Origin of the sequence: Dielma fastidiosa, from assembly GCF_003475485.1 — a bacterium.
Lineage (GTDB): Bacteria > Bacillota_I > Bacilli_A > Erysipelotrichales > Erysipelotrichaceae > Dielma > Dielma fastidiosa.
Genome location: NZ_QRQL01000004.1, coordinates 230,686 through 288,356, shown reverse-complemented (window position 1 = coordinate 288,356; position 57,671 = coordinate 230,686). Strand labels below are relative to the sequence as shown.

At 40.3% G+C, this 57,671-nt stretch carries 55 protein-coding genes (2 of these 55 only partly in view); 12 read left to right on the top strand and 43 right to left on the bottom strand.

The features are described from left to right. Positions 1-698: the 5' portion of an SIS domain-containing protein gene (locus DWZ33_RS10900; RefSeq protein ID WP_022938622.1), read on the bottom strand. The gene continues 478 nt to the left of window position 1, outside the view; the window shows 698 of its 1,176 coding nt (coding positions 1-698); its start codon is at positions 696-698; the stop codon falls past the left edge of the window. Positions 699-878: 180 nt separating this feature from the next. Between DWZ33_RS10900 and DWZ33_RS10895 the strand changes: the two genes are divergently transcribed. Then, positions 879-1,442 carry a hypothetical protein gene (locus tag DWZ33_RS10895; RefSeq protein ID WP_118454833.1) on the top strand — a complete coding sequence of 188 codons (564 nt, stop codon included), beginning with the start codon at positions 879-881 and terminating at the stop codon, positions 1,440-1,442. Positions 1,443-1,496: 54 nt separating this feature from the next. On the opposite strand, the gene DWZ33_RS10890 is transcribed toward DWZ33_RS10895, so the two are convergent. The 31 genes from DWZ33_RS10890 to DWZ33_RS10740 all read right to left on the bottom strand — a co-directional run bounded on the left by DWZ33_RS10890 (position 1,497) and on the right by DWZ33_RS10740 (position 38,773). Then, complete coding sequence (locus DWZ33_RS10890) at positions 1,497-2,411, bottom strand: GNAT family N-acetyltransferase (RefSeq protein ID WP_022938624.1); 915 nt, start codon at positions 2,409-2,411, stop codon at positions 1,497-1,499. Between the two features lie 11 nt (positions 2,412-2,422). After that, a complete protein-coding gene (locus DWZ33_RS10885) occupies positions 2,423-2,707 on the bottom strand; it encodes a hypothetical protein (protein ID WP_022938625.1) in 285 nt (94 codons plus the stop codon). A gap of 91 nt (positions 2,708-2,798) precedes the next feature. Further along, the gene (locus tag DWZ33_RS10880) at positions 2,799-3,278 is read right to left on the bottom strand and encodes a hypothetical protein (RefSeq protein ID WP_147352886.1); all 480 of its coding nucleotides are present in this window, start codon (positions 3,276-3,278) and stop codon (positions 2,799-2,801) included. Positions 3,279-3,311: 33 nt separating this feature from the next. Then, positions 3,312-4,253 carry a DNA-binding protein WhiA gene (whiA, locus tag DWZ33_RS10875; protein WP_022938627.1) on the bottom strand — a complete coding sequence of 314 codons (942 nt, stop codon included), beginning with the start codon at positions 4,251-4,253 and terminating at the stop codon, positions 3,312-3,314. Between the two features lie 6 nt (positions 4,254-4,259). Continuing rightward, complete coding sequence (locus tag DWZ33_RS10870; protein ID WP_022938628.1) at positions 4,260-5,201, bottom strand: gluconeogenesis factor YvcK family protein; 942 nt, start codon at positions 5,199-5,201, stop codon at positions 4,260-4,262. After that, entirely contained in the window at positions 5,198-6,061 is an 864-nt protein-coding gene (gene rapZ / locus DWZ33_RS10865) for an RNase adapter RapZ (protein ID WP_118454831.1), read from the bottom strand. Before rapZ ends, DWZ33_RS10870 begins: the two co-directional genes overlap by 4 nt. Before the next feature lie 137 nt (positions 6,062-6,198). Further along, the gene (locus DWZ33_RS10860; protein ID WP_118454830.1) at positions 6,199-7,113 is read right to left on the bottom strand and encodes an NAD(P)/FAD-dependent oxidoreductase; all 915 of its coding nucleotides are present in this window, start codon (positions 7,111-7,113) and stop codon (positions 6,199-6,201) included. Next, positions 7,089-8,561: a prolipoprotein diacylglyceryl transferase gene (gene lgt / locus DWZ33_RS10855; RefSeq protein ID WP_118454829.1), complete on the bottom strand. Its 1,473-nt coding sequence runs from the start codon at positions 8,559-8,561 to the stop codon at positions 7,089-7,091. Before lgt ends, DWZ33_RS10860 begins: the two co-directional genes overlap by 25 nt. Before the next feature lie 15 nt (positions 8,562-8,576). Continuing rightward, positions 8,577-9,515 carry an HPr(Ser) kinase/phosphatase gene (hprK, locus tag DWZ33_RS10850; RefSeq protein ID WP_022938632.1) on the bottom strand — a complete coding sequence of 313 codons (939 nt, stop codon included), beginning with the start codon at positions 9,513-9,515 and terminating at the stop codon, positions 8,577-8,579. Next, a complete protein-coding gene (gene uvrA, locus DWZ33_RS10845; RefSeq protein WP_022938633.1) occupies positions 9,516-12,341 on the bottom strand; it encodes an excinuclease ABC subunit UvrA in 2,826 nt (941 codons plus the stop codon). Positions 12,342-12,594: 253 nt separating this feature from the next. Continuing rightward, positions 12,595-13,749: an AI-2E family transporter gene (locus DWZ33_RS10840; protein ID WP_118454828.1), complete on the bottom strand. Its 1,155-nt coding sequence runs from the start codon at positions 13,747-13,749 to the stop codon at positions 12,595-12,597. Between the two features lies 1 nt (position 13,750). Beyond that, positions 13,751-15,730: an excinuclease ABC subunit UvrB gene (gene uvrB / locus DWZ33_RS10835; protein WP_118454827.1), complete on the bottom strand. Its 1,980-nt coding sequence runs from the start codon at positions 15,728-15,730 to the stop codon at positions 13,751-13,753. Then, entirely contained in the window at positions 15,720-17,222 is a 1,503-nt protein-coding gene (locus tag DWZ33_RS10830) for a S41 family peptidase (protein WP_182425660.1), read from the bottom strand. The genes uvrB and DWZ33_RS10830 overlap by 11 nt, the downstream gene beginning before the upstream one ends. A gap of 73 nt (positions 17,223-17,295) precedes the next feature. Continuing rightward, entirely contained in the window at positions 17,296-18,552 is a 1,257-nt protein-coding gene (locus DWZ33_RS10825) for an aminoacyltransferase (protein WP_118454825.1), read from the bottom strand. Between the two features lie 178 nt (positions 18,553-18,730). Next, entirely contained in the window at positions 18,731-20,116 is a 1,386-nt protein-coding gene (locus DWZ33_RS10820; RefSeq protein WP_118454824.1) for a murein hydrolase activator EnvC family protein, read from the bottom strand. Continuing rightward, positions 20,113-21,033 carry a permease-like cell division protein FtsX gene (ftsX, locus tag DWZ33_RS10815; protein ID WP_022938639.1) on the bottom strand — a complete coding sequence of 307 codons (921 nt, stop codon included), beginning with the start codon at positions 21,031-21,033 and terminating at the stop codon, positions 20,113-20,115. Before ftsX ends, DWZ33_RS10820 begins: the two co-directional genes overlap by 4 nt. Continuing rightward, on the bottom strand, positions 21,030-21,713 hold the full coding sequence (ftsE, locus tag DWZ33_RS10810) for a cell division ATP-binding protein FtsE (protein ID WP_022938640.1): 684 nt from the start codon (positions 21,711-21,713) through the stop codon (positions 21,030-21,032). The genes ftsX and ftsE overlap by 4 nt, the downstream gene beginning before the upstream one ends. Before the next feature lie 84 nt (positions 21,714-21,797). Further along, a complete protein-coding gene (locus DWZ33_RS10805) occupies positions 21,798-22,682 on the bottom strand; it encodes a YitT family protein (protein WP_022938641.1) in 885 nt (294 codons plus the stop codon). Positions 22,683-22,715: 33 nt separating this feature from the next. Then, positions 22,716-23,817, bottom strand: a protein-coding gene (gene prfB, locus DWZ33_RS10800) for a peptide chain release factor 2 (protein ID WP_118454823.1) whose coding sequence is annotated in 2 segments (ribosomal slippage) — positions 22,716-23,756 and positions 23,758-23,817 — 1,101 coding nt in all. Because the reading frame shifts where the segments join, the coding sequence is not laid out codon by codon here. After that, positions 23,817-26,162: a preprotein translocase subunit SecA gene (secA, locus tag DWZ33_RS10795; RefSeq protein WP_118454822.1), complete on the bottom strand. Its 2,346-nt coding sequence runs from the start codon at positions 26,160-26,162 to the stop codon at positions 23,817-23,819. The genes prfB and secA overlap by 1 nt, the downstream gene beginning before the upstream one ends. 188 nt (positions 26,163-26,350) lie before the next feature. Continuing rightward, positions 26,351-27,835 carry a hypothetical protein gene (locus tag DWZ33_RS10790; RefSeq protein WP_118454821.1) on the bottom strand — a complete coding sequence of 495 codons (1,485 nt, stop codon included), beginning with the start codon at positions 27,833-27,835 and terminating at the stop codon, positions 26,351-26,353. Positions 27,836-28,032: 197 nt separating this feature from the next. Beyond that, the gene (locus tag DWZ33_RS10785) at positions 28,033-29,787 is read right to left on the bottom strand and encodes a hypothetical protein (protein WP_118454820.1); all 1,755 of its coding nucleotides are present in this window, start codon (positions 29,785-29,787) and stop codon (positions 28,033-28,035) included. 37 nt (positions 29,788-29,824) lie between these two features. Next, a complete protein-coding gene (locus DWZ33_RS10780; protein WP_118454819.1) occupies positions 29,825-31,453 on the bottom strand; it encodes a hypothetical protein in 1,629 nt (542 codons plus the stop codon). Continuing rightward, the gene (locus DWZ33_RS10775) at positions 31,450-33,201 is read right to left on the bottom strand and encodes a hypothetical protein (protein ID WP_118454818.1); all 1,752 of its coding nucleotides are present in this window, start codon (positions 33,199-33,201) and stop codon (positions 31,450-31,452) included. The genes DWZ33_RS10780 and DWZ33_RS10775 overlap by 4 nt, the downstream gene beginning before the upstream one ends. Before the next feature lie 120 nt (positions 33,202-33,321). Continuing rightward, positions 33,322-34,545 (bottom strand): MFS transporter, encoded by a 1,224-nt coding sequence (locus DWZ33_RS10770; protein WP_182425658.1) that lies wholly within the window; start codon positions 34,543-34,545, stop codon positions 33,322-33,324. 76 nt (positions 34,546-34,621) lie between these two features. Next, positions 34,622-34,819, bottom strand: coding sequence for a cold-shock protein (locus DWZ33_RS10765; protein WP_022938651.1), 198 nt, complete (start codon positions 34,817-34,819; stop codon positions 34,622-34,624). Positions 34,820-34,902: 83 nt separating this feature from the next. Beyond that, entirely contained in the window at positions 34,903-35,100 is a 198-nt protein-coding gene (locus tag DWZ33_RS10760; RefSeq protein WP_022938652.1) for a cold-shock protein, read from the bottom strand. Between the two features lie 55 nt (positions 35,101-35,155). Beyond that, positions 35,156-35,788 (bottom strand): ComF family protein, encoded by a 633-nt coding sequence (locus DWZ33_RS10755; RefSeq protein WP_118454816.1) that lies wholly within the window; start codon positions 35,786-35,788, stop codon positions 35,156-35,158. Further along, positions 35,760-36,914, bottom strand: coding sequence for a helicase-related protein (locus DWZ33_RS10750; protein ID WP_118454815.1), 1,155 nt, complete (start codon positions 36,912-36,914; stop codon positions 35,760-35,762). The genes DWZ33_RS10755 and DWZ33_RS10750 overlap by 29 nt, the downstream gene beginning before the upstream one ends. A 151-nt stretch (positions 36,915-37,065) precedes the next feature. Next, complete coding sequence (galE, locus tag DWZ33_RS10745) at positions 37,066-38,064, bottom strand: UDP-glucose 4-epimerase GalE (protein WP_118454814.1); 999 nt, start codon at positions 38,062-38,064, stop codon at positions 37,066-37,068. Between the two features lie 178 nt (positions 38,065-38,242). Next, entirely contained in the window at positions 38,243-38,773 is a 531-nt protein-coding gene (locus DWZ33_RS10740) for a TetR/AcrR family transcriptional regulator (RefSeq protein ID WP_118454813.1), read from the bottom strand. Between the two features lie 127 nt (positions 38,774-38,900). Between DWZ33_RS10740 and DWZ33_RS10735 the strand changes: the two genes are divergently transcribed. The 3 genes from DWZ33_RS10735 to DWZ33_RS10725 all read left to right on the top strand — a co-directional run bounded on the left by DWZ33_RS10735 (position 38,901) and on the right by DWZ33_RS10725 (position 40,205). Further along, positions 38,901-39,272 carry a hypothetical protein gene (locus DWZ33_RS10735; RefSeq protein ID WP_118454812.1) on the top strand — a complete coding sequence of 124 codons (372 nt, stop codon included), beginning with the start codon at positions 38,901-38,903 and terminating at the stop codon, positions 39,270-39,272. 169 nt (positions 39,273-39,441) lie between these two features. After that, positions 39,442-40,035: a hypothetical protein gene (locus tag DWZ33_RS10730; protein WP_244925874.1), complete on the top strand. Its 594-nt coding sequence runs from the start codon at positions 39,442-39,444 to the stop codon at positions 40,033-40,035. After that, complete coding sequence (locus tag DWZ33_RS10725; protein WP_118454811.1) at positions 40,014-40,205, top strand: hypothetical protein; 192 nt, start codon at positions 40,014-40,016, stop codon at positions 40,203-40,205. Before DWZ33_RS10730 ends, DWZ33_RS10725 begins: the two co-directional genes overlap by 22 nt. A 56-nt stretch (positions 40,206-40,261) precedes the next feature. Here DWZ33_RS10725 and DWZ33_RS10720 read toward each other — a convergent pair whose 3' ends face one another. The 10 genes from DWZ33_RS10720 to DWZ33_RS10675 form a co-directional block, all read right to left on the bottom strand. After that, positions 40,262-40,963 carry an NTP transferase domain-containing protein gene (locus DWZ33_RS10720; protein ID WP_118454810.1) on the bottom strand — a complete coding sequence of 234 codons (702 nt, stop codon included), beginning with the start codon at positions 40,961-40,963 and terminating at the stop codon, positions 40,262-40,264. Continuing rightward, a complete protein-coding gene (locus DWZ33_RS10715; protein WP_118454809.1) occupies positions 40,960-42,498 on the bottom strand; it encodes a BCCT family transporter in 1,539 nt (512 codons plus the stop codon). Before DWZ33_RS10715 ends, DWZ33_RS10720 begins: the two co-directional genes overlap by 4 nt. Beyond that, complete coding sequence (locus DWZ33_RS10710) at positions 42,495-44,366, bottom strand: phosphocholine cytidylyltransferase/choline kinase family protein (RefSeq protein ID WP_182425656.1); 1,872 nt, start codon at positions 44,364-44,366, stop codon at positions 42,495-42,497. Before DWZ33_RS10710 ends, DWZ33_RS10715 begins: the two co-directional genes overlap by 4 nt. A gap of 132 nt (positions 44,367-44,498) precedes the next feature. Then, on the bottom strand, positions 44,499-45,863 hold the full coding sequence (locus DWZ33_RS10705; RefSeq protein ID WP_118454807.1) for a sulfatase family protein: 1,365 nt from the start codon (positions 45,861-45,863) through the stop codon (positions 44,499-44,501). 2 nt (positions 45,864-45,865) lie between these two features. Beyond that, positions 45,866-47,401 (bottom strand): DUF3604 domain-containing protein, encoded by a 1,536-nt coding sequence (locus DWZ33_RS10700; protein WP_220452427.1) that lies wholly within the window; start codon positions 47,399-47,401, stop codon positions 45,866-45,868. Between the two features lie 8 nt (positions 47,402-47,409). Beyond that, positions 47,410-48,129 (bottom strand): N-acetylmannosamine-6-phosphate 2-epimerase, encoded by a 720-nt coding sequence (locus DWZ33_RS10695; protein ID WP_118454806.1) that lies wholly within the window; start codon positions 48,127-48,129, stop codon positions 47,410-47,412. Between the two features lie 56 nt (positions 48,130-48,185). Next, positions 48,186-49,016 (bottom strand): PTS system mannose/fructose/sorbose family transporter subunit IID, encoded by an 831-nt coding sequence (locus DWZ33_RS10690; RefSeq protein ID WP_022938667.1) that lies wholly within the window; start codon positions 49,014-49,016, stop codon positions 48,186-48,188. Then, complete coding sequence (locus DWZ33_RS10685; protein ID WP_022938668.1) at positions 49,016-49,774, bottom strand: PTS sugar transporter subunit IIC; 759 nt, start codon at positions 49,772-49,774, stop codon at positions 49,016-49,018. Before DWZ33_RS10685 ends, DWZ33_RS10690 begins: the two co-directional genes overlap by 1 nt. 30 nt (positions 49,775-49,804) lie before the next feature. Next, a complete protein-coding gene (locus DWZ33_RS10680) occupies positions 49,805-50,287 on the bottom strand; it encodes a PTS sugar transporter subunit IIB (protein ID WP_022938669.1) in 483 nt (160 codons plus the stop codon). Between the two features lie 20 nt (positions 50,288-50,307). After that, on the bottom strand, positions 50,308-50,712 hold the full coding sequence (locus DWZ33_RS10675) for a PTS sugar transporter subunit IIA (RefSeq protein ID WP_022938670.1): 405 nt from the start codon (positions 50,710-50,712) through the stop codon (positions 50,308-50,310). A 177-nt stretch (positions 50,713-50,889) separates the two neighbouring features. Here DWZ33_RS10675 and DWZ33_RS10670 point away from each other — a divergent pair, with 177 nt between their 5' ends. The 6 genes from DWZ33_RS10670 (at position 50,890) to DWZ33_RS10645 (ending at position 55,448) form a co-directional block, all read left to right on the top strand. Next, positions 50,890-51,603 (top strand): GntR family transcriptional regulator, encoded by a 714-nt coding sequence (locus DWZ33_RS10670; RefSeq protein WP_118454805.1) that lies wholly within the window; start codon positions 50,890-50,892, stop codon positions 51,601-51,603. A 198-nt stretch (positions 51,604-51,801) separates the two neighbouring features. After that, positions 51,802-52,590 (top strand): hypothetical protein, encoded by a 789-nt coding sequence (locus tag DWZ33_RS10665; protein ID WP_118454804.1) that lies wholly within the window; start codon positions 51,802-51,804, stop codon positions 52,588-52,590. A gap of 45 nt (positions 52,591-52,635) precedes the next feature. Then, positions 52,636-52,863, top strand: a complete 228-nt coding sequence (locus DWZ33_RS10660) for a membrane lipoprotein lipid attachment site-containing protein (protein WP_118454803.1) — start codon at positions 52,636-52,638, stop codon at positions 52,861-52,863. After that, positions 52,853-53,476 (top strand): hypothetical protein, encoded by a 624-nt coding sequence (locus tag DWZ33_RS10655; RefSeq protein ID WP_118454802.1) that lies wholly within the window; start codon positions 52,853-52,855, stop codon positions 53,474-53,476. The genes DWZ33_RS10660 and DWZ33_RS10655 overlap by 11 nt, the downstream gene beginning before the upstream one ends. Positions 53,477-53,632: 156 nt before the next feature. Further along, positions 53,633-54,454, top strand: coding sequence for a hypothetical protein (locus tag DWZ33_RS10650; RefSeq protein WP_118454801.1), 822 nt, complete (start codon positions 53,633-53,635; stop codon positions 54,452-54,454). A 247-nt stretch (positions 54,455-54,701) separates the two neighbouring features. Further along, complete coding sequence (locus DWZ33_RS10645) at positions 54,702-55,448, top strand: hypothetical protein (protein ID WP_118454800.1); 747 nt, start codon at positions 54,702-54,704, stop codon at positions 55,446-55,448. A 100-nt stretch (positions 55,449-55,548) separates the two neighbouring features. Here the strand turns inward: DWZ33_RS10645 and DWZ33_RS10640 are convergent, their stop codons facing one another. Beyond that, positions 55,549-56,850 (bottom strand): peptidoglycan recognition protein family protein, encoded by a 1,302-nt coding sequence (locus DWZ33_RS10640; RefSeq protein ID WP_118454799.1) that lies wholly within the window; start codon positions 56,848-56,850, stop codon positions 55,549-55,551. Between the two features lie 241 nt (positions 56,851-57,091). Here DWZ33_RS10640 and DWZ33_RS10635 point away from each other — a divergent pair, with 241 nt between their 5' ends. Together DWZ33_RS10635 and DWZ33_RS10630 are read left to right on the top strand one after the other, a co-directional pair. Further along, positions 57,092-57,289, top strand: a complete 198-nt coding sequence (locus DWZ33_RS10635; RefSeq protein WP_022938678.1) for a hypothetical protein — start codon at positions 57,092-57,094, stop codon at positions 57,287-57,289. 276 nt (positions 57,290-57,565) lie between these two features. Then, a protein-coding gene (locus DWZ33_RS10630; RefSeq protein ID WP_118454798.1) for a hypothetical protein crosses the window boundary here: on the top strand, positions 57,566-57,671 show its 5' end (the start). Its footprint extends 566 nt past the window's final position; only the first 106 of its 672 coding nucleotides appear in the window; the start codon lies at positions 57,566-57,568; its stop codon lies beyond the right edge, outside the window.

Below are 57,671 nucleotides of genomic sequence, written 5' to 3'. Positions count from 1 at the left end.
TAAACGATACGTTTGAAATCAAATGCATCAACAACCTTCAACATTTCATCATATCTAGTATCTAATAAAACTCTTGAAGCTGCAAGAATCATTTTAACATTTTTAACAGTTTCTTCTAAATCATCCAGTGAGAAGGCTAATAAAGTAGCCAGCATCATGTTTGAATATGAACTTGTCATCGCAAATGACTGGTCATGTGTCTCATCAGTAAGATTGATAGCATAGCAGTTCTTGTTTTCATTTGCCTTTAATGACAAAGCGCCATTCTTATTGCAAGTAACAAAAATATGCTGTAAATTATTGCATACGGCTTCCGCGCAGTCTACGGCACCTACAGATTCTGGAGAATTACCGCTGCGGCCAAAGCTTACTAACAAAGTTGGCTTATCCTGTGACAAATAATTTTCAGGAGTCGCTGTAATATCTGTTGTACCATATGATTTAACCTTGTAGTTTAATTTCTTCTGTAAGTAAGAATACAGGGCGTTGCCGACGAATTCACTAGTACCGGCACCAGTCAGGATAATGTCATAATCAGGCTGAGAAGTTGTCTTAGCGATAAATTCCTTCAGGCTTTCTTTGTTTGCTTCAATCTGAGCAATCGTCTTTTCCCATGTATCAGGCTGCTGATGAATTTCTGTCGCTGTGAAAATTCCAGAGAGCTCTTTCCATGCTTGTTCAGTTTTTCCAAAAATCATTGTAATGTCACCCTTTCTAACCAAATTTTCTTGGTTCGTTGTTTGCGTTTACATTATAACGAGGTTTTGCATAAATTACAACATAGCGGCTGACGCATTGTTAAAAAGTGCAAAACATTTATTAATTTATAGACTTCATCTTTAAATCACGATATAATTGTTGCTAGAGGTGGATAAAATATGGCTAATAAAAAACAAGTGAACAACAGTAATAAGAAGAACACACCTGCGCTGAGTGGACATAATATCTATAAGGATAAACATGGTCAGACGATCTATTTTAACAAAAGAACCCGCGTTGGTTATGTCGTTCCTGAGAAGGATTTTAGTAAATTTCAGATTCTGCAGATGCGTTACATTTTAGCATTGGTAATCGCTGTTCTGCTTTACAGCATGACAAATATCAGCTACTGGCTGACTGGTATCGTTTTAGTTGCTGTAGCGATCGGTATGGAAGTTACCCTGCGGGTAAAGGTACTGCCCAGCTATACTCAGTATCAGAATTTTGAACCTGAAAAAGGTGAATCACAATTAGATTTGATGGTTAAAGAAGGCCGCAATAAATTATTGCTGCGTACATGCCTGCTGCTATTACTTTCAATTCTATTAATTGTCAATCTGTTTACGATGGATGAAGAACTGACAATTATATTGATCATTCTCAGTGTTATTCTTTCAATCGCATCATTGGTTTACGCCGGTGTGCAGATCAGAGGTATCATTTACATTCAAAAGCATAAGTAATTCCCAACAGCCTAAGGGCTGTTTTTTTAAAAGAAAAAGACCGGCGAGGGTCTTTTAATATTTCTCATTCAGATACAAGGGTTTAAAACCGATGGCATAAGCATCCTTGCTTGTTCTAACATTAGCGTTATAAAGCTTATTAAACAACGGCAGATTACCGCAGCGCACCATTGTAAAGATGCGTTTTCTTGACATTGCCAGCGGAAATACCTTCTCCAAATGCTCAGCTTCACTGACCTCAAGGCGCAGCTCCGTATGATTGCCGACTGCCGCCTTCAGCAGCTTTGTCAGAACCGTACTGCCGGAATAGATGCATTCACTGACTTTGACATGATCCTTTCGTGATCTAAAGCGCACATAGCCTCTGATTCGGCCCTGTGAGTCACGATATGCCAGCAGCTGTTCACCGCAGTGCAGGCATTCATTGATCATCCGCTCAAACATCATTACATTACGGATTTTATAACCGTCAAAATGGGTCATAAATTCTTCATAAACAGCCAATAACTCCGCCGCCGTATATGTATCGGTAATACCGATGGTTGTTGCCTTGTCAAAATACTTGGCAGGCAGATCATAGGTGCGGTGAATTGATGCCTGTTGGAAACCGAAACGCTCCAACAGCTTGGGATTACTCGCTTCCGCAAATGTAAGCAGCACCTTTTTATCACATTCATCAAGCACACTCGCCATGCATTCCTGCATATAACCGCTGCGCCGATAATCAAGATGCGTACTCAGCTGAGATAAAAAAATTGACTTCACTGCCATGCCGTTGAGCTGAACATTCATCTCCTGCATATGCACACATGATACGATTCGATCATCAACCTCACAGACAACGCTGCGGCCATAATCATAAACAGACGAAAAGAAGCAGTCCATAAAATCGCTGCTTTTGATTGGAAAGCACATTTTCAATAAATTCTGAATGGCCTGTTTATCTTTTTCCACTGCGTCCCTAATCATAATTTACCCCGCTATTCCTCTTCTTTTTCTGTATATTCTACATCAATTACATCAGGATTTACTCTGCCGTATGTATCAAAATGAATATTTTCATTTTCAATATTAGGTTCTTCATAATAATGCTGATTCGATGAATAATGCGTATTACGGCGCTTTCTGCCAGTAATTGAACCAATCAGATTAGCAGCAAGTGAAATTACCAAGAATATAATGGCGATTCCGCCCAGGTAAGGAAGCAGACTGATAAAGAGAAAAACCAGCGCAACTCCAATGATGATTCTAACTAAATCCGTCATTCAAATACCTCTCTTTCATTGTCTATTATAAACTATTTACTATGTTTTCTCAAAGTTTTTAATCGATTTGATAACTTCACATAATTTTACGTTAAATCTTCTTAAAACCTTTCCGTAAAACACAAATTAACAGCAGCAGACACGGCAGATAGAATAAATCAACCTCACGATGGTCAACAAAAACCTGCACATCAGCGACTACGGCTGTTGTTTCAGCTACGCCTTCTTCCATTTCAGCTTCATGAATATATTCAGGGTTGCGGATATTAATCAAGGCCAGCCCCTTTTCCAACAGCGTTTTCTGAAGCAAGGTGCCATCGGTAAACACGTAAACATCAACGGGCTGATCATGGCTGCTTTGAGGATCAATTTCAACCTCTACACGGCGGGCTTTCGTCAGTATTTCACATGCCTGCCGGCGGGCTTCTTCATTCACGAAGCGAATATTAAAAAAGGATGCCTGAAAACTATGTTCATCCTTTGAGAACACCAGTCCATCTTCATCACATTTTTCTACATCCACAGTCTCTTTTTGATCATAAAGCTCAGAATCAGCAGGCATCATTGTCATCACCACTCTTATTCTGAGCTATTTGTTATATCCCTATGCGTGTTTATAATTGGCAGCTATTTCTTTAATTTTACTCAGACGGTGCTTCATTCCCGATTTAGAAATCACTTCATTAAAGCCCTCTTCATAATAGTCGCATAATTCAACTAACGATGCCTCCGGATGCTCCTTGCGCAGCAGCGCCACATTGCGCAGCTTCTCCGGCAAGGATTCCAGGCCGGCATAATTTTCAATCCATTCAATATCATCGCATTGACTTTTCCCCGCCGCCAGACTTTTCATTTCATTAGCCAGCTCACAGTTATCCAAACGTGTCAGATTATTCATGAAATCACGCTGAATCCGACTGTCTTCAAATTCAAATACTGATTGATGAGCGCCGACACAGGCAAGAAAATCAGAGATTTTATCACTGGCTTTCAGATAGACAACAGACTGATTGCGGCGCTGAATCACCTTCGCCGGCAGATAGAACTTTTCCATCTGCTTCTGGATAAATTTTGCCAAGCCTTCATCATTAGTAGCAATCTCTAAATGATAATTTGCTTTATTCGGTGAATTCACACTGCCGCCGGCTAAAAAAGCGCCGGCAAGAAAGGCTTTGGCACAGCATTCCTTACTGACCATCTTGGCGCTTGGATGCGCTCTTAAGCCGCCGGCATCCATGATTTCAAGATCTTTTAAAATTTCTGAAGTACGGCTGCGGATACGCAGAACATAGATATTATTCTTTTTCAGATTCATTTTCTTTAATACTGATAACTCACTGGTAACATTATAAAGCTCCTTCATCAGCTTTAAAATCCGCTTTGCTGTCGGGGCGCTTTCGGTAGAAATCGTCAGATGCATCCCCGAGCTTGTGAAATTCAGCGTTGAGCACATTTTAATCAATGCCGCGCATTCAGCCCTCATACAGCATGGCTTTAGTTCACCATTCTGTGCTATTTCAGTTTTTACTTCACTTGTAAATGACATGCTTCATCAATCCTTTTTTAAATATTTACTTAACAGATCCCTGATCTTATCCGGATCATGACGAATCAGTTTACCATTAAAATTCAATAATTCTTCTTCAATCACATCATAATCATGTTCATTTTCACGGATAATTACCGGGGTTGAACCTTCAAGATTATAACGTGACAGCACTTCCTCACTGATATCATCCTCATAGGCGAATACAGTTTGAATGATTCCCTTGTAGGAATGCGCTTCAATCGCCTCTACATGATCCTCCAGTGAATAATTATCGGTTTCGCCGGGCTGGGTCATCGCGTTACAGAAATAAACGCAGTTCGCTTTTGACTGCCTGATTGCATCTGTAATGCCTTCGATAATCAAATTAGGAATGACACTGGTATATAGAGAGCCAATTCCGATAACAATCAGATCCGCATTAGCCAATGCCTCAATCGCCTGCGGTGTCGCCGTAACTTCTTCTTCATAGTAAACCTTTTGAATGCGGTTGTCGAAATTAGGGATGTTGCTTTCACCGCGGACAATCGTTCCGTCGATCATCTTAGCAAACAGCGTGATGACCTGAGTAGTTGCCGGTATGATATCACCCTTAACATTTAAAACTTTAGAAATAGTCGCAATCGCATCCATGAAATTGCCGCTTTCCTCACTCAGCGCGGTTAAAATCAGATTTCCCAGATTGTGGCCGCCGATATCATGATCCTCACCATCAAAGCGGTAGTTCATCAAGTGTGAAAATAAGGTTTCTTCTTCTGCCAGCGCGACCATGACGTTGCGGATATCACCCATTGCCGGAATATGAAACTGGCGCCGCAGCCGGCCAGTGCTGCCGCCGTCATCAGCAACCGTTACAATTGCCGAAATATGCACATCCTCAATTTGCTTTAAGCCTCTTAAAATCACTGATAAGCCAGTACCGCCGCCAATTACGGTTATATTTTTCATCGGCGTTTCCCCGCTTTATCACGATGCGACTTATAGCATGTATATTCCTTTGAGTAATGTTCATAAAGCCAATTGGTGATGGATACTGAACGATGCTGACCGCCGGTGCAGCCAATGCTGACCGTTAAGTGATTCTTGCCTTCTTTTTGATACTGAACAAACGCATAATCAAGAAATGACTGTAAATGCTTCAGACAATCCTGTGTCTCATCAAAGCTCATTACATAATCATAAACCGGGGCATCATCCCCCGTTAACGTTTTTAATTCGTCGATATAATAGGGATTTGGTAAAAAACGCACATCAAACAGCAGATCGCTGTCCATCGGAATCCCATGCTTATAACCAAAGGATACAAAGGAGATGGAAAAGACCGGCTTCTCGCCAAGCTTGAGCTGTTCCTCAATCTTATCCTTTAATTCATGCTGAGACAGCTTCGTTGTGTCAATATGAAGTATCGCACCGCGTTCCTGAAGGCCGTTAAAAAGCTCACGTTCCGCTTCGATCGCATCCTCAAGGGTATTCGCCATTTTAAAAATTAAAAATGGGTGGTGGCGTCTTGTGAATTTATAGCGCTGAAGCAGCTTTTCATTGCTGGCATCTAAGAAAACAACGCGTACATTGACATTGATATTTTCAAAATAAGTCAGAAAGGTTGGATAATCCAGAGCTGATGTTGCCAAAGCGATATTCTGATACCGCGGATCTGGATCATTTTTGATAATTTTACCAAGGGAACTGACAAGCTGTACCGGAAATTGATCAATGCAGTGATAGCCCATATCTTCAAGAATCGACATGGCAGTTGACTTACCGGCACCGGACATACCAGTGACTAGGACAATATTCTGTTCACTCATACTGTTCACCTCTTCTTTTATTTAGTTTACCATATTCTTTATTTTATGCACAGAAAAAGTTAGACAGAAGCTTTCGGCACAGATAATGGTAATTATTTATATGACTGAAAACCAGATGCGTGAGCATCTGGCAGTATTTAATCTCTTAATAAATGAAAAATATTCTGAGCCGCGATAGCACCATCGCTGGCCGCTGTGATTACCTGACGGATTTGTTTGCGTCTCACATCACCTGCCGCAAAGATGCCGGGCAGTGAAGTTTCCATTCGCTCATCGGTCAATACATAACCCGCCTCATCAAGAATCGGCAGTTCACGGCAGTAATCCGTCATTGGGTCCAAACCGATGTATGGGAAAATGCCGCTGGTTTCCAATACCTCTTCACTATCGTCTGCCAGCTTTTTAACTCTAATACCGCAGACCTTGGTGCCATCATCAAGTATTTCCACAGGTATATAACCCATCTTGATATGTATTTTTTCATTCTTTTCTGCTTTTTCAATCAGCATCGCGTCAGCTCTGAGCTTTGAGCGCACAAGAACATTGATGCATGATGCAAACTGGCTCAGATAAAGACTTTCTTCAATGGCTGAATTACCGCCGCCGACAATCGTAACAATCTTGTCTTTATAAAAGGCACCGTCACAGATCGCGCAGAAAGATACGCCATGACCAATATTCTTTTCTTCACCGGGGATATTCAGCTTGCGCTCAACCGTACCGCTGGCCAGCAGCAGTGTTCGGCCATGCAGTGTCGTGCCGTCAGAACAAGTAACCGTTTTTGTTTCACCGTCACTGACTTTAACTACATTGCTGCTGATCAATTCAGCTCCGAGATTCATTGCATGATTCATCATATCCATGGCCAAGGTCGTACCTTCTGCCGATTCAAGACCCGGATAATTCTCAATAATTGATGTTCTTACCAGCTTGCCGCCAGGTGCATAATTTTCAATTAATACAACCTCTAAGCCGGCTCTTGCCGCATAGATAGCCGCGCTTAAGCCAGCCGGGCCGCTGCCGATAATTATAGTGTCGTAAAGTCGCTCCATTCGTGATCCTCCTTTAGGATATCTAATAACTGAGGCATTGATGTAATTAGAGCGCATGGCTTAGCCGCCTGTAATTCTTCACGGCGTGTCTTGTCAAAAGAGGCTGCCACGGAGAAGGCTGACATATTCTTACAGGTTTTGATATCACCCACTGAATCACCGACATAAACAACATTGTCAATGGAGCGGTATAATTCAGCGCATGCTTTGATTAAACCTTCCGGATCAGGTTTTACCTTATTCAGCTGTTCACAGCCGACAATTACCGGAAAATAATCCTTTAAGCCGCAGTATTCCAGACCGTGAGTCACTGTCTGTACTGTTTTATTGGAAACTACACCAATATCATAATCCTCTTCTTTTAACGTTCTCAATACTTCTTCCACACCATAAAAAGGCTTTACATACTCATCATGATGGGCGAGATTGAATTTGCGGTATTCCGCGATCAATTCGTCACTGTTTACTTCAGGTATATATTTCTCAAAGCTTTCCTTCAGCGTCGGCCCTAAAAAGCCTTTGAGATCTGCAGTTGTTAATACATAATCAGGACGGTAAATCGCAAATACATGACGGAAGCTGTCAGCAATCAAAGCCTCTGTATCTAATAGTGTACCATCAAGATCAAATAACACAACTGGTTTGACCTTCTTAAACGGCCAGATATTCGCGAATAGCTTATCATATACACCAAGCAGACCTAATACGCCTAAAATAATACCGCAGATTGAAATCAGCTGGGCAACCCGGATTGGTCCCATCATCAATGAATCAGTACGCAGACCTTCCACGAAGAAACGTACTACACCATACCAGACAATGTAAGCATAAGCCATGTCACCGCGTTTTTTACGGCCATATTTCTTAAAGCCAAAATAGATCAGAATAAAACCAATCAGATTGCCGACACCCTCAAATAGATAGGTTGGCATCCGATAAGCACCATCAATAAACATGCCCTCTTTGATAAAGGCCGGAAAATGATTAAAGAAAGATTCTGAAACCACACCGCCAAAGGCCTCCTGATTCACAAAATTACCCCAGCGTCCGATGGCTTGCCCAATCAGCAGATTCGGCGCGCAGGCATCCGCAAACCGCCTCGCGTCAACATTTCTTTTCTTCAGGAAGAACCAGCCGAAAATAACGGCTGCGATAACACCGCCATGGAATGCCAGACCGCCCTCCCATACATAGAAGATAGAAATCGGATCGGCAATGTACTGCTTCCATTCAAACAGGCAGTACCAAATACGCGCACCGATATAAGCAATCGGCAGCATCATGATGAAATAATCTTCGCCAAGACTTTCTTTATAACCCATTTTTTTCAAGGTACGCTGACTCAGATAATAAGTAACCAGCGCACCGGTAAGACTAAAGATTGCATACCAAGTGATATGCAGTGAACCAAAAGACAGAAAAATCTTTGAAGTTGGAAAAAACTGCATCAGTAAAGCTCCTCTCTAATTATTTTTAGCGATAAAGTCCAGCACCCGCTGTTCAAACTCCTTCGCTGAATCCATTCCCATTTCTGATAAGGTGAAATTTGTAACCGCGGATTCAATAATAACCGCCATTGAACGGCCTTCCTTAACCGGCAGTATAATTTTTGGTATATCCACACCAAGAATTGTTTCAAATTTCTTATCCTCAATACCCACACGATCATAATCATTATCCGGATGCCATTGCTCTAGCTGTACCACTAAGGATACCTCTACCTTATCCAGTACCGAGCTGGCCCCGAACATTCTTGAAACATTGATAATACCGATACCGCGGATTTCCAGCATCTCACGCAAAATCGTCGGCGCACGGCCAACAATCTTATTATGAATGCGGGAACAATCCACCCGGTCATCAGCAACCAGTAAATGACCGCGCTTAATTAATTCGAGCGCGATTTCACTCTTGCCCATGCCGCTTTCGCCGCTGATCATGACGCCCTTGCCATAGATTGACAATAAACCGCCGTGACGGCTTGCGGTAGGCGCTAATTTCTCATCAAGAAAAGTTACGACATCAATAATTAACCGATAGGTTTCTGACATTGAACGCAAAAGCGGAAAATCCTTTTCTTTCGCGATTTCCTTAAGAATCGGCGGACACATATGGCTCTTCGAAATAATAATCGCCGGTGTCACCTCATTAGTGATGAAATCAAAGCTGATTCGCTGAGAACGTTCATCCATCGTTTCAATATAGGCGATTTCTTTATCACCGAGAATCACGACCCGTTTAGACTGTGAAAAATCAAAGAAGCCAGCCAGCTCAAGGCCCGGACGATTAGTGTCCGCAATTACGATTGGTCTTTCTAATGACTGTTCGCTGCCTTCAATGATTTCAAAATCAAAATAATTAACCAGATCCTTTACTTTAAGATTCGCTTCTACATTTTCCATTTATCTTTTACCCTCCAGCACACGTTTCAGATAGATACCTGTATAGCTGTGCTCACAAGCCGCAACCTGTTCAGGTGTACCGCTAACCATAATCTGACCGCCTTCATCGCCGCCTTCCGGTCCAATATCAATAATCCAGTCAGCGCATTTAATGATATCGAGATTATGCTCAATAACCAACACGGTATCACCATTATCCACAATACGCTGTAAAACCTCAAGCAGCTTCGCGACATCGCTTGTATGCAGACCGGTTGTCGGTTCATCTAAAACAAACAGCGTCTTGCCGGTTGCCTTGCGCTGCAGCTCACTGGCTAATTTAACACGCTGTGCCTCACCGCCGGAAAGCGTGGTCGCGCTTTGTCCTAATTTCACATAGCCAAGCCCCACATCCTTCAGCGTCTGCAGGCGATGACGGATCTTATGTACGTTATGGAAGAAATCAATCGCTTCCTCCACACTCATTTCCAAGACATCATAGATGCTCTTGCCCTTATAGGTGCAAGCCAGCGTCTCTTCATTGTAACGGCGTCCTTCACACTGATCACAAGGCACGTAGACATCCGGTAAGAAATGCATTGAGATACGCAGAATGCCATCACCCTGACACGCTTCACAGCGGCCGCCCTTTACGTTAAAGGAGAAACGTCCCTTGTCAAAGCCGCGGATTTTAGCTTCGGCAGTCTGTGCGAATAAATCACGGATATCATCAAAAACACCTGTATAGGTTGCTGGATTTGACCGCGGTGTACGGCCGATTGGGTCCTGTGAAATATCAATGATCTTATCAATATGCTGGAGACCTTTAATTTTCTTACATTTCCCCGGCAGCACCTTCATACGTCCTAAGGAATGCTGAATTCCTTTAGACAATACTTCATTAACCAATGAGCTCTTACCGCTGCCTGAAACACCGGTTACCACAATCAATTTACCCAACGGAAATTTAACTGTCACGTCTTTTAAATTATTTTCACAGGCGCCGACCACTTCAAGGCATAAACCATTGCCCTTTTTTCGCGTTTCAGGAATCGCGATTTGCTTTCTTCCTGATAGATAGGCACCCGTAATTGAATCTGGATTTTCCATTACCTCGGCCGGGGTACCAGCAGCGACAACCTCACCGCCGTGAATGCCGGCACCTGGCCCGATATCAATCAGATAATCACTGGCCCGCATTGTATCTTCATCATGCTCGACAACAATCAATGAATTACCTAAATCACGCATCGCTTTTAACGAAGCAATCAGCCGGTCATTATCACGCTGATGCAGACCGATACTCGGCTCATCGAGCACATACAGCACACCGGATAAATGCGAACCAATCTGGGTAGCCAGACGAATACGCTGGGCTTCACCGCCGGAAAGCGTACCAGCCAGACGATCCAAGGTCAGATAATCGAGACCTACATCACTCAAAAACTGCAGACGCTCACGGATCTCTTTCAAAATCAAGCGGGCAATCTCCTGCTGCTGTTTATTCAGCTGCATCTGCCCCAAGAAAACCAATGACTGTTTCACCGACATCTGCGTCCATTCAAAAATATTCAAGCCACAGACACGCACTGACAGCGCCTGCTCATTCAGACGCTTACCGCCGCAGACAGGACATGGTGCTTCTGATAAGAAAGTCGCATACCATTCGCGGCTCATCTGTGAAGTAGTTTCCATGAAACGGCGCTCAATCAATGTGCAGACACCTTCAATGAATTCAACCTTTCTAAAGCTCGTTCCCGACTTAGATTCCAGCTGATAATCAATCGGTTCGGTAGAACCAAAACAAATGATATCCATTTCCTTCTTTGTCAGCTTCTCAATCGGTTTATCAATATCAATCTTATAATGATCACATAACGCTTTAAATTTCAGCCATTCCAGATTTTCCTTAGCAATAATATTCTTATAATAAACAATACCGCCCTGACGAATCGACTTCTTACGATCCGGAATCAAAAAATCAAGATTTACTTTTTGGGTGATACCAAGTCCCTTACATGAAGGACATGCCCCCAAAGGCGCGTTAAATGAGAAAAGCCGCGGTTCAAGTGTCGGTACACTAAAACCACAGTATTTACAGCTATAATTCTGGGAAAACAATATTTCTTCATCATTATAGGCTACTAATGCCATACCCTTGCCAAGCTTCAGCGCCGCTTCTAATGAATCCGCGATACGGGCACGGTCACTGCCCTTCACAATACGGTCAACCACGACATCAATCGTATGCTTTTTATTCTTATCAAAGCCTTCAGTTTCCTCAAGCAGCACCATGTCGCCATTATGACGGATACGCACATAACCCTCTTTCTTTAATTTATCAAGCAGATCCTTGTGTGTTCCCTTCTTATCTTTTAAAATCGGCGCTAAAATCATTAAACGTGTCTTATCCTCAAGCTCCATGACACGATCCACCATCTGTTTGATTGTCTGGCTTTCAATCGGTTCATTATGTGTCGGACAATAAGGCACCCCGATACGAGCATATAAAAGACGCAGATAATCATAGATTTCAGTAACCGTTCCTACGGTTGAACGCGGGTTGTTGCTGGTCGTTTTCTGATCGATGGAGATTGCCGGTGACAAGCCCTCAATAGAATCAACATCCGGTTTTTCACTATTCCCTAAAAATTGACGGGCATAGGCGCTTAAGCTTTCCATATAACGGCGCTGGCCTTCCGCATAAATCGTGTCAAAAGCCAAAGATGTTTTACCGCTTCCGGATACCCCCGTCATAATTACAAATTGATTGCGGGGGATTTCAATATCTATATTCTTCAGGTTGTTCTCACGAGCACCCTTAATTACTATTTTATCATTCTCCATAATTTCACCTCGAACGTACCTATTATACCTTAGGTTGGTGTTTTTTGCACATTTTAAACAATGTTTTTTCTTATCTCACAATCATAATGGCAGATTTATACCGTCATCGATACTAAGTCTTTAAACAAAGTGTTAAAAACTTCAACAGCCGCACAATTGATCGTTCTGCTGCCTTTTTATAGTACAAAAGGAGTGCCAGTTTCATACATGTCACTCCCTTCTGTGTTATTTCATAGATTCATTCAAACGTTCTTTATTCTGTTTGCTCGATCATAGCACTCGCGTTAGCCTTTTTGGCTTGCTTCAAGGCAATCCGGCGCGCCACCTCATCCCCGCAGAGACGATACAGCACCGCAAATGTCGGCAGTCCCAAAAGCATTCCCACTAAGCCAAACAAACCGCCGCCTAAGGTGATTGCAAATAAAACCCATAAACCGCTCAAGCCAACTGAAGTTCCAACAACCTTAGGATAGATTAAGTTGGATTCAAACTGTTGGAGACAGATGCCAAACACAATGAAGATCACTGCCTTAATCGGTGAAACGAACACAATCAAGACCGCACAGACAAAGGTTCCGATGATTGGGCCGAAAATCGGTATGATATTCGTACAGCCAATCACAACCGCTAAAATCGGCGCATAAGGAATCTTCAAAACCAGACAGCCGATATAACACAGCACCCCAATGATGACCGCTTCCACCAGCTGACCGCTGATAAAGCTTGAAAATGTACTATTAGCCATCGTTGCCGCATGATTCACATAACTATTTACTGGTTCAGGCAAGAATGCATATAAAACATTTTTCAGCTGATTCAGCAATTTTTCCTTACTGACCGTCATATAAACAGCGATAATTAATGCCAGAAATAAATTCATAATGCCGTTCGTAACACCCTTGCCAATTGCCAAAAGCCGCGGCAATAAATCAGTGGCAAAGCTCATCAGCCATTTGCTTGCTTCCCCAATCAGATTATTGATCTGTGTCAGCATTTCCTCACTGAATTCAAATTCCGCAGTCAGCTTATTGATAAATTCATTACTTTTCTCAATATAACCCGGAACATTATCGATTAACATCCCGACACTTTCCTGAAGCTGCGGCGCAATGATTCTGATAATCACAAAGAAAATCAAAAGAATTGTTACCAAAGCCAGTACCGCTGCCAATGCTTTGCGGTATTTCATCTGTTCCGGCAGTTTATTCAAATAAAATTTCAAAGGTATATTAAAGACATAAGCGATTCCAACCGCGATGAAAAAGGGTGAAATCAAATCAAGAATCTTGCCGATAAATGCCAATATCGGCTGATAATTAATCAGCGCAAAAATAAGCAGGACTGAATATGTAATAATTAAGAGTACATTCTTTACCGTCAGCTGTTTAACTTTTGTACTTCCCAGCATTTTATTCACCCCTCAGTTCGATAATCATATCACGCAGTTCGGCAGCACGCTCGAAATCCAATGCCTTTGCCGCTTCCTTCATTTCTTTTTCCAGTGATTCAAGCAGTTTAACCTTGTCCTTCTTGCCCAGCTTATTTTTCTTCTTCATGTAAGCAGTCGCCATTTCCTGCGTTTCTTTGCTGTGCATAACTTCATGCACTGGCTTAATAATTGTTTTTGGAATGATATTATGCGCCTTATTGTATTCAATCTGTATACCGCGGCGTCGATTTGTCTCATTGATGGCTTTACTCATACTGTCAGTCATCTTATCCGCATACATGATGACTCTGCCATCTGCATTACGGGCAGCTCGGCCGATAATCTGAATCAAAGAACGCTCACTTCGCAAGAAGCCTTCCTTATCCGCATCTAAGATGGCAATTAAGGAAACTTCAGGAATATCCAGACCTTCACGCAGCAGGTTGATACCGATCAGAACATCAATTTTACCTAGACGCAGATCGCGGATAATTTCACTGCGTTCAATGGTTTTAACTTCATGATGCAGCCAGCCAACCTTCAGATCCAGCTGTTTCAGATAATTTGTCAGCTCCTCAGCCATGCGTACAGTGAGAGCTGTAACTAAGACACGCTCATTGCGCTCAATGCGGGTGCGGATCTCATCAACAAGATCATCAATCTGTCCGGCAGTCGGCCGTACTTCCACCTGTGGATCAAGCAGACCCGTTGGACGAATAATCTGTTCGACAATTTCACCATGCGTCTGTTCCAGCTCATAATCGCCGGGTGTTGCTGATACATAGATTGCCTGATTAATCATCGACGTAAATTCTTCAAAGCGCATCGGTCGGTTATCCAAAGCACTTGGCAGACGGAAGCCATAATTAACCAGTGTTTCCTTACGGGCGCGGTCGCCGTTGTACATACCGCGGATCTGCGGCAGTGAAACATGGCTTTCATCGACAATCAGCAGAAAATCCTTTGGGAAATAATCAAGTAAAGTATACGGTCTTTCACCAGGCTTGCGGCCGTCAATATGCCTTGAATAGTTTTCAATACCCGGACAGACGCCAAATTCACGAAGTGCTTCTATATCATAGGAAGCGCGCTGTTCAAGCCGTTGTTTCTCAAGCAGCTTGCCTTCTCTTTCAAGCTCAGCACTCCGCTCTTTCAGCTCCTCGCCAATCGTATCACATGCCCGCAGCAATATATCTTTACGGGTTGCATAACCGCTGGCAGGATACATGACATAGACACTATACGCATTTAAAAGCTTGCCGGTCAGCGGCTCAACCTCACAAATACGTTCAATTTCATCATCAAATAATTCAATTCTCAGCATATAGCTGTCCGTATGGCCCGGTGCTACTTCAATTACATCACCGCGCACACGGAAACAGCCGCGCGTCAAATCAATATCATTGCGCTTGTACTGACGGTCTACCAATTGTTTCAGCAAGACATTGCGGTCAATAATTTCACCAACCCGCAGTGTAAAAAACATCTCCCGGTATTGTTCCGGATTGCTGGCGCCATAGATACAGGCTACCGACGCAACAATAATCGTATCCCGGCGTTCAAGCACTGAATTGACCGCCGCCATCCGCAGCATATCCAGCTCCTGATTAGTTGTCGCCGTTTTATCAATATAAGTATCAGAGCTTGGCAGATAAGCCTCCGGCTGATAATAATCAAAGTTGGAAACGAAATATTCCACACGGTTCTTTGGAAAGAATTCCTTTAACTCCGCATACAGCTGTCCGGCCAGTGTTTTATTATGTGCAAACACCAGCGTCGGCCGATTCATCGCCTGAATGACATTGGAAACGGTAAATGTTTTACCAGTACCAGTCGCGCCGAGCAATACCTGGCACTTTTTCCCTTCCTTCAGACCATTCACTAACTCTTCAATCGCTTTAGGCTGATCACCCTGAGGCTGGTAGGATGAAACCAGTTCAAATAATTGTTTATCTTCCATTCACGACCTCCATAGCTTTCACAAGCTGTGTATCCAGCTCAGTCTTATTTTCAAACCACGTATAAGTAGTTGCCGAAAATAAACGAACCAGCAATTCCGTATCAATAACCCCCGTTTCTGTCAAATCATTATCCCTTTGAAAGGCCAAGATTGCCTGCCTTGTAGCTTCTGAAAAATAACCGTCTGTACGATCGACAGAATAGCCGTTAAACTGCAGATAATATTGAGCGGACTGCACGTTTTGAGCCACTGAATCAACCTCATAAACCGTATCATCTTCATAATAACTGATACTTAACGCTTTCGGCAGATCTACATCATAATCCGGCGTGATACCTACACCATTAATCTTATTATCCTTCGGTGTCAGCCATTGAGCTACCGTATATTTAATAGCACTGCCGTCGCGGAATGGAATCGACTGCTGAACCGTTCCCTTACCATAAGTCAGCTTACCAATCACATCCACATCTTTTTGTTCCTTTAAAGCAGCTGTCAGCACTTCAGCCGCCGATGCGGTATTTTCATTCACCAGCAACGCGATTGAATCAAAATCATAATTATGAATATTACTCTTTGTTTTATATTCCGTAATCTCTCCCGCGCGGTCTTCCTGTTTTAATATAACCGTATCATCAGGCAGGAAATAAGACGCTGTATCCACAACACTTACCAGATAGCCGCCGGTATTATCACGCAGATCGATAATCAGCTTGTTAATGCCCTGCGCCGCAAATTCCTCAAGATACAGACCTACTTCATGAGCGGTAGTTTCCGCAAAGGAGCTGATTTCTAAGATACCAACATGATCCAGCACATAACCATAGGCAGAATTTTCAATCTCCGCCCGCGTCAAAGTAACATCCATTTCTTCACCGCTGCGATCAAGCACTAAGACAACATCCTTGCTTTCACTCTCGGTAATCATACTTTTTATTTCTGTACTTGTTTTCCCTTCAACACTCTGATTATTGATTTTTAAAATTGCGTCACCAGCCAGCAAACCGGCTGCCTCAGCGGGTGAATTTTTGATGATTCGGGTGATGACCGCCCGATCACTGGTCGGAAAATACTGAATGCCGACACCCTCAAAGCTGCCTTCCAGATTGCTGATAAAACGATTCATTAATTCCGCATCCATATACATCGTATGCGGATCACCGCCGCTGTCGACAAGTCCATTAATAGCACCGTCAAGCAATGTATTTTCTAAATCATCCATATCCTTGCCAAAATACCATAGTTCCTTCATTACTTCATAAACCGTATTCATTTTATTTGAACTGGCTGACATACCGGAATTTCCCGGCTGAACAAATGAAGACAATGCGAAACCAGCGGTAAAGAATAGCGCACAGGCCAAAATTGTACCCATGATCTGACGCTGTTTCTTTCTTCTTGCCGCAATTTCATCCGGCCAGCGATGCCGAACCAGTTTTACCCGAACCACTTTATTTTCATCAGAGAAATTTTCTGTATTTTTTTCTTCCATAGAGACACCTTCTTTTATCATGTTGATATTTTACCACAAACTCAATAAAACTAAAACGAGAGAGCATTTGCTCTCAGACTATTTTTTTCAAACGATTATAGATTGCAAACATCATCGCATCAATCGGCAGAATAAAGTCACCCACCAATTCCTCCACATGACCGCCAAATCCTTTTTTAAATAGATAAACACCATAATCGTCAGCCTCTTTATTAAAATTACCGCTTGTACCATAGAAATTATAACGCTTAAAGCCATGGTTCAAGGCATATTGAATCATCGTCCACTGGATCGCATACGGTCCGTTAAAACGCATATATTCATCATAAGCCCCACTGGACAGATAAATCATTTCATTACCGTTCAGCGTGATAAAAAAGGCAGTTGCCAAAGGTAATTCATTACCTTCTTTAGCCTTCAGCTCCTGGGCCTCTTTTAATCGGCGCTGCGCAATCTCAATCGCCTCATCGACAACCTTTAAACGCTTATTAAACTTTTTAGAATTTGGCTGTTTAACCAGCATCTCTTCAACTTCCGCTTTCTCTTTCAGCTGATTATCAAGATCTGCCTGCATGTTTGCTTCATATTTATCCAAATCTAAAACTGCATACGGTACTTTGACGTTTTCTTCACCGTAACAGCGCATCTGCCGCTGATAAAATTCCAATTCACGGTCTTTAAACCCCCGGCGTTCACTGGTATGATCCATCATTTTCTTAAAAATCGGCAATTCATCATAAGAAAGAAAACGCACATCAATTCCCATCTTAACTGTCTTATTAATTGACCAGCGTGTTTGCTGATCCATTTCTTTCAATATAGTATCCGCATCCTTACCTTCTAAATCAAGGACAAACATCCATCTTACCTGCTGATCATCCCTAAAGCCTTTTGTTTCACCGCAGTAATGACAGCCCATATCGATTAGATTTTGAACAATGTCATGATTATCAAAACCGCCTTCAACAAGATCCCCATTAATATCACGCTCCTGCAAGCAGACATAAGGATCAATCCTTAAATAAAGGCCCTTACGCGCATGACAGTAATCTTTTATATTTCCCAGGAAATATTTTAATAATTCTTTATTCTTATAATCAAGAAGGAAACCGCGCTGAGCATAAAAGTAACGGAATTTCTTCATCACCGGCATTGACACCAATAGAGTTGCCGCAATAATTTCATCCTTCTCTTTCACGCCTAAATAAGCACCTTCCCAGCCGCCTTCTGCTTTTATATCATAAGCTTCCTTACTTTGCATGAAGCTGCCATATTGATGGTGCTTTGCGAAAGCCGTATATTCCTGTTCATTTAATTCACAAAATTGCATGTCTATTCCTCATTTCGTCTAAGCTATTATACCACAAAGAAGCTGTTTTCACTCATGAATCAAGGCCAGAACAAGGAAATATAAGAAAAGCGTAAGAATCCTTGATAAATTAAGCCAGCCTGATTACCGCAAGCTTAACACAATAAGAAAACCTGGCATATTTACCAGGTTTGCTGCATTATAAGCCTAACATATCTTCTGGACGTTCACGGCAAGGCACTGCCCAGCCGCGGGCAGAACAAGCTGAGCTTGTATTCCAGCCGCTGCCGCCTGAGAAGTCAGCTGTTGATTGGAACCAGTTATATACATCAGCTACACTTTGTGATCCCATATTAACAATTTCAAAATGTAAATGGGGTCCCGTTGAGTTGCCGGAATGTCCAACCGCACCAATTACTTGTCCGGCATTCACCTGATCACCCGCTTTAACCGGGAACGGCTGCTGCGACATATGGAAGAATGAGAACATATAGGTTGTACCATTTACTTCTCCAATTAATGAAATCGTATTGCCGCCGCCATAAGGCCAGCCAATCCAGTTTCCTAAATAACCGCCGTTAGAAGGCGCTGGATTATTAGCATAGGCCACAATACAGTTTGCCGGTGCCACGATCGGTGTACCGATTGATGCCGCAAAATCAAGACCAAGGTGAGCTGTATTGGTACCATAATAAGCCCAAGTACCCGCGGAAATCGTATAACCTGAAACAGGTACGATAAAGCCGTTGCTGCCTTCATAATTGCCAATAACGGTTTCACTTAAATTAGGAATAATACTTAAGATATCTGAACCTGCCTGAGCATTTGTACGCTTTTCTTCTTCTAAAATAGCCTGCTGCGCATGCAGTTCATCAATAACTCGCTGCAGCTCATCTTTAGCGGCCTGTAAGCTTTCCTTCTGATCCTCCAGCAATGCCTGCTGGTCAATAGCTTCCTGCTTCAGACGATCTAATTCACTCTTATCAAAGTTAAGCTGTTCAATCTGTTTATTTAATTCTTCAATATTACCCTGTTCATAGGCGGTAATATCCTGCAATACAGAAATGCGCCGAATCATATCAATCAGATCACTGGCACCCATGATAATATCAATATACGCGTTGACCCCAACATAAGACTGCATGCTGACCATGCCTTCCTTGATTTGACGGTCACGTTCCTCAATATCCGCTTCCTTTTCGGCAATCTGTTCCTCAAGCACTACAATACTGTTTTCTATTTCAGCGATGCTGGCTTCCAATGCCGTAATCTGATTATTCAAATCTTCAATCTGTGTTTCATAAGCCTTAACCTGAAGACCAGCGGCACTGATATCACCCTCAAGAGCAGCGATTTTTTCACCGATTTCACCGGCAATTGCCTGATAATTAGCGGCCTGTTCACGATACCACGCCTTAAATGCCTTACATGTATCGGCATCCTCCTGAGTCTGTAAAGGTCTTGAACAAAAATCAATATAATAACTCTCCTGACCGCTGAAATCATCCGCCTTCAGCGTTGATGGCACTAAGGTCATCACCAACATTGAGGCGCTCAGCATGAGTATTTTCATGTTTTTTTTCATCGTTTCCACCTCAAATATTTATTCACGGAGAAGAAGCTGCCGATCAAACCCACAGCCATACCGCAGCCAACAAGCGCTAAGCACACATAACCGCCAAACGGCATCAGCGGCTGCAGCGGGAACATTTCCGTGAAGAAAACACCGCCTAATGATTTATAGAGCATGTTATAAGCGACAAAAGTAAAGATAACTGGAATAACCGCACCCATAAAGCCGATTACCATACCCTCAATCATAAATGGTGTCTTAATAAACCAGTTTGCTGCCCCGACATTACGCATAATAGCAATTTCTTCATTGCGGGCATAAATCGTCATTTTAATCGTATTAGAAATTAGGAAAATAGCCAAAAGACTCAGCGCTAAAATAAAGATTGCGCCGCCGTTACGGATAGAATCAAAGGCCGTAATCATCTGATTAGCACTTGCACCGCCATATTCAGCACTTTCAATGCCGTCCAGCTTTAATATTTCTAAACGCACATTTTCAATCTGTTCCGGATCAGTTACCTCGATAATAAACGCATTACGCAGCGGATTATTCTCACCGGTATAGCGTTCATAATAACTGGCACTGCCGCCGGTACTCTTGATATATTCCATAAATAAATCAAATTCTTCATTCTTATCTGAAAATTCAACTGACTTCACATAAGCAATCGTATTCAGCTGACTCTCAAGATTTTGAATGTCTGCTTCTTCACTGACCGTCGGTGCTACCTTCACATGTATCTTTACACTGTTTTCAAGATTATGCGTGAAACTGCCGATATTGCCGGCAACCAGCAAAAAACAAGCCATTAAAACAAGCGTCACCGTGACTGCACTGGCTGCCGAAATCGACATTGCCAAATGCCGGAAAATACTTTTAAATGCCGCTTTGATATGGTAAGGGATACTCTTAAAAAACTGAATCATCGGATATAACCTCCCTTAGCACTGTCGGCACTGACATTTCCCTGTTCCAGCGAAATCGTGCGTTTTTTATATTTATTAACCAAGGTTATATCATGAGTCACCATCAGAATCGTCGTACCTTCTTCAACGTTGATTTTTTCCAACAGCTCAAGAATTTCGTTAGACTTCTCCGGGTCTAGGTTACCGGTTGGTTCATCAGCAATCAATACTTTTGGTTTATTGGCAATCGCGCGGGCGATGGTCGCACGCTGCTGCTGACCGCCGGATAATTGATTAGGAAATGATTTAGCCTTATCACTCAAATCGACGAGTTCCAAAACCTCGCGCACCCGGCGGCGGATTGAGACCTTATCTTTACCAATAGCTTCAAGCGCAAAAGCGACGTTCTCAAAAATCGTCATATGCGGAAGCAGACGAAAATCCTGGAATACTACACCGATATTACGGCGGTAATACGGAACCCGGCGATGCTTCAGCTTGCCGACATCGATGCCTTCAACGCTGACTGTGCCGGCCGTCGGTATTTCTTCACCATCCAGCAATTTTATTAAAGTTGATTTCCCTGATCCGGTTGGACCAATTATGTAAACGAATTCACCATCGTTAATTTGTAAGTTGATATTGTCTAGAGCATTGACTCCATTTTTGTAACATTTTGATACGTTTTCTAAATAAATCAAGATCTCACATCCTTCACGTATCATTATAACACAAAGAGAGTTCCATTTTAAATTAAAATAGAACTCTCTGAATACCAATATTTGTTACTTTTTAATGAGGCCGTTGCGATTCTCCTCCAGATTCATCGTAAAGCCGTTGCCTTTGACTTCTTTCGCATCTTCAACAATCATAAACGCATTAGGATCAGCACTGATTACCAGCTTATTCAGCATCGGATACTGTTTATTCATAATCACAACCAAAATCACATCTTTTTCTTCACCTGAATATCCGCCCACACCTTTTAAAATAGTCGCGCCGCGGTCTAATTCAGTATGGATCATGTCAAGAATTTCTTTTGTATGCTCAGAGATTATGAAAATTGACTTCGTTGACTGACCGCCAAAACTCAATGCCTTATCAACCATATAGGATGATGACCAGACGGATAAGATACCAATCAGCGCCGCCTCGACAGAATGTGTCGCGATTCCCAGCAATACAGTCAAGCCATCGGTAATCATCACTAATGTGCCTAAAGGAATATTTGTATATTTATGTACGATGAGCGGCGGGATATCCATGCCCCCGGTAGACGCTCCGGTTCTGAATACTAAACCAACCCCTAAGCCCAGCACTACACCACCGTATAAACTGGCAAGAATCGGATTGGCCGTCAGCTGCCGATCTGCCAGAAATAAAGTAATGATGTTTAGAAAAAAGGGATAGGCGATTGTTGAGAGGGCTGTTTTGACAGCAAAGCTCTTACCAAGAACTACGGAACCAAATAGGAAGAAGCCAAAGGTCAGCACCGTGATCAATAATTCCGGATCGATATGAAAGACCGGGTATAGGGCCACCGATATACCGGCTAAGCCACCGGAAAGAATATTATTAGGTAAAATGAAACCGGCAACCGCGAAAGCTACCAAAAAATTCCCAGCTAATACAAGAAAATAATCAAACAGATGACTTTTATCTAATTTCATAGCAATCCTCCTTTAAAAAAAGTAGACAAGCGTCTACTTAATCTGTGATTTCAAATAAGCGAAGATGAACCCGTCCAAATCACCATCCATGACAGCTTGGACATTGCCGGTTTCATATCCGGTACGCAGATCCTTTACCATGCGGTATGGCTGAAATACATAGGAACGTATCTGAGAACCCCATTCGATTCGCTTCTGTTCACCCTTAATATCCGCAAGCTTGGCTTCCTGTTCCTCAATCATCTGCTGATAAATGCGCGATTTCAGAATATTCATCGCCTGTTCACGATTTTCATGCTGCGAACGGCCGGCCTGACAGCTTGCTGTTAAACCTGTTGGCTTATGGGTAATACGGACTGCCGAATCTGTTTTATTGATATGCTGACCGCCGGCGCCGGAAGCCCGGTGCGTATCAACGATCAAGTCATTGGGATTCAATTCAATTTCAATTTCGTTATTGAACTGCGGCATAATATCTACGGAAGCAAATGAAGTATGACGTCTTCCCGAAGAATCAAAAGGTGAAATGCGGACTAAGCGATGCACACCTTTTTCAGCTTTCAGATAGCCATAAGCCAAATCACCCTCTATCAGTAAGGATACTGATTTCAAGCCAGCCTCTTCACCATCCAGATAATCAAGCACAGTGCATTTATAACCTTTGCTTTGCGCCCATCGTGAATACATCCGATAAAGCATTTCTGCCCAGTCCTGACTTTCTGTTCCGCCGGCACCAGGATGCAGTTCAAGGATAGCACTTGAGTGATCATATTCATGAGACAGCAGAACCTTCATCTCAAACTTCTCAAAAGCGTCCTCCGCTTCATGATATTCTTCCTCAAAAAGTTCAAATAATTCAGCATCCATCTCACTTTTTAAAATAGCTGCTGTTTCTTCCATGGAAGCAAATGACGTATTCAGCTTTTCATATGCCGATACAACATCCTTCAGCGCATTCAGTTTATTGATAATACTCTGGGCATGCCTTGCATCATTCCAGAAATTCTCACTTTCACTTTCCGCGGTTAATTCATTAATTGCCTGTTTTTTAGCAGGTAAGTCAAAGTGAATCACCTAACTGCTGCAGCTTGCTGCAATAGTTATCGACTCCCTGTTTAATTTCAAATAATTCCATTATCTTGGCGCTCTTTCCCGAACCTGAATGTTCATTTTATTAGCGTAGAAGACAACCTCTCTGGCAATCTGTTCCATCATTTCTTCAAACATCGCATATCCCTCTTCAACATAAGCCTGAAGCGGCTGTGTCTGAGCATAAGAACGCAGATGAATACCATTTCTTAATTTATCCATTGTATCGATATGATCGATCCAGTTGCGGTCCATCGTTTTTAATACAATATTCTTTTCAAATGGCAGATAGCCTTCCATTACTGGTTCAATCTTGTCATTATAAGCTTTCCATGCTTTATCAGCCGCTAATGTAGCCGCCTCATCAATACTCTTGCCGTCTAATTCTGAAGCACTGATTAAGCCTTCCGGACAGCCTAATACATCAAGACCCTTAACCGCTTCTTCACCATTAACCTTATCATGCTTAGGATCGGCATTATTTCTGATTGTAGCAGTGATTACACGGTCAAACATATCACGGACAATCGCATGAACATCTTCATTTTCCAATACATAATTACGCTGTTCATACATAATTTCACGCTGCTGACGCAATACATCATCATATTCCAGCAAGCTCTTACGGATATCGAAGTTCTGTCCTTCAACACGTTTCTGAGCTGAGGTAATCGCTTTGGTTACCATAGGTGATTCAATTTGTTCATCGCCTAATTTATCAAATAATCCTTCCAGCTTTTCACCGCCGAAACGAACCATCAATTCATCTCTTAAAGAAACATAGAAACGAGAATAACCAGGATCTCCCTGACGGCCTGAACGACCGCGCAGCTGATTATCGATACGGCGTGATTCATGACGTTCTGAACCTAATACAGCTAAACCGCCTAACGCGCGCACTTCATCGTTAATTTTAATATCGGTACCACGGCCTGCCATATTGGTAGCAATCGTAACCGCACCCTTATGGCCTGCCAACGCGATAATTTCCGCTTCACGGGCATGGTTCTTCGCATTTAACACTTCATGCTTGATACCGATTTCTCTTAACATTTCAGACAGCTGTTCACTGACTTCGACAGAAATAGTACCAACCAGTACCGGCTGACCTTTTTCATGACATGCGATAACTTCTTTTACTAAAGCGTTAAACTTTAATTTCTGATTTGCAAAGATTGCATCCGGATAATCAATACGCTGAACCGGACGGTTTGTAGGAATTGAAATAACCCGCATGTTATATGTATCTAAGAATTCTTCTTCCTCAGTCTTAGCAGTACCTGTCATACCTGCCAGTTTATCATATAAACGGAAGAAGTTCTGATAAGTAATCGTAGCCAATGTAGAAGTTTCTTCCTTAATTGTTACGCCTTCCTTAGCTTCAATTGCCTGATGCAGACCATCTGAATAAGCACGGCCTTTCATGATACGGCCAGTGAATTGGTCAACGATCACGATTTCGTTGTCTTGAACTACATACTCAACATCCTTGCCCATGATATAGTTAGCTTTTAATGCCTGCTGGATGTGATGTACCAGCTGGGTGTGCTGAATATCATAAAGATTCTTGATGCTGAACATTTTTTCTGCACGGTCAACACCTGAATCAGTCAGCTGGATCGCCTTTGACTGAGCATCAATCGTATAATCATCAGGTCCTAATGCTTTCGCAAAAATATCTGCTTGTTTATATAAATTGGCTGTTTGACGTTTACCGCCGGAAATGATTAACGGTGTTCTTGATTCATCGACTAAGATTGAATCGACTTCATCGACCATCGCAAAGTGCAGACCGCGAAGTACACGATCCTGTACTCTGGTAACCATGTTGTCACGCAGATAATCAAAACCTAATTCGGCATTGGTTGTATAAGTAATGTCACAGGCATAAGCCGCACGTTTTTGATCCGGTGTTAATTCACGGGCATTGACGCCGACACTCAAACCTAAGAATTCAAAAATTTGTCCCATCCAGCGGGCATCACGGGATGCCAGGTATTCATTGACAGTTACGACATGAACACCTTCACCTGACAGAGCATTCAGATATGTACACATGATTGAAGTTAATGTTTTACCTTCACCTGTCTTCATTTCCGCAATATCACCATTATGCATAACGATTGAACCAATGATCTGAACCATGTACGGGAATTCACCAATAACACGTTTCGCAGCTTCACGGATAACCGCAAATGCTTCCGGAAGCAAATCATCCAAAGTTTCACCCTTTTTCAGACGGGCTCTGAACTCCACAGTCTTATCCTGTAATTCACCGTCATTCAAGGCTGCCATTTTATCTTTTAACGCATCAACTTCCTGCGCTTTTGCTTCATATTTTTTTAATAACCTTGCTTCTTCACTAAATAATCGTTCAAAAAAATTCGCCATTCTCTCTTACCTCCATAGAATACTCATAAGGATACCATAGTTTATTATACTTGAAATATTCAGAAAAGCCAATAAAAAGCGGAGTTTTTTTCATTCTCCGCTGCTTCAAACCCGCTTAAAGTACACAAATAATTTTAATTTCTGATAAAAATTGACAAAATTGAAAAAATGATATCGCTTACCCCTGTTTAATGCTGCGGATAAAGCTTAATAGGTTGAGCGGCTGCGCCGTATTCACGAATCATGATCGGCAGATAAAGCTTCCCTTGCTCATCAAGCGCAAAGCTGCTGAATACAAGATGATTCTGATTAGGATCATAAGTATCCGCGATAATTGGTTTGACATAACAGCGCGCTGTATTGAGATTATCCGCATAAGCCAAGGCACACGCTTCAATGTTCTGATCGGCAAGCTGCTTTTCAAGCTGGGAAGCAAGCTGACCCTTAAAATATCGTTCATTTAATAAGCCGTCATCAAGGATACTGCCATCTGACTTATCTATTAGGATATGCTTTTCAGAAACTTGATTTTCATATCCGTAACGAAGTCTGATTTCAATGAACGATTCCCCATCAACGAGCGCAGATTGTATGATTTGATAATTCAAACTGCCCATTACCGCGTTATAGACTCTCGCAGTTTCAGAGATCGAACGATAAGTATAGATGCTGTTGTCGCCATTTTCATTCAATATGAAGTCACTGGCTTGGATCGGCAGTTCATCATGAGCCGGCGATTGCCTGATGATCTCAACCGACTTCAGCCGCTGCTGATCGTCTAATTCCACATCATAAATCGCTAATTTATCAAGATGATTGACGACTGTATCAAATAATGACTCATAGTTAAATAGCAATTGAACAGGTACACCCTCAATGATTGGCTGAAAGCTCTGAATATAGTTGGCATGGCTGAACATGAAATTCTGCACCTTTACCTTTGCCAAACGAACATGATTTCCTTCGATTTGAATGGGTACAAAGAGGGTATCTAAAACTGAAGCCGGCATCGTATCCTTTGCTATTTGTTTCAGATACTGATCGCTGCCCTGATCATAGTAATAGTGTGCATAGCCGCTCACTCCCAGCATGGAAGTGGTCAGCGGCGGCAGTGTAAAACCACTGATCAATTCATTGCCTTTATTCAAAACCAAATCACTGCCGATACTTTCTGCCGAATAAAGCAGACTGTCGCCATACGGCATGATATTCGGCGTATAGTTATCTGCAAAATCCAATTGATTCAGCAAACCCGTAAGCAGCCGCCTTTGATTTTTTATCTGCGTATATTCGGCAAAGCTTTCATCAATAAAAAACAAAAGGAAATAGACAGGATCACCACGCAGAACATTTTCTTCGAAATATGGCTGACCGCCCGGAGCTGTTCGGGTAACATATTGATCACTGTAACTAACCACGAAGTAATCATCTTTCAGCTCATAGCCCAGCGTCTCATCTTTGGCAAGCAGCTCTCCCGCCAATGCCCGCAGCTGCTTCAGCAGACTTGGTTCCTTGCTTACCGGCAGCGACCTTTCCTGGCTTAAATCATTCAAATAATAGCCGATTCCGTCAGGCGCAGTCCATGAATCCTCCGTGATTGTATACTGCATCCCCTCATCATCCTGCATGACAAGCTTCGCAATAATATTCCCACTTTGCTTGGCATCACTCATCACTGGCAGCGCATCCAGATAAGCTTCTAATTTCTTGATTTCGGAATCATTGTATTTAACTCTGACTTTTTCACTGCATTCATCATCAGCACAATATTCAGCTGCCGCATAAACGATATTTGCTTTATTCTAATCAGTTTCTGATACCGGTGAACAGCCGCAAAGCAGAACTGCCAGTATCCAGCATAATTGTTTTTTCATCGCACTTCCCCCCATTCAAACAGGATAATGCCAAAATAATTAAAGTCATAGGCCAGCAGTCCCTGACTGTTGATAAAGAGCTTGGAAGTCTTAAATTCACCAATTTTATCACTCACATCATCTAAATCAACGATATAAGAACTATACTCTGGCATTGCCTTGATTGCGGAAACAATACGATCAGGATCAACCTTTAGTTTTTGAATCAGCTGAGTAGTTGTTAATGTTTTCCCATCGGCAACATCAAATACTACCGCATTATTATCCGCTCCCTCAATCCAAACACTCAGCAAGCCATCATGAACATTGACTTTATAAACATTGCCCTGATCTTTTTGATTCACAACCCATTCATTGAAATAAGCTGCATCCCGGCTGGCAAGATTAATCTTCAGCAAGCCCTGTTCATCGAAATAATAATCAGGCTTTTCAGGATCAACTTGTACAGCTGCCGGTTCGCTTCGATTTAAACAGCGGCCTGAAATCAGCCGATAATGATCTCCCTCCTGCATGATTACATATTCCCATGCCTCAAAATGATCCTGATATTTATTGATTAAATCACTGGCCGAATCTTCAAATGAATATTTAATAATAAAACCATTCTTACCCTGAAGCTGCGGAAGCGGCATATCCTCACCGCGCCAGTATCCGCTTGCTGCTTTATAAAATGTAAAAATACTTAGATTATCAGATTGCTGTTCATCCATAATAAATAGATTCTGGGTTACTGGTAACCAATACTCATAAGGAAGATGATAAAAGAACAGCTTATCAGCAGCAGAATGCGCATAGCCCTGCATACTTTGATAAAGCAATGATCCATCATCAAGATCAGGCAATGTATAATCATCGCCGAATATTTCCTTCCCCGCCTGTTCAACACTGCTGTACGGCACCGCCTTATAGACATCCGGATGCACATTAAATGATCCCGGTTTACCCGCTGGGAAATAAAGCAGATCATTATTTTCACGATTGCGGCATACATTTTCAGGTTCTTCAAAACAGTCATACTTCTCTGCCTGTTGAATTAGGCCGGCGGTCAATGTTTTTGTATCCGTAATATCGGCAACTGATTCAAAATCTTCATCAATATAATTGGCGATCCTTAAAAGCTGGTACTTTGGATTCTTTATTTCAGCCCATGAATCAATAATGATGGAATCTTCACTATTAGGTGAAGCTGCATAATAATTAGGAATAACAGGCATTACATCTGTCCAGCTTAAAACTTGCGTGAAATAAGCATCAACAGGCATACCCTTCACAGCTTTCTCTTCACCCTTAAGATCCGCTGCTAAAGCTTCAAGCTGCGCAAATTGATCCGTATATACACATTGTCCTGTACATAAACCAATATGATTAAACCTAAAATACAAAGGTTCCTTACCTTTAAGTGTGATTTCAAAATCATACCAGGTACCTGGACCTAAACTCGTTGTATCTTCACCAATTTTAATTGTTTTAAAATAATCAGCAATCTTATCCAGCTCTGTTTGATCACTTACCGTAATTTCGACAGCTTCATCCTGATTGCCTTTAACTAAAACAACCTTTTCAATTTCACCCTCATTCACAGCCGTTAAACGCAGCGGATAAAAAACCTTAACAGATAAATTATGGAGTTCTCCCTGATGCAGATAAATTGAGCTTACACTCATTTCATTGGATTGGGAAATCTCATTTTCTCTGACGCTGCCGCATCCCCAAAGCAGCAAGGCTAAACCAATAATCCCTAACCTTTTCATAATCTCACCTCTCTTTTCATTAATTCATTATCAATATTTATGGAATAATCTTTAAAGTTTCTTGATAACTGCCTTTTGATTTAATCGTTACCGGCACAACTAACTGATGTTTATCATTAATCATTAATTTAGAATACGGAACTGCGAAGTTGAATGGTGCGGCTGCTTCATCAATAGCCGGTTCCACATAGCAGCGTTCAACATCTAGTCCTTCCATATAACTCAACGGACAAGCCTGCAGTCCTTGCTTCTTTAACTGATCAAGTACCTTTTCAGTTAATTGCCCCTCATAATATTGCTGATTAATCATACCGTCACTCATCAATCGGCCGCTCGCCTTATCAAAAAAGATTTTATAATGATCAGGCAGCTGATAGGCATCGTTAAAGATTTCCACTTCAATCAAATCGTCAGTTTCATAAAGGTATGAGCGCACATTTCGATAATTTGAGAAATTTTGTTGAATGAAATCATTATAAATCATCGCATCAGCCGATTGAGCATTTAATGTATAAAGATTACAATCGCCAGTTTCAGCATTCACAAATGAATCCATTGTGATAGGCGTATTATTAGTAGGCTCAGCTAATTGTATTACTTCTACACTAGTCAATCTGCCCTCACTATCCGTAACTGCATCAAATAAATCAACCTGATCTAAATGCATCACTAGCTGTTCATATAAGCTTTCAAAATTATATACTCTTTCACTATATGTGTGATTAAGAACCATTTCAAAGCAGGTTCCATATTGAGTTTCTTTACGATACACTTTAAATCTGGCAACTCTAACCTTATCGTCCTCTTCATAAATTGGCATCAGCAGCCAATCAACGCCGGCTCTTGAATAATTGCGGTTATCAATTAAAAATTGATGGTTATCCGCATCATAATAAAAATGAGTATTGTCAATGGCATTAACCTGAAATGAATTTAACTCAGGCAATTGATAATTTTTAATCAAGCTATTACCCATGGCTTCAACACTGGTTTGATCCATGACCGCATTAATTATAAGCAGCCTGTTATTTAAAACATAGGACATTTCAGATTGCGGCGGTATCTGTTTCAAAAGACCCGATAAAAGCAAACTCTGATCTTTTATCTGATTTACATCTGTGAAGCTTTCATTAATATAAAATAACAACTCAAGACCTTTTTTACCTAAAGCATATCTCCAATCCAGAGAATTGTTTTGATAACTGCTCACAAAGAATGATCCAAGCGGTAATTGCTCATAACCCATTATCACATTATCCGATATACCCTCTAATCCCTGCAGAAATGTACTTAAACGTTGATCTTCGGTTAATTGAAACGATATCCGCTGACCCTGATAGTTTAATGTGTAGCTGTCTCCGCCTGGATTATGTTCCACTGTTTCCCGATAAACATGCTGATAACCATGATCATCAATCATCACTAATTTAGCCGCTTCATCTTGGCCATAAGTGCTTGTCGTTATGTCAGGCAGTTCATCAAGAAACGTCTGAATTGCATTGATGGCATCTTCATCATACCGCATCCATGTTTTTTTAAAACATGCTTCATCATCACAATATCGAGCGGCTGCATAAACAATTTCCGCTGGTTTTTCTTCAACCGGCGCTTGTGCCGTACAGCCGGAAAGCATCAAACAAGCCAATGCTAGAACGATTTTTTTCATCTTACTTCCTCCCATTCAAAGAGGATGATATCATTACCATCATCGTATGCCATTTTACCTTTACTGTTAATGAAGAACTTTGTTGTATTGAAGCTCAAAGTTTCATAATCTTCTAACTGCAATACTCGATAGCTATAATTAGGAATTGACTGATAAGCCTTTTCTAGCTTATCGAGATTTAAGCCTAATTTATTTTCTACCTCAAGAGTCGTTAATGTATTACCTTCCGCAAGATCAAAAACCACGGCAAATTTTCTATTAAAAGTATCACTGCTTATCCAAATACTCAATAAGTTATCATGAATATTCGGTTTAAATTGATAATCAAATGCCAGCTGATTTGCACACCATTCATTAAAGATTGAAGCATCTGTACTTGCCAGATTAACCTTTAAAGCACCTGTATCATCAATATAATAAGTTTCCTTATCGGGTTGAACCTGCCATGGCTGATAGACTTTCTCGTTGATGCGATGACCTGATAATAATCGTACATCATCGCCCTCCTGCTTCAGTACATATTGCCATTGCTCAAAATCATCAGCATGGGCTTGAATCAGATCAACTGCGGATGCTTCGTTTTCGAGTTTGTAGGTAATACCATTGAATCCCTCTATGAAAGTACCTTGATTCAAATAAGCTTCTTTAGCTTTCGCCAGAATATAGACTGTTTCATCTCCAGAAGAAGCTTGATCAAGAATATAAGCTGTCTGTTCATTATGCCGATAAAATTCATAAGGCAGATGATAGGTGAAATATAATTTATCTGGGAAATTGATATAGGCTTGATAGCTTTGACTAGCAATCGTACCTGCTTCAAAAGACGGCAGCTCGTAATGGCTGCCAAATATACTGACACCCTTTTGCTTTACATTGTTATAAGGGACAATCAAATAAACATCAGGTACATAATGATGGATTCTTTCTAAACCATTTGGAAAATAAAGCAGATTATCACTATACAAATCACCGCATACGTCTGCCACATTATTATAGCAGTCATATTTATCTGATTGTTGGATCAAACCGGCTGTTAAAAGCTGGATATCAGTAATATCTTCCAGCTGATCAAAGTCTTCATGAATATAATAAGATAATCTTAAAACTTTCAGCATCGGGTCGGTTTCATCTACCCAAATATCGCGAATTAACTCTGCAGCTTCCGATTCGATATTGCTAGGTTTTATTGCTTTAATATCTGCCCATGTTTCAACACTTGTATTCGATTCATATATTTGTATCTTATTTACTTTTTTATATTCACCCTTGAGAGTTGACAGCATTTCATTAAGTGATTGACTGGAAGTAAATTCAACACAGCTGAACTGAGAACAGAAATAGTTAGCATAAATACGAAAATAAAGCGGCTCCTTATCTTTCAGCGTAATTTCAAAATCAGCATATTCATCGGTTGGAAACAAGGATGATTCATTTTCTGTAAGCTCAATGCCATCAAAATAAGCAGTGATTTTATCTAATTCTTGTGGATCTGTCACTGTAATTTCAGCACCATAATCACCGGCCGGTTCAACAAGCACGACTTTTTCCAACTCACCCTGCTTTACAGCTTCTAATCGCAGCGGATAAAATTCGCCAACAAAAAGATCTGTCAGCCGGCCTTCAATCTGATAAATCCTGCTGGTAGCAATTATATTATTGTCAGTTGCTTCATTATGCGCATTTTCACCCACATCGCTGCTACATCCCCAAAGCAGCAGGGCTAAACCAATAACCCCTATTTTTTTCATAATGTTTCCCTCTCTCTTTATTATATTAAAAATTACGAGAATTGGAAACAAGACAATCAGGAAATCAAATAAATACGACAATTTATCTTTGATAAAGGATGCTAGTACATAAAATACGGTTTATTTATGACTGCCTGCATCTTTTACTTCAAGTTGATTCAAGTCATCATTTAAGCACATCAACAAAAAGGCAAGTATAAATATAACTGCTAAATAAATGAAACCCAGCCAATGATTCACCTGCATAATAACTGTCCCCATGAACATGCCAATGCTTGGTGACAATAAAATAATGGTATCTATACCGCCTAATACCCTGCTCCTTATTTCTTTATCAATACTTGATATTGTATAACTGAATAAGGGCTGGGTGATCGCATCAAAAAATCCATAGCTTAAAAATAAGAACACAAGTAAAAAGGTGTTTACTGGCAAGATCATGAAAATCATACACATTGCACAGCCAATCATACTGATTTTAAATAAGCGGCTAACCTTATTGCCGCACTTAGCTACAAGCAGTAAGCCAAGCAAACTGCCTAAGGTTATGGCTGATTTTATAATTCCAAAAGTCATTGAATTATTATTCTCTGCGGAAAATACTAAAGGTAGAATATTAGGTATAAAGCCATAGGCAAGATTTAAGATAAACATAATCAGTGTGAAATATCTGAAATACTTCTTCTTATAGATATAATTCATTGCAGTTTTCACATCCGCAATGACAGATTGGAATATGTGTTTACGATGCATTGTGATATTATGTTTCTGATAAACATAATGTATTTGCATAACGAATAATGATGAGCAAATAAAAGTTAAAACATCAAGTAAGAAAATAGCAGAATAAGGGATTAAAGCAATCAGCAAGCCGATGATGGCTGAGCCGATAACATCGATGATTTTATTAGCAATACCAATCATTGATTGAAATCGTATAAATGTTAATTTATCAGAAAATTCGGCGCCCATAGCTAAACTGCTTCTATAAAAGATTTCATTGTTGACATTATTAGCCAAAATTAACAGCAGGCAAACATTAACATTACTTATATAGTAATTAAAGCCAAAAGCAAATGATAATATAATGATGATGGAGGATAGGTTTGCGAATAAAATCAATTTTTTCTTATCAAAACGGTCGGCAATAATACCTGAGAACATTGCTAAAACAGCTCTGAATAATATCGATCCGCTTAAAAGGTAAACGGCATCCATAATGTTATTATACCTAATCGTTATTTCCCAAATAATAAATAAATCAAAGAAAACATCTCCAAATTTATTGATGATTGATGATAATAAAAGCAGTATTAGATTTCTGTTCCTGTTTAAATAATTCATAATTAATATCCCCTTAATCATCAACTAATTGCCCGAACCGCAAGAAAAAAGCGGTTGCCCGCTTTCCTTTGTTTTTTTATAGTTTAACGATATTATGTGCTTGAAGACCACGATCAGTTTCAACGATTTCGAATTCAACTGGTGTGTCATTTTCGATAGTTTTGAAACCTTCCATCATTAATTGAGAATAGTGGAAGAATACATCCTTACCATCTTCTAATGTAATGAATCCGTAACCCTTCTCTTGGTTAAACATTTTTACTTTTCCTTGCATTTCTTTTATTCCTATACCTTTCTATGATGTTGCTATCCAACTACATATTAATATTATAGCTTAAATCCGTCAAATTGCAACCTTTATTTTCTGCGTACATCGCGTGCCTGAAGCCCTTTATCTGCGCTTGCAGCTTCGAATTCCACAGCGTTGCCTTCCTCTAAAGTTTTGAAGCCTTCCTGACGAATTTGTGAATAGTGAACAAAGTATTCTTTCTCATCCTCTCCGACAATAAATCCGAATCCTTTTTCTTGATTAAACCACTTTACTTTACCTTGCATACTGTACTCCTTTCCCATGCACCCTTAGTATAGAAGACGCTCTGACTTGATACAACTAATTTTCATCGCAGGTTTCGACAAAATGACGATGAACGCAAATCACTTCGGCCGTGATTTGATCGTTATATTCACGCAATAAATCATATGCCGCCAGCAATGTTGAACCACTTGTGCAGACATCATCAAATAGGACAAGCTTTTTGGTAGGAATTTCAGCTGCCGATTTAAGCTTCATAACATTCTTAATCTGACCTCTTGATTTTCCGCGATGTAGACTTTGTTTGTAATCTTCACTTTTCACCAGACAATCACAGCATTCAATATTCATTCCCTTCAGCATCTCATGCAGATGGCTGAACCCACGCTCACTTATTTTCTGCTGCGCACTGGGCATAGGAATCAGCACCTTATGTCGGCATCTGTCGAACAATTCTTCACGCACTGCTGCCAAAAAAACTTCTGCAAGAGCAATATCACGCCCCTCTTTATATTGAAAAAGCAGATTCTCAACGTAATCATTGTAATAATAAAATGCGTGAATATTCAGTGCATGAAGCTGATAATTTTCATTGCACTCCTCAAAATTTGCCCGGCATTTACCACAGATACCATCCCCTCCCTTCAGCCAGCGCATAAAAGGCTGATGCTCATCCACAGATTTAAAACAGATTGGACACCAATGTTTCATTCATTTTCTCCAAAGCACGCACACAGCGTTTGATTGCCGTTGTTTTCCGTATGCAGTAAAAAACACCCATTCCTGAAGGGCAGTCACGGCTCCTGCCAACCCTGCCGATAATTTGTATTAATGATGCTTCATCAAAGACAGGATGATCACTTTGTAAAACAACAACATCTACGCCGGGAATCGTGATGCCGCGTTCAAGAATGGTTGTGGTGAAGATGAAATCAAGCTCACGCTTTCTCAGCCTGCTGATAATCTGATCCTTTTCAATTGTCTTGCTGGTCAGTGACGCACAGTGAAAAAGCGGTGAAAAGAGCAGTCCATAACGTTGTGCCAAGTCAATAGTCGGCACAAATATCAACATTGGCTTTTTCTGCTGACGCATAATCATTAACAGACTGACCAGCTGCAAAGGCACAGGCAGCTGTTTAATAAGGGGCAGAACTAAGGGATGACCATGCGGACGCTGGAACAATTCGACCATCTTCAGCCTGCCCTCGCTTACCTCTTTCAGCATGGCAGAATCAGGCGTAGCTGTCAGATAAAGGATCCTCCCTTTACAGCTATTTCTGGCAACTGCCGCCAGCAATTCATTTCCCTTATAGGGAAAAGCATCGACTTCATCCATAACAAGTAAATCAAAGGCTTGATGATAGCGATAAAGCTGGTGCATCGTACAGACAATCAGATCACCCTCAGTAATCTCAGTATAACCTTGACAAACCGGAACAACCTTTAGCGTCTTAAATGCCCTCTGCATCCGCTGGGCAATTTCTAAAACAACCTGCCTGCGTGAAATCGCTATTCCTACCTTTTTCCCCGCATTCAGCGCCTGTTTCAAAGGCTCCATCGTCAATTCAGTCTTGCCCGCACCGCATGCCGCATAAACCAGAACATCATAACCCGCTGCAAGATGGGTCACTATTTCCTTACTGGCCTTTAATTGCTGATCAGTCAGCTGAAACTCAAGATCATAATTACAGCGATGACGTTTTGGCACGTATGTATAAGCCTTGGGAACGGTTCCTACATCAAGCCGTCCGAATGCAACACAGCGGCGGCAATAATAAGTTCCCTTATCATTGTAGAAATATTTGGGATCAGTATTCTGACAGCGTTCACATCTCATGCTTCACCTCACCTATATATACGAGATAAACATTGATATGATTAATAATAAAAACCGCTTTTTATTAGATAACACCTCAAATTTTCAATGAATAACATTGTCAATTTTAAAGAATTTTATCAATAATCGCGGTTTTCTTTATATATTCAACTTATTTTTGTTTTTGCACAAAATTCCAAGCATCACGGCACATTTCCTCGATGCCCTTTTGTGCGCTCCAGCCAAGTTCTTCCTTAGCCTTTGTCGGATCAGCATAACAAGCCGCTATATCACCAGGACGGCGGTCAGTAATCTTATATGGAACCTCAATATTATTCACACGGGCAAAAGTTTTCACCAAATCAAGCACTGAGAAACCATTGCCAGTACCAAGGTTATAAATCTTCACACCGCTTCCCTGAGCGATTTTCTCAACAGCTTTGATATGACCTAATGCCAAGTCAACAACATGGATATAATCACGAACCCCTGTGCCATCCGGTGTATTATAATCATCACCAAAGACATTCAGATGCGGGAGTTCTTTGTTAGCAACCTTAACAATATATGGCATTAAATTATTAGGAATATCATTAGGACTTTCACCTAACAATCCTGATTCATGCGCACCAATCGGATTGAAATATCTCAGCAAACCAACGCTCCATTCCTTATCCGCATACTGCAGATCCGTCAGAATTCTCTCAATGAACAATTTTGTCGTACCATAAGGATTCGTTGTAGAAAGCGGAAAATCCTCTTTGATCGGCAATGATGCAGGATCGCCATAAACCGTAGCACTTGATGAGAATACAATGCGTTTGCAATTAAACTCATTCATCACTTTGCATAATACGATTGTAGAATCAAGATTATTCTGATAATACATCAAAGGCTTCGCAACACTTTCACCAACTGCTTTATAACCCGCAAAATGAATTACCGCGTCAATCTTATGATCCGTAAAGATACGTCTTACCGCTTCTTCATCACAAACATCATTTTCATAGAAAGCAAATTTCTTATTTGTAAGCTGTTCAATCTTATCTACTACCTCTAATTTTGAATTATACAAATTATCAATAATGACAACTTCATAACCAGCATTCAATAATTCCACACATGTATGAGAACCAATATAGCCTGTTCCACCGGTAACTAATATTTTCATATTCTTTCCTCGCTTTCAACTGTATTCATTATAACAACATTCCATCTTTTATGATATAAAATTTATGTTAAGAAACAGTAAATGAAGAGTAAAAGCCAATATTTCTAAAACTGTAAACACTATCATTAAAAGTCCATCAATCAGCATTATGAAAAACAAACACATCACTGCTGCTCTATTATTTTGAAACCCGCCCGCGATATTCACCGCGAATGATTTCATCCATTTCTTCCGGTGTCTCTTTACAACCGCCGGCAAGCCACTTTTTCACGATCGCATTAAAGCCGCTTCTGAAAAATTCGACATGATATTCAATATGCCGATTGTCAAAATGCTGCTTTGCCTGATGAATATCATAATATTCAAGCTTAAACTGATTATCATAACCTAGCTTAAAATAGGTGCAGTAGAATAATTGATTATCCTTGATATGATAAAACAGCTTTAAATAATCATTGCTGTTAAAGCCTTGTGTTGTTTCCGCTTCATAAAGCAAATTCACTTCACGTTCCAAATCTTCTCTGACCTTGTCTGCAAGCTCATAAATATCTACAAAATTAGCGTAAAACGTACTGCGATTTAATTCACAGCGCTTGCAAATATCTGAAACACTTATCTCATGAAGTTCTTTGGTTTGCAGCAATTCAATAAAGACTTTCTGAATACGTTCCATTGACTCACGGCGCCGCCGATTATTTTTTGTGTTCATTGGTTCCCTCTTCCATTATTCCAACACTTCGCATCAAACTGATGATTGTTTCTGTCGGTTATTACAATTATACTGAATTTGTATTAAAACAACAACTGTTGCCTTAATATAGATGGAGGTATTTCAAATGAAAAAAAGCAGTTTTGTCGCATTAGGTTTAGGAACCATCAGCACAGTTCTATTTGCTCTTGGTATGTGTATGGCAATGATAAAAGAATGGGGAGCCTTTCAGCCAGGTGTTGTCTTTGGCTGTGTCGGACTTCTGCTCGGACTAATCACATGGATTCTATGGCGGAAAATGGAACACAAAGAACCTGTCCAAATCACAGCAAAAACATTCCTCATGGTGATGGTGGGTGTAATTGGTGCTTTAGCTTTAGGTATTGGCATGTGTTTCAGCATTGTTTGGGGTAAAATGATTCAGGGAATTATTATCGGACTGATTGGTATTGTTTTGCTGCTTGGTTTGATTCCTTTGACAACCGGCATTAAAGAATAAAGTGTTACTTGAAAATATGGGTGAATTTAAACCATTATCTTAAATGTCAAAATTTATAACCATGGGCATCAAGCAAAAAATATACAGCAGAATTGAAGTCACAAATCTTGGCAGGCATACCATAAACGATCAGCGTACCCGGATTATCTTATCAGCAGCTTTTAGCTTCATGGTAAATTTAGTATATGCACTGGTACATGGCGCGCTGGGCATTGCCAATCAGTCATTGTGGTTTATTACCATGTGTGCCTACTATACTATTTTAAGCGTCATGCGTTTTTCAGCTATTTTGTGTGAAAGAAAGAATCATTCTAAAATTTCCATTGACGCAGAATATTTTGTGATGACATTAACCGGCATCCTGCTTTCAGCGCTGAGCCTTGTTTTAATTGGTGTCATTTATCTTAGTCTGACTGAACACATCGCCGCAAAATACGAATCTGTGATCATGATAACCATAGCCGCTTATACGTTTTATAAAATCACTATGGCCATCCTACGCGCAGTTACACAGCGCAATAACCCCTCGCCATTACTTGCGGTAATTCGCTGTATTGGTTATAGCGATGTCGCTGCTTCAGTATTAACATTACAGCGCTCGATGCTTGTTTCATTTGGTGCCATGAGTGATGCAAACACAGCCCTGATGAACATTTTAACTGGTGCCGCTGTCTGTTTATTTATATTAGCATTAGGAATATCGATGATAAAGAAAGGAATAAAAAAGAAAGGTGCAGCATTATGGCAAAATCAAAAATCATAAAAGCGAATGAAAAGATCGCAGAAAAGGTCGTTGGAACATTTGAAAAAATAGAGGATTCAGTAGTCGGCGGTTATACTAAAATAGAAGACGCCTTTGTTGATCGCTATTTAACTAAAGACGATGAAACAATTGAAGAAGCTAAAGCCCGCTTACAAAAAGAAAAAGCATAAGTTTAATTAACAGTTTTGGATGTTCAAAACTGTTTTTTTATAATAAAAAACCGGTGTTACCGGTTCATAAAATCATCAAATTTAGCACATATATCATGGTAATTCTCTACCGTATCCATCTCATCTACCAGTGATTCATCAACCTGATGCACACCGACATTAAGTACATCTAATAGATCTACCGGCACATTATCCCAATATTTTTTAGGATCAAGATAATTGGCGCTGTCCTTTAATCGCTGTTCAATTTCCGCCTTAATGATTTCACAGTCATGAGCGTTCCAATAAGAAATGCCCAGCATACTCGGCCGATAAGCGTCCGTAATATCCATAGCGACTACCCGTCCATTCTCAACTTTGGGGCACCAGTCAAAATCAGGTCCAGCTTTTCGCTGTACTGTATAATAAGTGCTTTGACTCATTGGACACAGAACTTGATCAAGCAGGACAACATCAGCATCAATCACCACCGTATCACTGAAATACGGCAGTGCTTTAGCCATTGAATAGAGATTGTTATAATCGGCATAATGTTCATTATAGACAAGCCTTACTTGATATTTTTCTTTCAGATAATCAAATAATTCAGCCATATGACCTACAACAATAGTAATATCGGTAATATCAGCCTCATGCAGATAGCCGATGGTGCGCTCAATGTTAGGAATGCCGCCGATTGGCAGCAATGCTTTATGATTATGCTTTGTTATTTCCTTAAACCGTGAGCCAAGTCCGGCTGCTAATAATAATGCATTCATCGTATATCTCCCTCAATCTGCGGATGATCCTTGCGCAGATCCTTTACAAAGCTGACAACGACCATGATCATGATAATTCCCAACGGGAAAGCCGCGATAATCGCTATTGTCTGAAGCATGCTTAAGGTTGAGTCTGAGAATAGCAAAGCCACCGGCAGCAATAAGAAGACCACCGACCAGAATGCCCTTAGCTTTCGCCGCGGTTCATCCTGATGTTCAGGCATTTTCTCTGAATAGCTGGCTACAACCATCGTAATCGCGTCAAAGGTGCTGGCATAGAAGGCAATCATTGCGACAATCAATATACCCAATACCAGATTGGTCATCGGCAGCTGATCAAAAATCATTAAGATAACCGCAGAAGGTGCTACGCCGGAAGCAATCATGCTGGCTACATCTAAAATACCATGTGTCTGCAGATATAAGCCATACCCGCCAAAAACGATAAAGGATGTAAACGTTCCGCCTAAGCCGCACGCTAAACCGCCTAAGATGGTCTGCTTGATTGTTCTGCCTTCCGATATTTTCGCAATGAAGAATGGTGTAGCAACAAACCATGCAATCCAATACGCCCAATAGAAAATCGTCCAATCCTGAGGGAAGCCGCTGATACCTAATGGGTCCATCCAGGTAGCCATATTGAAGAAATTATTGATCACCTTGCCAATTGCGGTAATACCTGTTTCAATGATATAAACCTTTGGCCCGGCAATTAAAAATGTAGCTAATAAAAGTACAAATACGACAACACAGAAATTAGCCAGATAACTGATGGCCTTCATTCCCTTTAATACCGCAACCATGAAAACGAAGCAGATAATTGCCAGGATCGCGATTGAAAGGAAATGGCTCGTCTCGATATTTAAAATCTTTGCCAGCGCACCTGACAGAAGCGGTGTCGCTAATGAAAAGGTCGTTGCCGTTCCAGCTAATAAACCGCAGACAGCGAAAACATCAATCAAACGGCCCGCTTTTCCATCGCTGTGTTTGCCAAGCAGCGGTCTTACAGCTTCCGATAACGTCTGACGCTTACGTCCCTTTACAAAAAACATATAAGCATAGGCACAGGCTGGCAGGATATAGAACGCCCATGGAATGGGGCCCCAGTGAAACAGCGGATAAGCACTTGACCAGTCCTGCAGCTGAGCTGCCGTCATATTTTCCATGCCAAAAGGCGCCGCTGTGTAGTAATAGCTCCATTCACATAATGACCAATATAAGATATCCGCAGCCATCGTAGAGGTAAAAATCATTGAACCCCAGCTGAATGTTGAATACCGCGGTTTATCCAGATTGCCTAATTTTATATTGCCAAAGCGGCTGAAAGCCATGATGATAGCCGCAATCAGAATCCCCAGACCCAGCAGAATATAAAAGAAACCAAACTCATTGACAAATAAATTACGCAAGGTATTAATCACTTCACCGCTGGCTTGCGGAAACAGCATGAGCAGTGATGAAATCATGCCGATAATGACTAAGGGCAAGATTGTAATCACCCAGTCGATACTCTTATCTAGTTTAAAATTTTTCATAACAGATCCCTTTCATATTGCTTACAGAATACTTCAATAGCCTGTAAGCCGCGGTTCAGACGGTCGATGCCATAAGTACCGAAATCTTCGCCATTAGCTTCCTTGGCCATGGTCCATGCCGACCAAAGAATATCCTGAGTAATTTTGAATAACTGAATCTTTTCTTTTTCAACAGCACTCAAGCCTTTGCCCTCAGTATAGTAATATTCAAACAATTCCTCTTCACTCGGCGTAAATTCACATTCAACAAAATGACCGGCAAGATCCCACATCGGATCATTAAAACCCGCGTATTCCCAATCAATCAGATACATCCTTCCATGTTCATCCTTAATCAGATTCTCCGCAACCAGATCGCAATGACACGGCTTCAGATTCCAGCCTAATCGATCCATCACGACAGCCAGCTTGTCCATAAAGGCTCTGGCCTGATCGTAGTTCTCATAAGGTGTTACATGTGAAGCAGCCATTAAATCTTCATATTTCTTTAATTCATCAAAGACATTAAAGCGGCCCTTCAATTCACATTCACTTGTATGCAGCTTACGCAGCAGCGCCGCGGTCAGCTTCATATTCTTTTCCAGACGCACCGTCGGTCCAGTCATCGTTTTCGCATTTGGAATATAAATACTTACTTTAACGCCGCTTGCTTCATTAAAATAAACCGTATCAACATTTAAACCAAGCAGATAACCAAATTTACCATTTACCTTTTCATTGCTGCGGGAGATCATCGTCTCGGTACAGCGTCCCGGCATTCTCAGAATATAACGGTTATTGGTTGTTTTTACCTTATAATTAGTATTTGTCATCCCACCGGCAGCCTCAATACTGATAAAATCCTTTTCATCAATCCCCATGACTTCGATAAATAATTTCTTTAATTGAAGCAGATTGCGTTCATTCTCTTTCTTCTTTAATTTAGGGAAATAAATATTGACCATATCGTTATACTGTTTCTGATTATCTATATCCATACAGATACAATCATCGATGCCGCAGGTCGTAATCTTATACAAACGGCCAAGGTTTTCAATAACATATTCATAATTCAGATATGGATTTTTATTTTCATCAAATATATTTAACATTTTTTTATAGATTGAATAACTGATTTTATTCACACCGCATAATTCAGCATCAATATGATTTAATTCATGGATATCTTTTGAAATACGATATAAATCATTATGCTCATCCAGCTCCACAAAGGCTTCATCACCGCTGCCCCTCGGCGCGTTGACAAACAGACAATTCGGCGCTTCATTTTCAAGCAAGGCGGTTACTACCGCTTTTTCAAATACATAGTCACTTTCAATCAGTAAGAAATCAGAATCAATAAGTGATGCCGCGCAAGCCAGTGAAGCCATAGTTCCCGTCCATTTATAACGGCTGTTTTCCACAAACTGAACTTCCCGCTGATTCTTAAAGGCTTCCTCATACATTGCCTTTTGATAACCGGTAACGATGATAATTTTAGTGATTGAATGATCCAGCAGGATATCAACGATACGCTGAATCAGGGATACACCTTCAATGGTTAAGAAACCAACAGGGATATTAAAATCCTTATTTTGACCGGCAGCCAGAATGACAGCCGTATGCAGATCCTGTGATTTCACAGTCAGCTGCAGCTTATCCATCTGTCTTTCACGAAGAATATTTTCCAGACATTCATTGCCGCTTTCAGTAAGCTCATATTCAAACCGGCCCTTTTTCGCATGAATGGTGATCAGACCTTGTTCCTCCATATTTTTCAACAGGGTGTTGACCATGCCTAAAGAGAAACCTGTTTCTTTCGCAATGTCACGCTGTGTCGATGTATCACTTTTCTTTAAACATTTTAGAAGCTGATAAATTTTATCCATGAAATCACTCCTGTTCATTTTTTGTACAAGTCTATTTTACACTTGCTGAGCGAGATGTCAAGTACATGTTCATTTTTTGAACTCAAAGTATTATAAAAACAGCGCCCTTTGTCAGGAACGCTGCTAGTTGGATTAATAGAATTTGCCTTCCGATAAATAATCTTCAGGATTTTTACTGGACGCTTCAATGCAGTCAGGTTTATTGACCTTATAGCTCGGTTTTACCGGCAGCGGGCCATTTAATAACGGATCATTCGTCTTTACCTGAAATTCATGAAGCTGGTTTCTGAATTCATCAATGATTTCATGCAGTTCTTCATGATCGATGAGATTATTCATTTCATCAGGATCATAAATCAGATCATAAAATGCTTCCTCTGCCTTAGGATAACTGCCGTAGCCATTTTCCATATAGAAATCTTTGACCTTATTGCTGTCCGTATTGCTTGGATTGACAAACAAATGAGTGCGGTCATAGTAGCGGATATATTTATAACGCTCACTTCTGACTGCCCGGCATGGTTCATAAGAGGTATGGAAATTGATTTCAGAGTATACATATTCATCACCGGCGGGTAAGCCATAGAAACAGTTGCTGAATGATTTGCCTTCCAAATAATCAGGCTGATCCAGCTTCAATAGATCACAAAGCGTTGGGAACACATCTATCTGTGAAACCAGCGCGTCGCAGACATTCCCTTTCTTAAGGGAATCCGGAACTCTCATAATCAAAGAAACACCGGTTCCTTTATCGCTTAAATAGCATTTATTAAACGGATAAGCGACACCGTGATCGGTTGTAAATAGAATAATGGTATTCTCATAGCAGCCAGCTTCCTTCAACGCGTCGATTACGATCTTAAAGCATTCGTCGGCATGCTGAGCTGAGGTGAGATATTGCGCTGTATCATGGCGGTTCTCGGCATTATTAAATATCGGCTGCCAAGGCTTCACATAATTCTCATTCACCCTTTCACTGATTTCCAATGGGAATGGGCGATGTGTGGAATGCATACCATAGCTCATGAAGAATGGCTGGTCATGATCAGCATGCTTCAGCCAGTCCGCAGCTGCCTGAGCATTTTCCTGATCCCAAAGGTGGTAATCCTCTTTCTGATAGACAAAGGGATCATGCGTCAATACCTCATGATAACCGATAGTTTTTGACGCTTCCACATTGGTGTAGAAATCCACCTCATGCTGGATTCCGCTAAGCACCGTATGATACCCATTGCGTTTCAAGAAGTTGCATAAGTGCTGATCCGTGTCATTCAAGCCAAAACCTCGCTGAGCTAATCCCAGCATGCCGTTTTGGTGCGGATAGATGCCAGTCAGCATACTTGCCCGGCTTGGTGAGCAGGTTGGATTGACACAGTAACCATTCGTAAACGTTGTCGCATCCTTTGCGAAAGCAAGCAGATGATCACTCGGCACCGAATAACCGTAAGGGCTGAAATAACGTCCGCTGTCATGCGTATGAATATAAAGGAGATTCATAATTATGACTCCTTATTAAAAATCGGACTGCTCCAAGCCATGCAGCCATTTTTCTGATGCACTCTGACACGAACATGATGAGCCGCTGAAAGATCGAGAACCGTTGTACCCTGATACATATAATCAGCCTTTACAGCCGCTTTATTTGCCTTAAATTTATAAGTGTTATGCCACCATGTATCATTGCGGTAAAAGCTCTCCTCCTGATAAGTGTCATAGATCAAGCGCTTCGCTTCGTCATCAAGACTGAACAGCATTGAATCATTTAATAGCGACTGTACCGGCAATTCATAATCAATACCATCTACATTCAGCTTTAATACCTCATCCGCGGCTGCTTCTATTTCAAAGATAAAGCCTTCGGTCGTAATTGCCGCTGAACCCATCCACTTACCGGTCTGTGTTGTCTTATACGTCGTTAATTCAAATTCAAAATCATTCTCATCCTGATGCAGAATAGACTGTCCCATCGTATTCCAGGCATTTTCCACACTTAAGATGCTGCCTTCGGTATGCAGACAGCCATGCCACTTTCTTGAAGCGATATCCGGGAATACACGGCGATCCGGTCCCCAGCCAAATTCAAGCTTGAACTTAAAGTGAACCTTGCCTTCAGGCTTTGATGAACGATGATTGCAGTTAATGATATCTGCCACATCATTATCCACAATGACTTCAATACGGTCTAACGCATTGCTGCCTTCAATATTCAGATTCAGCTCTGAAGCTTCTTTAAAGGAAGTACAGTCTCCCATCATGGCTCCGTCAAGATCCATTCTTAATTTAATACGTTCATTGCTGACACCATAGACATGACGTTTCTGCATCGCCTCCCATATGGCATCCTTCGTCCTATTTTCAGCTAAGACTGCCATACTGCCAAATTCACTGACTGCCGGTACTGAGTGATTGTCACCGGAAGCAATCAAGCCAAAATGATAACCGCGTTTATACCCTGATTCAACACTGTTGGCACCAACTCTTGGGCCCATATGCACATGCCGGTTCATCGGTATGCTGCCATAATCATTTTCGCTGGAGCCATGCGAAGAATAAACCTCCGCAAATGGTGAAAAGGCTTCAATATGCGTATCCCAATTCTTACCGCGGCTGCCGCTTTGATAAGCTAAATGATGCGGAATAGCAATCGCATCTTTATCCTTATATAATTCATACAGTTCCTGATAACGAAGCGGGAAGGCAATCTCATTCTCATTATTTTTAAAGAATACATTATGATCGCCGTCAAGACCGCTGCCCTGCCATTCATAACCCATAAACATCGGCCAACCCTCAGCATTAGCCTTATTCACAAAGCTTCTCAGTTCCTCCCAGTCAGCCTTTACCTTATCCAAATCATGAATATCCTCTACCCCCATTCCTGAAGGCAGCTTTCGCATATAATACGGATAATAAGCAATCGGCCAGAAATCAAGCATGCTTTTGGCATGCGCATACCATTTAGGAAGCTCACTCATTCCTTCATGGTGAATATTGCTGTGCATATCCGTCCACAAAATTTTATATTTGTTTTCCATAGTCCCTCCTAGTAAAATAAACTGCGCTTTTCCGGATAGCCGTTCACATGATCATAAAACCTTCTCATAATCAGATGCGGACGGGTAATGGCACTGCCAATAACAACTGAATGAGCGCCGTAATGGAATGCCCTGATTGCATCATCCGGTGTCCAGACCTTGCCTTCCATCATAACTTTACCCTTATCCTTACAGCAAGCACACATTTTCGCAAACATTTCCCAATCAGCCAAATCCGATGATTTCGCGTCTTTCTTAAAACGATAGAACGTTGGCGCGACAATATCCGCCCCTAAAGCAAGGGATGCAAGCGCGTCTTCTTCATCACGGACATCCGCAAAAATAACCGTATCAGGGAAAGTCTTTTTAATTTCCGGAATTAAATCATAACCGCGGCGGCCCTGAATCATGCGGTCAGTTCCATCAACCGCCACTATATCCGCACCAGCTTCGATTACCTCTGCCACCTCATTCATCGTCGGTGTCATAAAGATTTCCGTTTCATCGCTGAATACCTTCACTAAACCAATGATTGGCAGTTCAGTAATACCCCTGATTTTTTTAATATTATCAATGCCATTTAAACGCAGGCCGCAGGCACCGCCCCAGATTGCGGAACGCGCCATTAATTCAACCATGTCCTCATGCCAGCACGGCGCATGCTTTTCAATTTGACAGGATACGATCAAACCGCCCTTCAGACTTTCCAAAAGCTCATGTTTATCCATAACACACCTCCTTGATTCTCTTAATAAGAAAGGTCAGAGTGATTCTGACCTATCATTTATGCTAAAATTGTTGTAAAGTATCCAATTACCGAGATTATCAGCATAAGGATCATCAGTTTATTAACACTGACATGTTTTTTAGCCAGTAAATAATAAGTAACAAAAGCCATGATCAGAACGAGAATCTTCGGCTGTATATTATTGATAATATCATTCACATTGATTACCAAATCACCCTGCGTATACATTAAACCTGTTTTAATGTTGCAGGTAGAAGCGGTAACTGCACCGATAACGGTCAAACCAACGATATTAGCAGCACTGATTACTTTATCTTTAAGCCCGCTGGTCAGAATTGTTTGAACACCATCAAGACCTAAACGATAGGCATTATAGAAAAGGAACCAGCTGACAGTTGGTACAATCAGCCAGAATAAGGCAATGTAAAGCAATGGGCCGACAATTGAACCCGTCTCAGAAGAAATACCGATACCAATAGCCAATAAAATAGGAATCAGAGTTGATTGGAACAATGAATCAAACAAACCGGCAGCCGGTCCCATCAAAGCTGTTTTAATACTGCTTGATAATTCATCAGGCACTTCATCATTCATTGCTTTTTCTTCTTCAATAGCTAATGAAATACCGATAATACAGCCGCCCCAGATTGGCTCTGTGTTAAAGAATTCCATGTTTCTTTCCATAAGATCCTTCTGTTTTTCACGTTTGCCAGGATAAAGCTTATCCTTAACTGTCCATAAAGCTCTTACTAATGCAGGTGCCTGCATACGTTCCATGTTTTGTGTTGAAAGATTCAGCCACATCCAGTTAAACCAGACTTTTTTGACGTCCTTCTTATCCAGTAAGGTCGTTTTTGTTTCTGCCATTATTCTGCACCTCCTACGGAACCATATTTAAAGTCGATACATGCAAATACTAACGCAACTACGAAGATCGCAATGATGCTGACTTGGAAGCTTGTAAATAAGATGAAGCCAAATACAAAGTAGAGCAGTTCATAATATTGCTTCACACATGTCTTTAAAATGATTGCGAATCCAATTAATGGCAGCATACCGCCAAAGATACCGATGATTGCGGAAAGCTGCGGTGGAATTGCATTCATAACCCCCTGCATGATTTCAGGTCCCAACAGACAAGCTAAGAAAATTGGGAAGAAACGGCAGATAAACAAGAAGATATTGCCATACAGCGGAACTCTTGCCGCATTATCCAGATTATCAGCTGCGATTTGTTTTTCCATAACACGAATCCAGTAAACATTGATAATCTTAACAAAGTTCCACATGAATACACCTAAAGCACCCAGTAAAGCTGCCAGTGTTAAAGCTTCTTCTACCGTTGCTCCGGATACCATGGCCAGCGGTATACCAATGTAAGCCGCGAAGTTGATATCGTTAGCCGCTACACCGCCAACCGTGATACTGCCTAAATAAAGCGCGTTGACTGCACAGCCCAGAATAATTCCCTGTGATACATTTCCCAGAATAATACCGATAAGCATACCGGCAACAAGCGGACGTCCGCATGTCCACCAGCCTCCCATGTCGCCCCACAGAGGAATTGCCCATTTAGCGGAACAATAACCGAGTAAGCCGATAAGTAATGCTTGAACGAATGTCATATTTTACCTCCTAGATGGTTTTATCTTAGTTTAAAGTTTACTTGCGATTGATGACCATTCAGTAACCGCGCCGCTGGCACCGATTGAGTTAAAGTAAATTCGTACCCCGTCAGCCGCTAATGCTTTGCAGGCTTCCACATCTTCTTGATGCAGGGTAGCGAAATCTACACATTTAACACCGTCTCTTGCCATCTGCGGTCCGATGTTTAATTCATTTGGCAAGTCAGAAACATTCTTGCGCAGCTGAACCAGTGTCCGCGGATTCTTCATCAGCAGCAGTGTATTAGTTGAATCAGTAATCGCCCCTTTAATTTCTTCAGTTGCCTGATCTACCGTATAAACATCTGCTTTCAGTGCTTTTGGTACCGCCGTCGTGAAGATTGTTTTCAATACCGGATTCATTGCTGTGGCATTATCAACAACAAGTATCCGCTTGATTGAGTAATCACTGACGATAAACTGCATGCATTGACCATGAATCAGTCTTTCATCACATCGAATCAATGAAATCATAAGTTTTCTCCTTTCCTTGGTTAACTACCAAATACTTCCCTTGAGGTTTTTAATGAAACAGCATCGCAATGCGATTGAAGAACTTCTCTGGCCAGACTTTCCGGTGTGTACCCTTCACCTGCTCTTTTGATAACCAGCTCCAGCATCAATGGCATTGAAGCTCCTGATAAGATAACATTATCGGTATAGGCGATAGCCATCAGTGCCGCGTTAAAGGGTGTGGCATTCTCAAGATCAGTAACAAAGATACAGCCGTCGCTGAATCCTTCAGCAGCCTTTTTAAGCTGTTCCCCATATTCTTCAAGTCCGATATCTCCCATAAAATTCAAAGCTGTCAGCTGCTCCTGCGGGCCGGCGATCATTTCTACGGCATTGCATAAGCCCTGAGCAAAATCAGAATGTGTACATATTGCGATTCCTATCATTTTAGTATCCTCCTCGAGCAAATGATAACACATTGTAATTGTTTACACAATATATTTTAATCATTTATATTATAAACATATCATTTTTCTTTTTATATGTATTATTTTCATATCATTTATAATACATTTATTTGCAATTTACCTTTAATTAAGCTACCATGAGTACGAGGTGAAATCATGCATACAAATAAAATACCTTTATATGAAAAAATTTACCATGACCTGCGGGAGAAGATTCAGACCAATTATTATAAAGCTGGGGAAATCATTCCTACGGAACAAGAACTCATGAACCTTTATCATGTATCAAGAGTCACGGTCAGAAAAGCAACCGATCGGCTTGTCGAGGCGGATCTGCTGACTAGAAAGCCTGGTTATGGAACAGTTGTCAAGGAGCGCTTTTTTACTAACAAGACAGTCGAATACCGTGGATTTAATGAAGAAATGAAATCGCACGGCCGTGCTGCCAGCACAAAGGTCACAGCCTTTTCCATTATCTGCTGTGATAATTGCCTTGCCAGCATCTTAGGCATCGAACCGAATGACCAAGTTTATCATTTTATCCGACACCGTTATGGGGACGGCATCCTGCTGCAGATTGAAGAATCATATATGCCAGTAAAAATTTTCCCTGACCTTTCAATACAATGGCTTGAGAACAGCAAGTTTGATTATATCCGCAAATGCGGGTATACCATCGATTTTGCTATGCATCTGACTACTCCCATCCTGCCAGATACGGAAACCGCGGCGAAATTCGACCTTGACCCGCTGACTCCCATCATAAAAATTAATAATACTACATTTACGATTGAGGGCATGGTTGTCGATTATACGGAACAATATCTCAATTCACCCAAGTACCAGCTGCAGTATATGAAGAAGAAATAAAACAAAAAGAGCATTCAGATTAAAATTGGAAATCTGTTTGCTCTTTATTATTATAATTTGCCGATACCTTTACCAATGCAATGAATATCCATGTCATCATTATTCTCTTACTAATTTCTTATGTTATTTTCTTAGCAGCGCATAACATAGGAATCCTGCGGCAAATATCGTATACTTATAATAACGAGGTGGGAAGATATGAAAAAAATACTAATAAGTTTCTTATTGATAGCTATGACAACGGGTTGTGTTCAAACACCATCAGAGACAGACAAGCCAGAAGAACCGCCGGTTGTTGAACAGCCTGAAAAACCTGTGGAACAGGATAAGCCGAAAGAAATTAAGTATATAGAAAAAATTGATGAAACTAAGGATTGGGTGTATATCAAGGAACAGGAAGTTGTTACAAAAAATGATTTGGAATTAAATCCCGTATTAAATCAGATGAATTATTATGTTTTTCTTGATTGGCTAACCCTTCCATTTGATGATGCACCTAAAAAAGAGAAACTAATTGTAAATATAAACGCCGAAAGTGTTTCTGCAATAAATGAAGATTTTGAAGCAGGATATAAAGATCCTGTAAATTTTATTTATGAATTTAAATGGTTCATAAATGATGCCATGATTACGATTGTAAATAAGTACGGTTCACTAGCACCCCACATGCTGCCTATTTTCTTGGAGGCATATCATATTGATCTGAAATCAGGTGAATTAATGTCCAATGACGATCTGTTGTCGGTATATGGATTAACGAGTAGTGATGTTCAAAATATTGTGAATGAATATATATCAGAAACCAAGCTTCCTGATGATGATTCTTTCATTGTAAAACAACAATTACTACTAGGAAAAGAATATACAACAAAATACAGTAATAAATCATTACTGATTGTAGATAATAATGATTTATATTATATCATCGGATATTATTCTAAAGCCATGTCAGGTAATATCGTATTTCAGAAAATCAAATTAAATTAAATCATAGAATTGATTTTAATGAGTGGAAAGACAAGGTGGAAAGACATGAAAAAAATACTAATAAGTTTTTTATTGATGGCAATGATAGCGGGATGTGTGCAAACACCATCAGAGACTGACAAGCCAGAAGAACCGCCGGTTGTTGAACAGCCTGAAAAAACTGTGGAACAGGAGAAGCCGGAAGAAACTAAGTATGTTAAGAAAATCGATGAGACAAAAGAATACGTTTATATAGATGAAATCAAAGATAAAGCTTATAGTGATGATTTTTAAAAAATTAGCAGATTACGATTATCCATTTACAGATTTTGATAAAAATGATTTACTGCAATGGATGGCAATATTTTATATGCCAGATCCAAAGGATGAACATCTTATCTTAAATATAGATAGTGAAGCTGCTAAGTCTTTGAATGAATATTTTACTGAATTGTATGACGAGCCAGCATCCTTATTTTGCGAGTGGAAATGGATCATAACTGATGATATTTTAACGATTATCAAAAAGAGTGGTGACTTTATACCGTTTTCTACTGGTGTAGTCTACTACATGGCATTTCATATTGATCTTCATACAGGTGAATTATTAACTAATGATGATCTAGTACGACTATTTAATGTTGAAGAATCAACAATTCAAGATAAGATAGACAAATATGGCAGTGATAATTTATATTACAAGGAACCCGAAAATACTTCAGAGCGAATTGAAGGTACACAGGGCATGATGGTGTTAAATAGAAATCAGAAATACAATACAATTGGTTATGAATACTCTGAATATTCATTATTAGTTCCTGATGAAAATAATCTATATTTCATATTAGGAGTATATGATTTCAATTTTAATGGACGTATTCTTTTTCATAAAGTTGCATTAAAATAAAAGTAAAGTTACTTTGAGAAGAATACCTTATAATGATCATGATTCAAAAATAACCCGATTTTATCTACTCATTAGTAAGTAGGAACCTATTTAATTATTTGCTTTTATAGACCGGGGCTTAAAAATCGTATGTTTCGATAAATGAGGTGGAAAACAATGATAAAGATAATAATAAGTTTTCTGTTGATGGCTATGATGGCAGGGTGTGTTCAAACACCGCCGGCGTCAGAGACCCCAGAAGAACCGCCAGTTGTTGAACAGCCTGAAAAAACTGTGGATCAGGAAAAGCCGGAAGAAACTAAGTATGTAAAGAAAATCGATGAGACAAAAGATTGGGTGTACATTAATGACATTCATACTTCAGATATGGATTTTGCATATCTTGATATGAAACAGACAATACTTGATTCAGAATTTACATCAGGTAATGAACTGGAAAACTGGTTCAGTACAATCGTAACATATACACCCGAAATTCAAGATTTTACGATTAATATGGACAGCATTGATGCAGAAAATATCAACAGTTGGATTCAGGAACAAGTGCAATCAAAACTTGCTGATCCTAAATCTAGGGGTGAACATGTATTTAAAGTAAAAGCATTTGAAAACGAGGAAATCTTATCCGTTTTAATTCGTTCATGCTTATTTCTCCCTGGTTCAGGTTGGACCAGCGATACCTATATCTATAATTTTGACTTATTCTCTGGTAAAACACTGACAAATGAAGAACTTTTAGAGAAAGTGCTTCTGGACAATTTACAAGTAAAAGAATTATTAAAACGTACTTTTGATGAAAATTATGAAATAGCTTGTGATTATCCTTTTAACCTAACATCCTGTTACTACTGGCAAGATTTTGATGTTAATGATATTAATTATAATTATATCTTTATGGTTGATAATCAGTTGAATATTCTATGGTCATGTAGTAATGAACAAGGCTACAAATATTATAAACAATTTTCAATAAAATAGATGCATAATAACAAGAGTATGTTTAAAATCTCAACATCTAAAAATAGCTCACCCACTTAGTTTTGTGGGAATATTATATAAGTATAAAAATCGTATACTTTTATACATGAGGTAGAAAATGATGAAAAATACAAAACCAGTTAATTTGTATAATGAAAAGTCATTTTTGTGAAGAAAGTCAACAAGATTATCCTTATGCTGTAACAGAAACAGGCCTTATAATTAAGTCTTAATAAAAGGTGGAAATATGAAAAAAATACTAACAATCTCATTAACGATGGCAATGATCGCAGGGTGTGTGCAAGCCCCATCAAAAGCAAAACATGAATATGTGAAGAAAATTGATGATACAAAAGATTGGGTTTATTATGAAGATGAAAATGATGAGAAATACTATGATTATTCAGAAGCAACATTAGAAGAATGGTTGAACGTGTATTGTGAAAGAGACAAACAAGGTTATCCTATCTTTTTAAATATTGATAGTGAGGATGCTGATGAATACAACAATCCTTCACCACCATTAGACAAAGATGGCAACCCTGTTACGAAATCCGGAGTGTATAACTGGCGAGTTTATGCTGGTGCGTTTACTTGGCAGGTCAGTGAAAAATACATCTCAATACTGTCTAAGTCACTATCTGGCGGGTATTATCTTTGGGGAACAAGAACATTTAGTTTATTAGATGGCAGAGAGATTACTAATTCCGAATTATTAGAAAACTTCGGACTTACGATGGAAAGCGCATCAAAAATAGCTGAAGCAGAAGTAATAAAAAGAGGTTGTATATCAGATAGTACAGTAGAATATGAATGTCTTTATGACACAGAGAAAATCGCAATACCACTTAATGATAATTATTCAGTTTCTCTTGATGATGGCAGTCTTTTGTTTGTGGATGAAAATAATCATTTGAATGTGATTCTCAATCTTAAAGTATCAGGTCAAGGACAGAACCCCGATCTCAAAATCATCATTAATTTAAGTGAATGACTAAGTTAAATAATGCTATATTTTTCTAATCCCCATTCAAAAAGCAGTGAAACAAATACCCACGTATCTATTTCACTGCTCCTTATTTATTTAAGACTCATTAACCCTGCCAAAGCGGTGAACGATAAATACCATAAGAATTGATCCAGCAGCCATCTACTGACTGATTATAGACCATCTTACCGTCACCATCGACATAATACCAGCGGCCTTCAGTGGTTGCAATCCATAGATTCGTTCCCATGCGCCCTTTGCCGTCCATATAGAACCAGTTGGCACCGGAAGCAATCCATTTAGAAACCGCCATTGTGCCGTCTTCATTGTAATAATACCAATAACCATCAACAGCCTGATACCAGCCAACTACCGGTGATTCAGGAATAATCAGGTCATCATAAGCTTCTTGAATTTTTGTCAGGAATTCATCCCAGCGATCCTCGCCGATAATAACATTCGGACAATTTTTTCCTGACCAGTCACGGTGCATTTTTACAGCGTCAATATCAAGATGCAGATCCGCAAGCAGATGAGCTACTAACTGTACTGTATTGTCAAAAGCCTTGTTGAAATCACCATCACTGTTTTCACAGATTTCAATAGCGATTGAATCACCGTTACCCGTAGACATACCGTCACCTGCATGATATGCAATCTCATTCAATGGCATACTTTGAATAATCTGATGATCATCGACGGTAAAATGCCATGAGGATACGGTCTTGTTGTTCGGATTACTCTGCAGATCAGCATGACGCTGAGCATCTGAACCTTCATTTTTATTCGCTGTGTTATGTATCGTAATATACTTAGGAATCATTGTATAGCCTGGCCGGCGATTATCTGAATAATTGATAATCTGCGTTTTATAAGCTACACCTTCGATTTCAGGATCTGCATATTCGCCAATCGTGTTATCAAAAACAGCCTGACCTAATTCAGCTTCAAACCATCCCTGATATGTTCCATCATCAATATACAGCCAGTCAAAGGCTTTTTGAGTAATCTTATACTGACCCTGCGGTAAAGTAGTGCCATTTTTATACTCATCCTCATCAAAAGGATCAGAATACAGTTCTTTATCCATATACAAGGTAAGGGAATCATTGTTCATATCGACAATTTCCTTTACTTCTACATATGGATACTTATAAAGCCACTGTTCCTCACCATCAGCTTCTACTTTATAAAAGTTGTTATGTCTTTCATAAGACATATAAACACCAGTCTCAAGCTCAGATGTTTTATCACTGTCCAGATCCGCATCCTTATTCAATTCAGCCGGTTCACTGACATTAATGATCCAAACACCCTCCCGCTGATACTCCTCGGCTTTTATTGGCTGCACTGTGAAAGAAAATACACATGTCAGACACAATAAAAGAATACAAAATCTTTTCTTCATTTTTCTGCCTCCCTAGTTATAAAGTTTAACACGAAATATGTAGAAAAAAAATGTTATTTTTTGTGATTAGGGAATACTGGCAATTTTTAACATTTCATAGCACAAACAATTCTGAATTACAATTATTTTATTAAAAAACTTATCTGATATAATATTTCTGGAAAGATCAAAGCAAATGCTAAGATCGTTACATTCATAATGTTTGATTCAATGTTATTGTATATGCAGGAGGAACAGGAATATGCAAAATAAAGAAGAATTGATCAACTTACTTAACTGCTTACGTCAGGGTATCGATGAAGGCGAACTTCATCAATTAAAGGAAAGGGAGTCACGCTTGATTTCTCAGGCATGTCATTGTGGATTCATTGAAAGTGATCTTCAGCTTACACCGATTGGTTTAAATTATCTGCAGAATAATTCAGCTTGCTTCAATTAATTACCAAGAAAAGACTATGATTCTTAAGAGTGATGAGTAATTTCACTTTTAATGTCATAGTCTTTTTTAGATATCAGCAATGCTCCTTATTCTGCATAATCGGATAGGCGCTTGCGCAACGTTGACAGTATCTGCGCCCATTTTTACCATTTCAAAGATTCATCCGCTGTAATTCATGATACATAAATGACTCCTTTTGAATGTAGATAGAAAAAATAGCGGGAGTATGGTAAAATGTAAAAAGCTAAAAGCTTAGTTTTGAAAGGATATATCGATATGAAGTCATCAGAAAACAGAAATTATAATGTTTGGGATTACTTATGGTATGCACTATATGCTTTTGCCGGTTTGGGTTTAGAAATCGTATTATTAAGTTTTGTAG

What these genes read in the sequence shown, in the direction of transcription:
- DWZ33_RS10660 (WP_118454803.1), top strand. Translation starts at nt 52,636, where the DNA reads ATGAAAAAAATACTAATAAGTTTTTTATTGATGGCAATGATAGCGGGA.
- DWZ33_RS10650 (WP_118454801.1), top strand. Translation starts at nt 53,633, where the DNA reads ATGATAAAGATAATAATAAGTTTTCTGTTGATGGCTATGATGGCAGGG.
- DWZ33_RS10640 (WP_118454799.1), bottom strand. Translation starts at nt 56,850, where the DNA reads ATGAAGAAAAGATTTTGTATTCTTTTATTGTGTCTGACATGTGTATTT.
- DWZ33_RS10635 (WP_022938678.1), top strand. Translation starts at nt 57,092, where the DNA reads ATGCAAAATAAAGAAGAATTGATCAACTTACTTAACTGCTTACGTCAG.
- DWZ33_RS10670 (WP_118454805.1), top strand. Translation starts at nt 50,890, where the DNA reads ATGCATACAAATAAAATACCTTTATATGAAAAAATTTACCATGACCTG.
- DWZ33_RS10725 (WP_118454811.1), top strand. Translation starts at nt 40,014, where the DNA reads ATGGCAAAATCAAAAATCATAAAAGCGAATGAAAAGATCGCAGAAAAG.
- galE (WP_118454814.1), bottom strand. Translation starts at nt 38,064, where the DNA reads ATGAAAATATTAGTTACCGGTGGAACAGGCTATATTGGTTCTCATACA.
- DWZ33_RS10730 (WP_244925874.1), top strand. Translation starts at nt 39,442, where the DNA reads ATGGTAAATTTAGTATATGCACTGGTACATGGCGCGCTGGGCATTGCC.
- DWZ33_RS10890 (WP_022938624.1), bottom strand. Translation starts at nt 2,411, where the DNA reads ATGATTAGGGACGCAGTGGAAAAAGATAAACAGGCCATTCAGAATTTA.
- DWZ33_RS10770 (WP_182425658.1), bottom strand. Translation starts at nt 34,545, where the DNA reads ATGAATTATTTAAACAGGAACAGAAATCTAATACTGCTTTTATTATCA.
- DWZ33_RS10685 (WP_022938668.1), bottom strand. Translation starts at nt 49,774, where the DNA reads ATGACATTCGTTCAAGCATTACTTATCGGCTTACTCGGTTATTGTTCC.
- DWZ33_RS10695 (WP_118454806.1), bottom strand. Translation starts at nt 48,129, where the DNA reads ATGGATAAACATGAGCTTTTGGAAAGTCTGAAGGGCGGTTTGATCGTA.
- DWZ33_RS10820 (WP_118454824.1), bottom strand. Translation starts at nt 20,116, where the DNA reads ATGAAAAAAAACATGAAAATACTCATGCTGAGCGCCTCAATGTTGGTG.
- DWZ33_RS10755 (WP_118454816.1), bottom strand. Translation starts at nt 35,788, where the DNA reads ATGAAACATTGGTGTCCAATCTGTTTTAAATCTGTGGATGAGCATCAG.
- DWZ33_RS10680 (WP_022938669.1), bottom strand. Translation starts at nt 50,287, where the DNA reads ATGATTTCATTGATTCGATGTGATGAAAGACTGATTCATGGTCAATGC.
- DWZ33_RS10720 (WP_118454810.1), bottom strand. Translation starts at nt 40,963, where the DNA reads ATGAATGCATTATTATTAGCAGCCGGACTTGGCTCACGGTTTAAGGAA.
- DWZ33_RS10880 (WP_147352886.1), bottom strand. Translation starts at nt 3,278, where the DNA reads ATGACAATGATGCCTGCTGATTCTGAGCTTTATGATCAAAAAGAGACT.
- DWZ33_RS10760 (WP_022938652.1), bottom strand. Translation starts at nt 35,100, where the DNA reads ATGCAAGGTAAAGTAAAGTGGTTTAATCAAGAAAAAGGATTCGGATTT.
- DWZ33_RS10860 (WP_118454830.1), bottom strand. Translation starts at nt 7,113, where the DNA reads ATGGAGCGACTTTACGACACTATAATTATCGGCAGCGGCCCGGCTGGC.
- DWZ33_RS10870 (WP_022938628.1), bottom strand. Translation starts at nt 5,201, where the DNA reads ATGAAAAATATAACCGTAATTGGCGGCGGTACTGGCTTATCAGTGATT.
- DWZ33_RS10790 (WP_118454821.1), bottom strand. Translation starts at nt 27,835, where the DNA reads ATGAGTGATGCCAAGCAAAGTGGGAATATTATTGCGAAGCTTGTCATG.
- uvrA (WP_022938633.1), bottom strand. Translation starts at nt 12,341, where the DNA reads ATGGAGAATGATAAAATAGTAATTAAGGGTGCTCGTGAGAACAACCTG.
- DWZ33_RS10885 (WP_022938625.1), bottom strand. Translation starts at nt 2,707, where the DNA reads ATGACGGATTTAGTTAGAATCATCATTGGAGTTGCGCTGGTTTTTCTC.
- DWZ33_RS10700 (WP_220452427.1), bottom strand. Translation starts at nt 47,401, where the DNA reads ATGGAAAACAAATATAAAATTTTGTGGACGGATATGCACAGCAATATT.
- DWZ33_RS10645 (WP_118454800.1), top strand. Translation starts at nt 54,702, where the DNA reads ATGAAAAAAATACTAACAATCTCATTAACGATGGCAATGATCGCAGGG.
- DWZ33_RS10840 (WP_118454828.1), bottom strand. Translation starts at nt 13,749, where the DNA reads ATGCTGGGAAGTACAAAAGTTAAACAGCTGACGGTAAAGAATGTACTC.
- DWZ33_RS10655 (WP_118454802.1), top strand. Translation starts at nt 52,853, where the DNA reads ATGATTTTTAAAAAATTAGCAGATTACGATTATCCATTTACAGATTTT.
- secA (WP_118454822.1), bottom strand. Translation starts at nt 26,162, where the DNA reads ATGGCGAATTTTTTTGAACGATTATTTAGTGAAGAAGCAAGGTTATTA.
- lgt (WP_118454829.1), bottom strand. Translation starts at nt 8,561, where the DNA reads ATGCAGTTTTTTCCAACTTCAAAGATTTTTCTGTCTTTTGGTTCACTG.
- DWZ33_RS10895 (WP_118454833.1), top strand. Translation starts at nt 879, where the DNA reads ATGGCTAATAAAAAACAAGTGAACAACAGTAATAAGAAGAACACACCT.
- DWZ33_RS10750 (WP_118454815.1), bottom strand. Translation starts at nt 36,914, where the DNA reads ATGAGATGTGAACGCTGTCAGAATACTGATCCCAAATATTTCTACAAT.
- DWZ33_RS10805 (WP_022938641.1), bottom strand. Translation starts at nt 22,682, where the DNA reads ATGAAATTAGATAAAAGTCATCTGTTTGATTATTTTCTTGTATTAGCT.
- DWZ33_RS10780 (WP_118454819.1), bottom strand. Translation starts at nt 31,453, where the DNA reads ATGAAAAAAATCGTTCTAGCATTGGCTTGTTTGATGCTTTCCGGCTGT.
- DWZ33_RS10765 (WP_022938651.1), bottom strand. Translation starts at nt 34,819, where the DNA reads ATGCAAGGAAAAGTAAAAATGTTTAACCAAGAGAAGGGTTACGGATTC.
- DWZ33_RS10785 (WP_118454820.1), bottom strand. Translation starts at nt 29,787, where the DNA reads ATGAAAAGGTTAGGGATTATTGGTTTAGCCTTGCTGCTTTGGGGATGC.
- DWZ33_RS10675 (WP_022938670.1), bottom strand. Translation starts at nt 50,712, where the DNA reads ATGATAGGAATCGCAATATGTACACATTCTGATTTTGCTCAGGGCTTA.
- hprK (WP_022938632.1), bottom strand. Translation starts at nt 9,515, where the DNA reads ATGGAAAATGTAGAAGCGAATCTTAAAGTAAAGGATCTGGTTAATTAT.
- DWZ33_RS10705 (WP_118454807.1), bottom strand. Translation starts at nt 45,863, where the DNA reads ATGAATCTCCTTTATATTCATACGCATGACAGCGGACGTTATTTCAGC.
- DWZ33_RS10665 (WP_118454804.1), top strand. Translation starts at nt 51,802, where the DNA reads ATGAAAAAAATACTAATAAGTTTCTTATTGATAGCTATGACAACGGGT.
- rapZ (WP_118454831.1), bottom strand. Translation starts at nt 6,061, where the DNA reads ATGAGTGAACAGAATATTGTCCTAGTCACTGGTATGTCCGGTGCCGGT.
- DWZ33_RS10825 (WP_118454825.1), bottom strand. Translation starts at nt 18,552, where the DNA reads ATGCAATTTTGTGAATTAAATGAACAGGAATATACGGCTTTCGCAAAG.
- DWZ33_RS10715 (WP_118454809.1), bottom strand. Translation starts at nt 42,498, where the DNA reads ATGAAAAATTTTAAACTAGATAAGAGTATCGACTGGGTGATTACAATC.
- ftsX (WP_022938639.1), bottom strand. Translation starts at nt 21,033, where the DNA reads ATGATTCAGTTTTTTAAGAGTATCCCTTACCATATCAAAGCGGCATTT.
- whiA (WP_022938627.1), bottom strand. Translation starts at nt 4,253, where the DNA reads ATGTCATTTACAAGTGAAGTAAAAACTGAAATAGCACAGAATGGTGAA.
- DWZ33_RS10710 (WP_182425656.1), bottom strand. Translation starts at nt 44,366, where the DNA reads ATGGATAAAATTTATCAGCTTCTAAAATGTTTAAAGAAAAGTGATACA.
- uvrB (WP_118454827.1), bottom strand. Translation starts at nt 15,730, where the DNA reads ATGGAAGATAAACAATTATTTGAACTGGTTTCATCCTACCAGCCTCAG.
- DWZ33_RS10830 (WP_182425660.1), bottom strand. Translation starts at nt 17,222, where the DNA reads ATGGAAGAAAAAAATACAGAAAATTTCTCTGATGAAAATAAAGTGGTT.
- DWZ33_RS10735 (WP_118454812.1), top strand. Translation starts at nt 38,901, where the DNA reads ATGAAAAAAAGCAGTTTTGTCGCATTAGGTTTAGGAACCATCAGCACA.
- DWZ33_RS10775 (WP_118454818.1), bottom strand. Translation starts at nt 33,201, where the DNA reads ATGAAAAAAATAGGGGTTATTGGTTTAGCCCTGCTGCTTTGGGGATGT.
- DWZ33_RS10740 (WP_118454813.1), bottom strand. Translation starts at nt 38,773, where the DNA reads ATGAACACAAAAAATAATCGGCGGCGCCGTGAGTCAATGGAACGTATT.
- DWZ33_RS10690 (WP_022938667.1), bottom strand. Translation starts at nt 49,016, where the DNA reads ATGGCAGAAACAAAAACGACCTTACTGGATAAGAAGGACGTCAAAAAA.